At 38.1% G+C, this 52,717-nt stretch carries 74 protein-coding genes, 1 tRNA gene and 1 other annotated feature (1 of these 76 running past the window's edge); of the genes, 63 read left to right on the plus strand and 12 right to left on the minus strand.

What is annotated here, in order from left to right:
* The 12 genes from tuf to ACTO1Y_RS01595 all read left to right on the plus strand — a co-directional run.
* Positions 1-166, plus strand: partial view of an elongation factor Tu gene (tuf, locus tag ACTO1Y_RS01540; RefSeq protein ID WP_006150925.1) — the end only. The gene continues 1,031 nt to the left of window position 1, outside the view; the window shows 166 of its 1,197 coding nt (coding positions 1,032-1,197); its start codon lies beyond the left edge, outside the window; the stop codon is at positions 164-166.
* 270 nt (positions 167-436) lie between these two features.
* On the plus strand, positions 437-1,075 hold the full coding sequence (tmk, locus tag ACTO1Y_RS01545) for a dTMP kinase (RefSeq protein WP_441348098.1): 639 nt from the start codon (positions 437-439) through the stop codon (positions 1,073-1,075).
* Positions 1,072-1,956 (plus strand): DNA polymerase III subunit delta', encoded by an 885-nt coding sequence (locus ACTO1Y_RS01550; RefSeq protein WP_441348099.1) that lies wholly within the window; start codon positions 1,072-1,074, stop codon positions 1,954-1,956. Before tmk ends, ACTO1Y_RS01550 begins: the two co-directional genes overlap by 4 nt.
* Positions 1,957-1,992: 36 nt before the next feature.
* A complete protein-coding gene (gene yabA, locus ACTO1Y_RS01555) occupies positions 1,993-2,310 on the plus strand; it encodes a DNA replication initiation control protein YabA (RefSeq protein WP_016465702.1) in 318 nt (105 codons plus the stop codon).
* A 2-nt stretch (positions 2,311-2,312) separates the two neighbouring features.
* Positions 2,313-3,191 (plus strand): 16S rRNA (cytidine(1402)-2'-O)-methyltransferase, encoded by an 879-nt coding sequence (gene rsmI, locus ACTO1Y_RS01560; protein WP_441348100.1) that lies wholly within the window; start codon positions 2,313-2,315, stop codon positions 3,189-3,191.
* A gap of 78 nt (positions 3,192-3,269) precedes the next feature.
* A complete protein-coding gene (locus ACTO1Y_RS01565) occupies positions 3,270-4,223 on the plus strand; it encodes a hypothetical protein (protein ID WP_441348101.1) in 954 nt (317 codons plus the stop codon).
* A gap of 157 nt (positions 4,224-4,380) precedes the next feature.
* Positions 4,381-5,715, plus strand: a complete 1,335-nt coding sequence (gene trmFO / locus ACTO1Y_RS01570) for a methylenetetrahydrofolate--tRNA-(uracil(54)-C(5))-methyltransferase (FADH(2)-oxidizing) TrmFO (RefSeq protein WP_441348102.1) — start codon at positions 4,381-4,383, stop codon at positions 5,713-5,715.
* 83 nt (positions 5,716-5,798) lie between these two features.
* On the plus strand, positions 5,799-6,536 hold the full coding sequence (pyrH, locus tag ACTO1Y_RS01575) for a UMP kinase (protein WP_254725695.1): 738 nt from the start codon (positions 5,799-5,801) through the stop codon (positions 6,534-6,536).
* 8 nt (positions 6,537-6,544) lie between these two features.
* Positions 6,545-7,102, plus strand: a complete 558-nt coding sequence (gene frr / locus ACTO1Y_RS01580) for a ribosome recycling factor (protein WP_006152642.1) — start codon at positions 6,545-6,547, stop codon at positions 7,100-7,102.
* A 60-nt stretch (positions 7,103-7,162) separates the two neighbouring features.
* Positions 7,163-8,017, plus strand: a complete 855-nt coding sequence (cvfB, locus tag ACTO1Y_RS01585; protein ID WP_441348103.1) for an RNA-binding virulence regulatory protein CvfB — start codon at positions 7,163-7,165, stop codon at positions 8,015-8,017.
* An 8-nt stretch (positions 8,018-8,025) separates the two neighbouring features.
* Positions 8,026-8,241 (plus strand): YozE family protein, encoded by a 216-nt coding sequence (locus tag ACTO1Y_RS01590; RefSeq protein WP_441348104.1) that lies wholly within the window; start codon positions 8,026-8,028, stop codon positions 8,239-8,241.
* An 84-nt stretch (positions 8,242-8,325) separates the two neighbouring features.
* Positions 8,326-9,312, plus strand: coding sequence for a PhoH family protein (locus ACTO1Y_RS01595; protein ID WP_314945313.1), 987 nt, complete (start codon positions 8,326-8,328; stop codon positions 9,310-9,312).
* Between the two features lie 56 nt (positions 9,313-9,368).
* On the opposite strand, the gene ald is transcribed toward ACTO1Y_RS01595, so the two are convergent.
* A complete protein-coding gene (ald, locus tag ACTO1Y_RS01600; RefSeq protein ID WP_441348105.1) occupies positions 9,369-10,481 on the minus strand; it encodes an alanine dehydrogenase in 1,113 nt (370 codons plus the stop codon).
* Between the two features lie 164 nt (positions 10,482-10,645).
* Here ald and ACTO1Y_RS01605 point away from each other — a divergent pair, with 164 nt between their 5' ends.
* The 13 genes from ACTO1Y_RS01605 to ACTO1Y_RS01665 all read left to right on the plus strand — a co-directional run bounded on the left by ACTO1Y_RS01605 (position 10,646) and on the right by ACTO1Y_RS01665 (position 22,412).
* Complete coding sequence (locus ACTO1Y_RS01605; protein WP_441348106.1) at positions 10,646-11,215, plus strand: GNAT family N-acetyltransferase; 570 nt, start codon at positions 10,646-10,648, stop codon at positions 11,213-11,215.
* Between the two features lie 65 nt (positions 11,216-11,280).
* Positions 11,281-11,922, plus strand: a complete 642-nt coding sequence (locus ACTO1Y_RS01610) for a helix-hairpin-helix domain-containing protein (RefSeq protein ID WP_441348107.1) — start codon at positions 11,281-11,283, stop codon at positions 11,920-11,922.
* Complete coding sequence (locus tag ACTO1Y_RS01615; RefSeq protein WP_441348108.1) at positions 11,906-14,116, plus strand: ComEC/Rec2 family competence protein; 2,211 nt, start codon at positions 11,906-11,908, stop codon at positions 14,114-14,116. The genes ACTO1Y_RS01610 and ACTO1Y_RS01615 overlap by 17 nt, the downstream gene beginning before the upstream one ends.
* 123 nt (positions 14,117-14,239) lie before the next feature.
* A complete protein-coding gene (locus ACTO1Y_RS01620) occupies positions 14,240-15,526 on the plus strand; it encodes a peptidase U32 family protein (RefSeq protein ID WP_000169115.1) in 1,287 nt (428 codons plus the stop codon).
* A 13-nt stretch (positions 15,527-15,539) separates the two neighbouring features.
* Entirely contained in the window at positions 15,540-15,851 is a 312-nt protein-coding gene (locus ACTO1Y_RS01625) for a CHY zinc finger protein (RefSeq protein ID WP_025170042.1), read from the plus strand.
* 230 nt (positions 15,852-16,081) lie between these two features.
* A complete protein-coding gene (locus ACTO1Y_RS01630) occupies positions 16,082-16,282 on the plus strand; it encodes a F0F1 ATP synthase subunit C (protein ID WP_001054551.1) in 201 nt (66 codons plus the stop codon).
* A gap of 32 nt (positions 16,283-16,314) precedes the next feature.
* A complete protein-coding gene (gene atpB, locus ACTO1Y_RS01635; protein ID WP_178894902.1) occupies positions 16,315-17,031 on the plus strand; it encodes a F0F1 ATP synthase subunit A in 717 nt (238 codons plus the stop codon).
* Positions 17,032-17,049: 18 nt separating this feature from the next.
* Complete coding sequence (gene atpF, locus ACTO1Y_RS01640; protein WP_441348109.1) at positions 17,050-17,544, plus strand: F0F1 ATP synthase subunit B; 495 nt, start codon at positions 17,050-17,052, stop codon at positions 17,542-17,544.
* Positions 17,544-18,080: a F0F1 ATP synthase subunit delta gene (locus ACTO1Y_RS01645; protein ID WP_441348110.1), complete on the plus strand. Its 537-nt coding sequence runs from the start codon at positions 17,544-17,546 to the stop codon at positions 18,078-18,080. Before atpF ends, ACTO1Y_RS01645 begins: the two co-directional genes overlap by 1 nt.
* A 14-nt stretch (positions 18,081-18,094) precedes the next feature.
* Complete coding sequence (atpA, locus tag ACTO1Y_RS01650; RefSeq protein WP_303942928.1) at positions 18,095-19,600, plus strand: F0F1 ATP synthase subunit alpha; 1,506 nt, start codon at positions 18,095-18,097, stop codon at positions 19,598-19,600.
* Positions 19,601-19,615: 15 nt separating this feature from the next.
* Positions 19,616-20,494, plus strand: a complete 879-nt coding sequence (locus ACTO1Y_RS01655; protein WP_006150930.1) for a F0F1 ATP synthase subunit gamma — start codon at positions 19,616-19,618, stop codon at positions 20,492-20,494.
* An 81-nt stretch (positions 20,495-20,575) separates the two neighbouring features.
* On the plus strand, positions 20,576-21,982 hold the full coding sequence (atpD, locus tag ACTO1Y_RS01660) for a F0F1 ATP synthase subunit beta (RefSeq protein ID WP_000094353.1): 1,407 nt from the start codon (positions 20,576-20,578) through the stop codon (positions 21,980-21,982).
* 10 nt (positions 21,983-21,992) lie between these two features.
* Positions 21,993-22,412, plus strand: a complete 420-nt coding sequence (locus tag ACTO1Y_RS01665) for a F0F1 ATP synthase subunit epsilon (RefSeq protein WP_006148659.1) — start codon at positions 21,993-21,995, stop codon at positions 22,410-22,412.
* Between the two features lie 44 nt (positions 22,413-22,456).
* Here ACTO1Y_RS01665 and ACTO1Y_RS01670 read toward each other — a convergent pair whose 3' ends face one another.
* Positions 22,457-23,470, minus strand: a complete 1,014-nt coding sequence (locus tag ACTO1Y_RS01670; RefSeq protein WP_441348111.1) for a lactonase family protein — start codon at positions 23,468-23,470, stop codon at positions 22,457-22,459.
* Between the two features lie 190 nt (positions 23,471-23,660).
* On the opposite strand from ACTO1Y_RS01670, the gene ACTO1Y_RS01675 reads away from it, so the two are divergent.
* From ACTO1Y_RS01675 to ACTO1Y_RS01690, 4 genes are all read left to right on the plus strand, one after another.
* A complete protein-coding gene (locus tag ACTO1Y_RS01675) occupies positions 23,661-24,824 on the plus strand; it encodes an AI-2E family transporter (RefSeq protein ID WP_373113246.1) in 1,164 nt (387 codons plus the stop codon).
* Positions 24,814-26,046, plus strand: a complete 1,233-nt coding sequence (locus tag ACTO1Y_RS01680) for a tetratricopeptide repeat protein (RefSeq protein ID WP_441348112.1) — start codon at positions 24,814-24,816, stop codon at positions 26,044-26,046. Before ACTO1Y_RS01675 ends, ACTO1Y_RS01680 begins: the two co-directional genes overlap by 11 nt.
* A gap of 176 nt (positions 26,047-26,222) precedes the next feature.
* Positions 26,223-27,059, plus strand: coding sequence for a DegV family protein (locus tag ACTO1Y_RS01685; RefSeq protein WP_441348113.1), 837 nt, complete (start codon positions 26,223-26,225; stop codon positions 27,057-27,059).
* 107 nt (positions 27,060-27,166) lie between these two features.
* Complete coding sequence (locus ACTO1Y_RS01690; RefSeq protein WP_004253345.1) at positions 27,167-27,442, plus strand: HU family DNA-binding protein; 276 nt, start codon at positions 27,167-27,169, stop codon at positions 27,440-27,442.
* 214 nt (positions 27,443-27,656) lie between these two features.
* On the opposite strand, the gene ACTO1Y_RS01695 is transcribed toward ACTO1Y_RS01690, so the two are convergent.
* Both ACTO1Y_RS01695 and ACTO1Y_RS01700 read right to left on the minus strand, forming a co-directional pair.
* Positions 27,657-27,899: a type B 50S ribosomal protein L31 gene (locus tag ACTO1Y_RS01695; protein ID WP_004253349.1), complete on the minus strand. Its 243-nt coding sequence runs from the start codon at positions 27,897-27,899 to the stop codon at positions 27,657-27,659.
* A gap of 93 nt (positions 27,900-27,992) precedes the next feature.
* Entirely contained in the window at positions 27,993-28,931 is a 939-nt protein-coding gene (locus ACTO1Y_RS01700) for a DHH family phosphoesterase (RefSeq protein WP_441348114.1), read from the minus strand.
* A 103-nt stretch (positions 28,932-29,034) separates the two neighbouring features.
* On the opposite strand from ACTO1Y_RS01700, the gene ACTO1Y_RS01705 reads away from it, so the two are divergent.
* The 14 genes from ACTO1Y_RS01705 to ACTO1Y_RS01770 all read left to right on the plus strand — a co-directional run bounded on the left by ACTO1Y_RS01705 (position 29,035) and on the right by ACTO1Y_RS01770 (position 36,547).
* Entirely contained in the window at positions 29,035-29,478 is a 444-nt protein-coding gene (locus ACTO1Y_RS01705; RefSeq protein WP_016465724.1) for a flavodoxin, read from the plus strand.
* 115 nt (positions 29,479-29,593) lie between these two features.
* Complete coding sequence (locus ACTO1Y_RS01710) at positions 29,594-29,860, plus strand: chorismate mutase (protein WP_441348115.1); 267 nt, start codon at positions 29,594-29,596, stop codon at positions 29,858-29,860.
* Positions 29,857-30,231: a fluoride efflux transporter CrcB gene (gene crcB / locus ACTO1Y_RS01715; RefSeq protein WP_441348116.1), complete on the plus strand. Its 375-nt coding sequence runs from the start codon at positions 29,857-29,859 to the stop codon at positions 30,229-30,231. Before ACTO1Y_RS01710 ends, crcB (ACTO1Y_RS01715) begins: the two co-directional genes overlap by 4 nt.
* Complete coding sequence (crcB, locus tag ACTO1Y_RS01720) at positions 30,225-30,554, plus strand: fluoride efflux transporter CrcB (RefSeq protein WP_373113253.1); 330 nt, start codon at positions 30,225-30,227, stop codon at positions 30,552-30,554. The genes crcB (ACTO1Y_RS01715) and crcB (ACTO1Y_RS01720) overlap by 7 nt, the downstream gene beginning before the upstream one ends.
* A gap of 118 nt (positions 30,555-30,672) precedes the next feature.
* Positions 30,673-31,020 carry a 50S ribosomal protein L19 gene (gene rplS / locus ACTO1Y_RS01725; protein ID WP_001068669.1) on the plus strand — a complete coding sequence of 116 codons (348 nt, stop codon included), beginning with the start codon at positions 30,673-30,675 and terminating at the stop codon, positions 31,018-31,020.
* 44 nt (positions 31,021-31,064) lie between these two features.
* Positions 31,065-31,136 (plus strand) — tRNA-Arg (locus ACTO1Y_RS01730).
* Positions 31,137-31,364: 228 nt separating this feature from the next.
* Positions 31,365-31,598, plus strand: coding sequence for an Imm74 family immunity protein (locus ACTO1Y_RS01735; RefSeq protein ID WP_441348117.1), 234 nt, complete (start codon positions 31,365-31,367; stop codon positions 31,596-31,598).
* A 19-nt stretch (positions 31,599-31,617) separates the two neighbouring features.
* On the plus strand, positions 31,618-32,061 hold the full coding sequence (locus tag ACTO1Y_RS01740; RefSeq protein ID WP_441348118.1) for a hypothetical protein: 444 nt from the start codon (positions 31,618-31,620) through the stop codon (positions 32,059-32,061).
* Between the two features lie 9 nt (positions 32,062-32,070).
* A complete protein-coding gene (locus ACTO1Y_RS01745; protein WP_441348119.1) occupies positions 32,071-32,514 on the plus strand; it encodes a hypothetical protein in 444 nt (147 codons plus the stop codon).
* Between the two features lie 9 nt (positions 32,515-32,523).
* The gene (locus ACTO1Y_RS01750) at positions 32,524-32,970 is read left to right on the plus strand and encodes a hypothetical protein (protein ID WP_441348120.1); all 447 of its coding nucleotides are present in this window, start codon (positions 32,524-32,526) and stop codon (positions 32,968-32,970) included.
* Positions 32,971-33,225: 255 nt separating this feature from the next.
* A complete protein-coding gene (locus tag ACTO1Y_RS01755) occupies positions 33,226-34,221 on the plus strand; it encodes an ADP-ribosylglycohydrolase family protein (RefSeq protein ID WP_441348121.1) in 996 nt (331 codons plus the stop codon).
* A 311-nt stretch (positions 34,222-34,532) separates the two neighbouring features.
* Positions 34,533-35,192, plus strand: a complete 660-nt coding sequence (locus ACTO1Y_RS01760; RefSeq protein WP_441348122.1) for a DUF6572 domain-containing protein — start codon at positions 34,533-34,535, stop codon at positions 35,190-35,192.
* A gap of 64 nt (positions 35,193-35,256) precedes the next feature.
* Complete coding sequence (locus ACTO1Y_RS01765) at positions 35,257-36,129, plus strand: hypothetical protein (protein ID WP_441348123.1); 873 nt, start codon at positions 35,257-35,259, stop codon at positions 36,127-36,129.
* Between the two features lie 91 nt (positions 36,130-36,220).
* A complete protein-coding gene (locus ACTO1Y_RS01770; RefSeq protein ID WP_441348124.1) occupies positions 36,221-36,547 on the plus strand; it encodes a 50S ribosomal protein L7/L12 in 327 nt (108 codons plus the stop codon).
* A gap of 75 nt (positions 36,548-36,622) precedes the next feature.
* On the opposite strand, the gene yidA is transcribed toward ACTO1Y_RS01770, so the two are convergent.
* Positions 36,623-37,429, minus strand: coding sequence for a sugar-phosphatase (gene yidA, locus ACTO1Y_RS01775; RefSeq protein WP_441348125.1), 807 nt, complete (start codon positions 37,427-37,429; stop codon positions 36,623-36,625).
* A 12-nt stretch (positions 37,430-37,441) separates the two neighbouring features.
* Entirely contained in the window at positions 37,442-38,746 is a 1,305-nt protein-coding gene (locus ACTO1Y_RS01780) for an HD domain-containing protein (protein ID WP_441348126.1), read from the minus strand.
* Positions 38,747-38,818: 72 nt separating this feature from the next.
* On the opposite strand from ACTO1Y_RS01780, the gene ACTO1Y_RS01785 reads away from it, so the two are divergent.
* A complete protein-coding gene (locus tag ACTO1Y_RS01785; protein WP_178894922.1) occupies positions 38,819-39,196 on the plus strand; it encodes a DUF1934 domain-containing protein in 378 nt (125 codons plus the stop codon).
* Between the two features lie 24 nt (positions 39,197-39,220).
* Here ACTO1Y_RS01785 and ACTO1Y_RS01790 read toward each other — a convergent pair whose 3' ends face one another.
* Together ACTO1Y_RS01790 and ACTO1Y_RS01795 are read right to left on the minus strand one after the other, a co-directional pair.
* Positions 39,221-40,303 carry a DEAD/DEAH box helicase gene (locus ACTO1Y_RS01790; protein WP_441348127.1) on the minus strand — a complete coding sequence of 361 codons (1,083 nt, stop codon included), beginning with the start codon at positions 40,301-40,303 and terminating at the stop codon, positions 39,221-39,223.
* Positions 40,300-41,277 (minus strand): Gfo/Idh/MocA family protein, encoded by a 978-nt coding sequence (locus ACTO1Y_RS01795; protein WP_441348128.1) that lies wholly within the window; start codon positions 41,275-41,277, stop codon positions 40,300-40,302. The genes ACTO1Y_RS01790 and ACTO1Y_RS01795 overlap by 4 nt, the downstream gene beginning before the upstream one ends.
* A 147-nt stretch (positions 41,278-41,424) precedes the next feature.
* Here ACTO1Y_RS01795 and ACTO1Y_RS01800 point away from each other — a divergent pair, with 147 nt between their 5' ends.
* From ACTO1Y_RS01800 to rpmA, 4 genes are all read left to right on the plus strand, one after another.
* Positions 41,425-42,120, plus strand: coding sequence for a YoaK family protein (locus tag ACTO1Y_RS01800; protein ID WP_441348129.1), 696 nt, complete (start codon positions 41,425-41,427; stop codon positions 42,118-42,120).
* A 54-nt stretch (positions 42,121-42,174) separates the two neighbouring features.
* Positions 42,175-42,261: a sequence feature (ribosomal protein L21 leader region), on the plus strand.
* A gap of 35 nt (positions 42,262-42,296) precedes the next feature.
* On the plus strand, positions 42,297-42,611 hold the full coding sequence (gene rplU / locus ACTO1Y_RS01805) for a 50S ribosomal protein L21 (protein WP_003002830.1): 315 nt from the start codon (positions 42,297-42,299) through the stop codon (positions 42,609-42,611).
* A 15-nt stretch (positions 42,612-42,626) separates the two neighbouring features.
* Positions 42,627-42,971: a ribosomal-processing cysteine protease Prp gene (locus ACTO1Y_RS01810; protein ID WP_006149980.1), complete on the plus strand. Its 345-nt coding sequence runs from the start codon at positions 42,627-42,629 to the stop codon at positions 42,969-42,971.
* Positions 42,972-42,987: 16 nt separating this feature from the next.
* Positions 42,988-43,281: a 50S ribosomal protein L27 gene (gene rpmA / locus ACTO1Y_RS01815; RefSeq protein WP_006149998.1), complete on the plus strand. Its 294-nt coding sequence runs from the start codon at positions 42,988-42,990 to the stop codon at positions 43,279-43,281.
* A gap of 84 nt (positions 43,282-43,365) precedes the next feature.
* Here the strand turns inward: rpmA and ACTO1Y_RS01820 are convergent, their stop codons facing one another.
* Genes ACTO1Y_RS01820 through ACTO1Y_RS01835 form a run of 4 tightly spaced genes read right to left on the minus strand, consistent with a single transcriptional unit; the run spans position 43,366 to position 45,847 of the window.
* Entirely contained in the window at positions 43,366-44,547 is a 1,182-nt protein-coding gene (locus tag ACTO1Y_RS01820) for a tyrosine-type recombinase/integrase (RefSeq protein WP_441348130.1), read from the minus strand.
* A gap of 41 nt (positions 44,548-44,588) precedes the next feature.
* The gene (locus tag ACTO1Y_RS01825; RefSeq protein WP_441348131.1) at positions 44,589-45,095 is read right to left on the minus strand and encodes a hypothetical protein; all 507 of its coding nucleotides are present in this window, start codon (positions 45,093-45,095) and stop codon (positions 44,589-44,591) included.
* Positions 45,096-45,108: 13 nt separating this feature from the next.
* Positions 45,109-45,429 (minus strand): ImmA/IrrE family metallo-endopeptidase, encoded by a 321-nt coding sequence (locus ACTO1Y_RS01830; RefSeq protein ID WP_441348132.1) that lies wholly within the window; start codon positions 45,427-45,429, stop codon positions 45,109-45,111.
* 46 nt (positions 45,430-45,475) lie between these two features.
* A complete protein-coding gene (locus tag ACTO1Y_RS01835) occupies positions 45,476-45,847 on the minus strand; it encodes a helix-turn-helix domain-containing protein (RefSeq protein ID WP_441348133.1) in 372 nt (123 codons plus the stop codon).
* Positions 45,848-46,144: 297 nt separating this feature from the next.
* Here ACTO1Y_RS01835 and ACTO1Y_RS01840 point away from each other — a divergent pair, with 297 nt between their 5' ends.
* From ACTO1Y_RS01840 to ACTO1Y_RS01910, 15 genes are all read left to right on the plus strand, one after another.
* The gene (locus tag ACTO1Y_RS01840; protein WP_224376179.1) at positions 46,145-46,360 is read left to right on the plus strand and encodes a transcriptional regulator; all 216 of its coding nucleotides are present in this window, start codon (positions 46,145-46,147) and stop codon (positions 46,358-46,360) included.
* Between the two features lie 14 nt (positions 46,361-46,374).
* On the plus strand, positions 46,375-46,872 hold the full coding sequence (locus ACTO1Y_RS01845) for a hypothetical protein (RefSeq protein ID WP_441348134.1): 498 nt from the start codon (positions 46,375-46,377) through the stop codon (positions 46,870-46,872).
* A gap of 4 nt (positions 46,873-46,876) precedes the next feature.
* Positions 46,877-47,584: an ORF6C domain-containing protein gene (locus tag ACTO1Y_RS01850; protein WP_441348135.1), complete on the plus strand. Its 708-nt coding sequence runs from the start codon at positions 46,877-46,879 to the stop codon at positions 47,582-47,584.
* Between the two features lie 70 nt (positions 47,585-47,654).
* Entirely contained in the window at positions 47,655-47,921 is a 267-nt protein-coding gene (locus ACTO1Y_RS01855) for a helix-turn-helix domain-containing protein (protein ID WP_006150019.1), read from the plus strand.
* 17 nt (positions 47,922-47,938) lie between these two features.
* Positions 47,939-48,367, plus strand: coding sequence for a hypothetical protein (locus tag ACTO1Y_RS01860; protein ID WP_441348136.1), 429 nt, complete (start codon positions 47,939-47,941; stop codon positions 48,365-48,367).
* A 34-nt stretch (positions 48,368-48,401) separates the two neighbouring features.
* Positions 48,402-49,190, plus strand: coding sequence for a phage replisome organizer N-terminal domain-containing protein (locus tag ACTO1Y_RS01865; RefSeq protein ID WP_441348137.1), 789 nt, complete (start codon positions 48,402-48,404; stop codon positions 49,188-49,190).
* Positions 49,178-49,336 (plus strand): hypothetical protein, encoded by a 159-nt coding sequence (locus tag ACTO1Y_RS01870; protein ID WP_441348138.1) that lies wholly within the window; start codon positions 49,178-49,180, stop codon positions 49,334-49,336. Before ACTO1Y_RS01865 ends, ACTO1Y_RS01870 begins: the two co-directional genes overlap by 13 nt.
* Positions 49,330-50,100, plus strand: a complete 771-nt coding sequence (locus ACTO1Y_RS01875; RefSeq protein ID WP_441348139.1) for an ATP-binding protein — start codon at positions 49,330-49,332, stop codon at positions 50,098-50,100. The genes ACTO1Y_RS01870 and ACTO1Y_RS01875 overlap by 7 nt, the downstream gene beginning before the upstream one ends.
* Before the next feature lie 14 nt (positions 50,101-50,114).
* Positions 50,115-50,324 carry a hypothetical protein gene (locus ACTO1Y_RS01880; RefSeq protein WP_441348140.1) on the plus strand — a complete coding sequence of 70 codons (210 nt, stop codon included), beginning with the start codon at positions 50,115-50,117 and terminating at the stop codon, positions 50,322-50,324.
* A 9-nt stretch (positions 50,325-50,333) separates the two neighbouring features.
* Entirely contained in the window at positions 50,334-50,750 is a 417-nt protein-coding gene (gene ssb / locus ACTO1Y_RS01885) for a single-stranded DNA-binding protein (RefSeq protein WP_441348141.1), read from the plus strand.
* Between the two features lie 11 nt (positions 50,751-50,761).
* Entirely contained in the window at positions 50,762-50,971 is a 210-nt protein-coding gene (locus tag ACTO1Y_RS01890; protein WP_441348142.1) for a hypothetical protein, read from the plus strand.
* Positions 50,943-51,227: a hypothetical protein gene (locus ACTO1Y_RS01895; RefSeq protein WP_441348143.1), complete on the plus strand. Its 285-nt coding sequence runs from the start codon at positions 50,943-50,945 to the stop codon at positions 51,225-51,227. Before ACTO1Y_RS01890 ends, ACTO1Y_RS01895 begins: the two co-directional genes overlap by 29 nt.
* Positions 51,217-51,528, plus strand: coding sequence for a hypothetical protein (locus tag ACTO1Y_RS01900; RefSeq protein ID WP_441348144.1), 312 nt, complete (start codon positions 51,217-51,219; stop codon positions 51,526-51,528). Before ACTO1Y_RS01895 ends, ACTO1Y_RS01900 begins: the two co-directional genes overlap by 11 nt.
* A complete protein-coding gene (locus ACTO1Y_RS01905; RefSeq protein WP_441348145.1) occupies positions 51,521-52,000 on the plus strand; it encodes a DUF1642 domain-containing protein in 480 nt (159 codons plus the stop codon). The genes ACTO1Y_RS01900 and ACTO1Y_RS01905 overlap by 8 nt, the downstream gene beginning before the upstream one ends.
* A gap of 3 nt (positions 52,001-52,003) precedes the next feature.
* The gene (locus tag ACTO1Y_RS01910) at positions 52,004-52,708 is read left to right on the plus strand and encodes a DUF1642 domain-containing protein (protein WP_441348146.1); all 705 of its coding nucleotides are present in this window, start codon (positions 52,004-52,006) and stop codon (positions 52,706-52,708) included.
* The last annotated feature ends 9 nt before the right edge of the window (positions 52,709-52,717 follow it).

Raw genomic sequence — 52,717 nt, forward strand, 5'->3', positions numbered from 1 at the left:
TTCAATCGAACTTCCAGCAGGTACTGAAATGGTAATGCCAGGTGATAACGTGACAATCGACGTTGAGTTGATCCACCCAATCGCCGTAGAACAAGGTACTACATTCTCTATCCGTGAGGGTGGACGTACTGTTGGTTCAGGTATGGTTACAGAAATCGAAGCTTAATTCGATTTAGTTCCCAGAAGAACAATTATTTAAGTCAGACACTAAAAGAATCTTGCTAAGCAAGGTTCTTTTTTTCTAGCTATACAAAGACAAAATAAGACAGTATGGTAGTTGATTACGAATATAGAAACTTAATTAAATAATTATCTACTTTATTAACGAATATATATCCTAGTTTTTCAGAATAAATTTTTATTAGGCTAAAAAGCTTTTCACAAATGCCTCTTTTTTTGATAAAATAGAAGGAAGAAAAAAAGAAATGAGTTCGTCATGTCAAAAGGATTTTTAGTCTCTCTTGAGGGGCCAGAGGGAGCTGGTAAAACAAGTGTACTTGAAGCTATCCTTCCTGTGTTAGAAGAAAAAAATTTTGGGGTCTTAACGACACGTGAACCCGGTGGCGTATTGATTGGTGAAAAGATTCGTGAAGTTATTCTAGACCCAAGTCATACTCAAATGGATGCCAAGACAGAGCTTTTACTTTATATAGCTAGTCGTCGACAACATTTAGTGGAAAAGGTTTTACCTGCCCTTGCAGCCGGTAAACTGGTCATCATGGATCGTTTTATTGATAGCTCGGTTGCTTATCAAGGCTTTGGTCGTGGTTTGGACATTGATGCTATTGAATGGCTCAACCAATATGTTACAGATGGGTTAAAGCCTGATTTGACACTTTATTTTGATATTGATGTTGAGAAAGGTCTTGAACGAATCGCAGCAAATAGTAATCGTGAAGTGAATCGTTTAGACTTGGAAGGTTTAGACTTGCATCGCAAAGTCCGTCAGGGATATCTCTCCCTTCTTGAAAAAGAAGGTGATCGCATTGTTAAGATTGATGCCAGCTTACCACTAGATCAAGTTGTTGAGAATACTAAGAAAGTCTTATTTGACAGAATGGGGCTGCAAGAATGAATCAAGAGCAATTAAAGGCTTGTCAACCACAACAATTTGAACGTTTTGTTCATATCTTAGAACAAAAACAGCTCAATCATGCCTATCTCTTTTCAGGCTTTTTTGGAAGTATGGAGATGGCTTTATTTCTGTCTAAGAGTTTGTTTTGTACTGAAAAACAGGATGTCTTACCCTGCGAGTCTTGTCGAAATTGTAAGTTGATTGATCAAGAAGAATTTCCCGATGTCACAGTTATTCGTCCGATTAATCAGATTATAAAAACTGAGAGAATTAGAGAATTAGTTAGTCAGTTTTCTCAATCAGGGATTGAAAATCAACGTCAGGTTTTTATCATTGAACAAGCTGAAAAAATGCATGTTAATGCTGCTAATTCACTTCTAAAGGTTATCGAAGAACCTCAAAGTGAAATCTATATTTTCTTCTTAACCAATGATCAAGAACAAATTTTGCCAACCATTCGAAGCCGGACACAGATTTTCCAATTTAAGAAACAAGTGGCAAATCTTATGGTTGAACTCGAGAAAGCAGGATTGGTCAAAAATAAAGCAAGACTCTTAGCTGAGTTCAGTCAATCACAAGCAGAAGCCGAAAAACTGATCAATCAACCTAGTTTTTGGACTTTGGTAGAAGAAAGTGAGCGTTTATTTGCATGGTTAGAAACTGGGAAAAAGGAAGCGTATTTGCAGGTGGCAAAATTAGCTAGTTTAGCAGATGACAAAGAAAAGCAAGACCAGGTATTTAGAATTCTAGAAGTAATCGCTGGACAAGAGATTCTAAAAAATTCAGCTCGTAGAATCTTGCAAAATCTTGTCGAAGCTAGAAGAATGTGGAAGGCAAATGTTTCCTTCCAAAATGCTTTGGAATACCTAGTTTTACAATAATATGAAGATGAAAACAGAAAAAAGAAAGGGCTGTCTATGAACAAGAAAGAATTATTTGATGCTTTAGACGATTTTTCTCAACAGTTGTTGGCAACCTTGGCAGATGTCGAAGCCATCAAAAAAAATCTCAAAAGTGTAGTAGAAGAGAATACAGCTCTTCGCTTGGAAAATGATAAACTGAGAGAGCGCTTAGGAGAAGAAGAGGATTCTGCTCCTGCAAAGACCAAGCATGTTCGAGAAAATGTTCGTCGAATCTATGAAGATGGCTTTCATGTGTGTCGCGATTTTTATGGACAGCGTCGTGAACAAGATGCGGAATGTATGTTCTGTGATGAGTTGTTGTTTAGGGAGTAAGCATGCAAATTCAAAAAAGTTTTAAAGGTCAGTCACCTTATGGTAAGCTATATCTTGTCGCAACGCCGATTGGAAATCTTGAGGATATGACCTTTCGTGCCATTCAGACCTTGAAAGAAGTGGACTGGATTGCTGCCGAGGATACTCGAAATACTGGGCTTTTACTCAAGCATTTTGATATTCCGACCAAACAAATCAGTTTTCATGAGCACAATGCCAAGGAAAAGATTCCTGATTTGCTTCTTATTTTAAAAGACGGTCAAAGTATTGCTCAAGTTTCCGATGCAGGACTTCCTAGTATTTCAGATCCAGGTCACGATTTAGTTAAGGCCGCTATTGAAGAGGATATCGCGGTTATTACAGTTCCAGGTGCTAGCGCAGGAATTTCTGCCTTGATTGCCAGTGGCCTGGCACCACAACCTCATATTTTTTATGGTTTCTTACCAAGAAAATCGGGACAACAAAAGCAATTTTTTGAATCGAAAAAAGATTATCCAGAGACTCAAATTTTCTATGAATCTCCACATCGCGTGTCCGATACGCTGGAGAATATGCTAGAAGTATACGGAAATCGCTCGGTTGTCTTGGTTCGAGAGTTGACCAAGATTTATGAAGAATACCAAAGAGGTCAGATTACAGACTTACTAGAAAGTATTTCTCAAACACTGCTTAAGGGCGAGTGCCTTCTCATTGTAGAGGGAGCTAGTCAAGAAGTAGAAGATAAGGATGAAGAGGACTTGTTCTCAGAAATCCAAGAACGTATCCAACAAGGAATCAAGAAAAATCAAGCCATTAAGGAAGTCGCTAAAATTTATCAGTGGAACAAAAGCCAACTCTACGCTGCCTACCATGAGTGGGAAGAGAAACAAGCTAACAACTAAACAGGGAAGTTTTCCTTCTTCCCGAAGTGAATCTAACAATCATAAGTATTTTGCTAAGAATACTTATTTGGAGGGGAAATGAAAAGCAAAGTGTTGAAGAAAGTAATTGGCCTACTGTTGGCTATTCTCACATTATTTGTATTGTCAGCATGTAACAACAGAGTCGATCGTGATTTAGCTAAAACAGCTATTTCAAACATTCGTTCCGTAGTAGAAGCTGCAGGACTAGAAGCAGAAGAATACTCGACAGCTTACGTTGAAGGAACTAGTAGACGAGTAGTTGATGTCTATGTGGATTTTGAAAAAGACTATGTTGAGAAAACTCCAGTCCTTAAATACAATCCGGATCTTAAAGAAGTTGAAAAGAAAATTTTCTTTGTTTTTCCTAAGAAAACAGTCTATCGTTTAGAAATGGAGTATGATTCTGGTGATGACGACTATGACCGATTTAAAAAAGCTTACAATACGATACTTCCAAGTGCTAGCTTGGCTTCAACAGCTACCTTGACTTCAACATATTTAAGCGAGGATGCGATTAGGAAACTTTACATTAAAAATTCAGTTGAATTGAGTCACTATGACTTTTGGTTCAAATATTCTTTGTTACCGAAAGAAGAATATAGTGACAACCCTAAAATCCGTCTTAAATTGAGAGAAAAAAGAGAAGCAATTTTGAAGACGGATGTAGAAGAACTCACTCCCTTAATCAAGGATTTAGACCCAAGTAGAGTCAACAATCTCGATGAAGAGACACTTGTCCGTAATCGAGATTTACTCTTAAAAAGGGTTGCTGACAATCGTTCGACCTTTAGTGTTACAATACTATTTAGTATAGATCAGGTACGAAAACAGAACCTCCAAGTAACTAATGAAGATATTGACAATTGGACAAGGTCTGATTTTAAATATTTACTTGCTCAAATAATTGAAATCGAAAAACTACCTAGGAATACAGAAGTAGGCTTTGGCATAGATTACAAAGACAAAAGTAATCGGTATGCTCATAAATCTTACAGTTTCTATAAACAATAATTTTTGAAAGACATTCAGGAATTCTCCTGTTTGTCTTTTTACTAGGCTTTTTGGTATAATGGACCAAGTATTAATTTAGAAAGATTTGTGGGTGTCAAACAATCTAGTAGCTTGTTTTGATTTGGACTTAGTTTGCACCCAAAGAGGTATTAGTGTCATGTCTCAATCTTATATCAATGTTATTGGTGCGGGTTTAGCAGGTTCGGAAGCAGCCTACCAAATCGCAGAACGAGGTATTCCTGTTAAACTTTATGAAATGCGTGGTATCAAATCAACACCTCAGCATAAAACAGACAATTTTGCTGAGTTGGTTTGCTCAAACTCCTTGCGTGGAGATGCTCTTACAAATGCTGTAGGTCTCCTCAAGGAAGAAATGCGTCGCTTAGGTTCTCTTATCTTGGAATCAGCAGAAGCAACGCGTGTTCCTGCTGGTGGTGCTCTCGCGGTTGACCGTGATGGTTTCTCTCAAATGGTCACTGAAAAGATTGCCAATCATCCTTTGATTGAGGTCGTTCGTGACGAAATCACAGAATTGCCAACAGATGCTATTACAGTTGTAGCAACTGGTCCTTTGACAAGTGATGCTCTTGCTGAGAAAATTCATGCACTTAATGGAGGAGATGGTTTTTATTTCTACGATGCTGCAGCGCCTATTGTGGATGTCAATACAATCGATATGAACAAGGTTTATCTCAAATCTCGATATGATAAGGGAGAAGCAGCTTATCTCAATGCTCCGATGACCAAACAAGAATTTATGGATTTCCATGAAGCCTTGGTCAATGCAGAAGAAGCACCTCTTAACTCTTTTGAAAAAGAAAAGTACTTTGAAGGCTGTATGCCAATTGAAGTCATGGCCAAACGTGGCATTAAAACTATGCTCTATGGTCCTATGAAACCAGTTGGACTAGAATATCCAGAAGATTACAAGGGGCTTCGTGATGGAGACTTTAAAACTCCTTATGCAGTCGTTCAGCTTCGTCAAGATAATGCGGCTGGAAGTCTCTATAATATCGTCGGTTTCCAGACTCACCTCAAATGGGGAGAGCAGAAGCGTGTCTTCCAAATGATTCCAGGTCTTGAAAACGCTGAGTTTGTTCGCTATGGAGTCATGCACCGTAATTCCTACATGGACTCTCCAAATCTTCTTGAGCAGACTTATCGTTCTAAGAAACAGCCAAATCTTTTCTTTGCTGGTCAGATGACTGGTGTAGAGGGCTACGTTGAGTCAGCAGCATCAGGTCTAGTAGCTGGTATTAACGCTGCTCGTCTCTTTAAGGGAGAAAGCGAAGCTATTTTCCCAGAGACAACTGCAATCGGAAGTTTAGCTCATTATATCACCCATGCTGATAGCAAACACTTCCAACCAATGAATGTCAACTTCGGCATTATCAAAGAATTAGAAGGTGAACGAATCCGTGATAAAAAGACTCGTTATGAAAAAATTGCGGAACGTGCCTTGTCTGATTTAGAGAAATTTTTATCTGTCTAATTTTTTTGAAAGAATTGCTCGTGATACTATAAAAATCTTTGAAATTGTGATAAAATAGGTAGGATAAAAAAAGGAGAGAGAAAATGGTGGAACCTAAGTATAAACGTATCTTAATCAAGCTATCTGGTGAGGCCCTTGCTGGCGAACGTGGTGTCGGGATTGATATCAAAACTGTCCAAAGTATGGCCCAAGAAATCAAGGAAGTTCACGAGCTAGGAATTGAAATTGCCTTGGTTATCGGTGGTGGAAACCTTTGGCGTGGAGAACCTGCAGCAGAAGCTGGTATGGATCGTGTTCAGGCAGATTACACTGGAATGCTTGGGACAGTTATGAATGCTCTTGTGATGGCAGATTCATTGCAACAAGTAGGGGTTGATACTCGTGTACAAACAGCTATTGCTATGCAACAAGTGGCAGAACCTTATATTCGTGGACGTGCCCTTCGTCACCTTGAAAAAGATCGTATTGTTATCTTTGGTGCAGGAATCGGTTCACCATATTTCTCAACAGATACTACAGCAGCTCTTCGTGCAGCTGAAATTGAAGCAGACGCTATTTTGATGGCTAAGAATGGTGTAGACGGTGTCTACAATGCTGATCCTAAGAAAGATAAGACTGCTGTTAAATTTGAAGAATTGACTCACCGTGATGTCATCAATAAAGGTCTTCGTATCATGGACTCAACGGCTTCAACACTGTCAATGGATAATGACATCGACTTGGTAGTCTTTAATATGAACCAACCTGGTAATATCAAACGTGTTGTATTTGGTGAAAATATCGGTACAACAGTTTCAAACAATATCGAAGAAAAGGAATAGGAAAAATTATGGCTAACGCAATTGTAGAAAAAGCTAAAGAGAGAATGACTCAATCTCACCACTCTCTTGCTCGTGAATTTGGTGGTATCCGCGCAGGTCGTGCAAATGCAAGCTTGCTGGACCGTATTACTGTTGAATACTATGGTGTCGAAACACCTCTGAATCAAATCGCTTCAATTACAATTCCTGAAGCGCGTGTTTTGTTGGTAACACCGTTTGATAAATCATCATTGAAGGATATCGAACGTGCCTTGAACGCTTCAGATCTTGGTATTACACCAGCTAACGACGGATCTGTTATTCGTTTGGTAATCCCAGCTCTTACAGAAGAAACTCGTCGCGACCTCGCTAAAGAAGTGAAAAAAGTTGGTGAAAATGCTAAAGTAGCTATCCGTAATATCCGTCGTGACGCTATGGATGAAGCTAAGAAACAAGAAAAAGCTAAAGAAATAACTGAAGATGAATTGAAGACTCTTGAAAAAGATATTCAAAAAGCGACAGACGATGCTGTTAAACACATCGACGACATGACTGCCAATAAAGAAAAAGAAATCTTGGAAGTCTAAGAAATAAACAGAAAAACTCAGTTGGCATTGCTGGCTGAGTTTTATTCGAAAGAAGGAAACATGAATACAAATCTTGCAAGTTTTATCGTTGGACTTATCATCGATGAAAATGACCGTTTTTACTTCGTTCAAAAGGATGGTCAAACATACGCTCTTGCTAAGGAAGAAGGTCAGCATACAGTTGGTGATACTGTTAAAGGTTTTGCCTACACAGATATGAAGCAAAAACTTCGCTTGACAACTCAAGAAGTGACTGCAACTCAGGATCAATTTGGTTGGGGAACTGTCACAGAAGTGCGTAAGGACTTGGGTGTTTTTGTTGATACAGGATTACCTGACAAGGAAATCGTTGTGTCACTTGATATCCTGCCTGAACTGAAAGAGCTATGGCCTAAAAAGGGCGATAAACTTTATATTCGTTTAGAAGTCGATAAGAAAGACCGTATCTGGGGAATCTTAGCTTATCAGGAAGACTTCCAACGTTTGGCACGTCCAGCATACAACAACATGCAAAATCAGAACTGGCCCGCAATCGTTTATCGTCTTAAGCTATCAGGAACTTTTGTCTATCTACCAGAGAACAACATGCTTGGATTTATCCATCCAAGTGAGCGCTATGCAGAACCACGTTTGGGACAAGTGTTAGATGCGCGAGTTATTGGTTTCCGTGAGGTTGATCGAACGCTTAATCTCTCTTTAAAACCACGATCTTTTGAGATGTTAGAAAATGATGCCCAGATGATCTTGACTTACTTGGAAAGCAATGGTGGTTTCATGACCCTCAACGATAAGTCATCACCTGACGATATCAAGGCTACTTTTGGTATTTCAAAAGGTCAGTTCAAAAAAGCTCTCGGCGGATTAATGAAAGCTGGCAAAATTAAACAAGACCAGTTTGGTACAGAGTTGATTTAGGGAGGCCTATGAGAAAATCATTTTATACCTGGCTTATGACAGAACGAAATCCTAAAAGTAATAGTCCCAAAGCCATTTTAGCGGATCTTGCCTTTGAGGAGTCAGCCTTCCCAAAACATACGGATGATTTTGATGAAGTCAGTCGTTTTTTAGAGGAACATGCTAGTTTTTCCTTTAACTTAGGTGATTTTGACCGTATCTGGCAGGAATATTTAGAACATTAAACCAGCTAGGGATGTTAGGGATAGCAATTTCTAAAAGCCTTTGTTATAATAAAAAGAAATTAAAGTATGAGAGAGGTTCTTTATTTGAAGGAACATTCAATAGATATTCAGCTGAGTCATCCAGATGACTTGTTTCACCTTTTTGGTTCTAATGAACGTCATCTTCGATTGATGGAGGATGAGTTAGATGTCATCATCCATGCCCGCACAGAGATTGTCCAAGTCTTGGGAGAGGAGTCTGCGTGTGAGGAAGCCCGCCAGGTTATTCAAGCCTTGATGGTCTTGGTCAATCGTGGGATGACTGTCGGAACTCCTGACGTGGTGACAGCTATCAATATGGTTCGAAATCATGAAATTGATAAATTTGTCGCCCTTTACGAAGAAGAAATTATTAAGGATAATACAGGTAAACCAATTCGTGTGAAGACCTTGGGGCAAAAACTCTATGTCGATAGTGTGAAGCACCATGATGTAACCTTTGGGATTGGGCCAGCTGGTACGGGTAAAACATTCCTAGCAGTGACCTTGGCTGTTACAGCTCTTAAACGTGGTCAAGTCAAGCGTATTATCTTGACTCGACCAGCTGTGGAAGCGGGCGAGAGTCTAGGATTTCTTCCAGGGGATCTCAAGGAAAAAGTAGACCCTTATCTTCGACCTGTCTATGATGCCTTGTACCAAATTCTTGGGAAGGACCAAACAACTCGTCTCATGGAGCGAGAAATTATTGAGATTGCGCCTTTGGCCTACATGCGTGGACGTACTCTGGATGATGCCTTTGTCATTTTGGATGAAGCGCAAAATACAACCATCATGCAGATGAAGATGTTTTTGACTCGTCTTGGATTTAATTCAAAAATGATTGTCAATGGTGATATTAGCCAGATTGACCTGCCGCGTAATGTTAAATCAGGTCTGATTGATGCCCAGGAAAAACTTAAGAACATTCACCAGATTGATTTCGTTCATTTTTCAGCCAAGGATGTGGTTCGACATCCAGTCGTTGCTCAAATTATTAGAGCTTATGAACCGCTAGCTGTTAAGGCTGAAGAAAACCAAGAAGAAACTAAATAAGAAAAAGAGCAGTTAAAAACTGCTCTTAATTTTTTTGTTTTTAAGAAAAACTAATATTAAACAAGTTCACCAATAGGAGTGTAGTCACGATCTAAGCCTTCCGCAACTGGTTGACTAGTCAATTGACCTTGATAAGTTGTAACACCTTCACGTAAACCATCATCTTCAAGAATCGCTTTCTTAAAGCCTTTTCCTGCCAAGGCTTCAATATAAGGAAGTGTCACATTTGTGAGGGCGATGGTAGATGTACGGGCAACTGCACCAGGAATGTTGGCAACGGCATAGTGAAGAACCCCATGTTTTTCATAGACAGGCTCATCGTGGGTTGTCACACGGTCAGCTGTTGCAATAACACCACCTTGGTCTACAGCAACGTCAACGATAACAGAACCAGGACGCATTTGTTGAACCATGTCATCTGTTACCAATTTCGGAGCTTTGGCACCAGGAATCAAGACAGCACCGATCACAACATCTGCTTCACGAACACTTGCTTCGATATTAAATGGGTTAGACATCAGAGTTTGAATTTGGTGACCAAAGACGTCTTCTAGGACTGCTAGGCGTTTGGCGCTGATATCAAGAATAGTTACTTGCGCTCCCAAACCAAGAGCGATACGAGCTGCATGTGTACCAACCACACCACCACCAATGATGGTTACTTTCCCTTTTGGAACACCTGGTACACCACCGAGTAAGACCCCTGAACCACCAGCTTGTTTCGTCAAGAAGTGAGCTCCGATTTGTACAGCCATACGACCTGCAACCTCACTCATTGGGACGAGGAGAGGAAGTTGTCCTTCAGTATCACGAACAGTTTCATAAGCGACACCAGTTGTTTTCGCTGCTAACATAGCATCTGCCAATTCAGGAGCGGCAGCCATGTGCAAGTAGGTGAAGAGAAGTAAGTCTTCACGCAAGAATTGATATTCACTAGCAAGTGGCTCTTTTACTTTAACAACTAACTCTGCAGCCCAGGCTTCAGCAGCTGTAGCTACAATCTCAGCTCCTTGCTTTTCATAGTCAGCATCAGCAAAACCAGATCCAAGTCCAGCATTTGTTTCAATGAGGACACGGTGACCACGACCCACGAGACTTTGTACACCAGCAGGTGTCAAAGCAACACGATTTTCATTATTTTTAATTTCTTTTGGAATTCCAATTAACATAAAGATAACTCACTTTCTATCAGACAGTTTCAGTTTTATATCACATTTTTTGTTTTTTTGTGATGATTTTATTGTATATGAAACCGTTTTAAATTGCAAGAATAATTTGTAAACTTATTTCTTTTATGTTATTCTTTTACCAACCTATTTTAGGAGGTACAATCATGGAATCACTATTTATCAAACTAGCGAGGTATCCAATTATCGAAACAGAATGTTTAGTACTTAGACCAGTAACACTTGATGATGCAGAAGCTATGTTTGAGTATGCTTCAAATAAAGAAAATACACGCTATACTTTTCCAACCAATCAAAGTCTAGAGGAAACTAAGAACAATATTGCCCAGTTTTATCTAGCCAATCCATTGGGCCGATGGGGAATTGAACTAAAAAGTACTGGAGAGTTTATCGGAACTATTGACCTGCACAAGATGGATACTGTTCTTAAGAAGGCAACCATTGGTTACATTATCAATCAAAAATATTGGAATCAAGGTTTGACAACTGAAGCCAATCGAGCCGTGATTGAACTAGCTTTTGAAAAGATTGGAATGAATAAGTTAGATGCCTTTCATGATAAGGATATTCCTGCATCAGGAAAGGTCATGGAGAAATCAGGAATGCGCTTCTCTCACGAAGAACCATATGCTAGAATGGATAAAAATGAATCTAGAAGATTCGTAACAGATGTCCATTATGTCTTAACCAAGGAAGATTATTTTACAAATAAGTAAGCAATTGAAAAGATTTTTCGACTGTTTTTTCTTTTTCTTACGAATAAGCTAAGAGAGGAGAAAATATGGAAGTATTTATCGAGAAAATAAAAGAATATAAAATCATCGTCATCTGTGTTAGTTTGGGTTTGATCCTGGGTGGATTTTTCCTCTTAAAACCAGTCGCTCAAACACCTGCTAAAGAAAGTAATTTGCAGACAGAATTTACAACTGTTTCGAAGGATTCGACGGATGAAAAGGAGGATGGGAATCAGAAGGAAGAAGTGGTAGAGCAAGATCTAATTACTGTCGATGTCAAAGGGGCTGTTAAATCGCCGGGGATTTACGATTTGCCAGTTGGAAGTCGTATCAATGATGCTGTTCAAAAAGCTGGTGGACTGACAGATAATGCTGATAGTAAGTCTATAAATCTTGCCCAGAGAATTAGTGACGAAGCGCTTGTCTATGTTCCAACTAAGGAAGAAGCTACCAGTCAAGGAATGCCATCAAGTGCTTCTAACAACAAGGAAAATAAGAAAGTCAATCTCAATAAAGCCAGTGTAGAGGAACTTAAACAAGTCAAAGGTTTAGGTGCGAAACGTGCGCAAGATATTATTGACCATCGTGAGTCCAACGGTAAGTTCAAGTCAGTTGATGATCTCAAAAAGGTTTCTGGTATTGGTGCAAAAACGATAGAAAAGTTAAAAGAGTATGTCACAGTGGATTAATCGTTTTCCCATCCCAAAAATCTATCTTAGTTTTCTTTTGCTATGGCTCTACTATGCAATCTTTTCAGCAAATTTCTTAGCACTTTTTGGCTTTGTCTTTTTACTAGCCTGCCTTTTTTTCCAATTTCCATGGAAGACTGTGACCAAAGTCCTATTGGTTTGCAGCTTATTTGGGAGTTGGTTTGTATTTCAAAAATGGCAGCAAGAAGAAGCGAGTCAACATCTAGTCAACACGGTTGATACAGTTCGAATCTTGCCTGATACCATCAAGGTTAATGGTGATAGCTTGTCTTTTCGTGGCAAGGCTGATGGTAGAATCTTTCAGGTCTATTATAAGCTCCAGTCAGAAGCCGAAAAGAAAAAATTTCAAGACTTATCTGAACTACATGAAATGGCTGTGAAAGGCAAGTTAGCTAGTCCTCAAGGGGCAAACAATTTTGCTGGTTTTGATTATCGAAACTATCTCAAAACGCAAGGAATCTATCAGACCTTAACTATATCCGAAATTGTGGAATTAAAGCAAATTTCCAGTTGGGATATTGAAGAAAATCTATCAAGTTTGAGGAGAAAAGCAGTTGTCTGGATTAAACGGAATTTTCCCGATCCCATGCGCAACTATATGACCGGTCTTTTATTGGGGCATTTAGATACGGACTTTGAGGAAATGAATGAACTCTACTCGAGTCTGGGGATTATTCACCTTTTTGCTTTATCTGGAATGCAAGTCGGATTTTTCATGGATGCTTTCAAGAAGTTACTTTTGCGTTTGGGTTTGACGCAAGAGAAGTTCAAATGGCTAGCCTATCCCTTTTCCTTAGTCTATGCAGGTTTGACAGGATTTTCAGCCTCTGTTATTCGTAGTCTTCTACAAAAGCTATTGGCTCAGCATGGCTTTAAGTCACTGGATAATTTTGCTTTAACGATTCTTATTCTATTTCTTATCATGCCGAACTTTTTCTTAACTGCTGGGGGAGTTCTTTCCTGTGCTTATGCCTTTATCCTGACCATGACTGGTGAGGAAGTAGCAGGGATAAAAGGTCTGGTTAGAGAGAGTTGCATTATTTCCTTGGGAATTCTTCCAATTTTATCATTTTATTTTTCAGAATTTCAACCGTGGTCCATTCTCTTGACATTTTTCTTTTCATTCTTATTTGATATGGTCCTGTTACCGCTCTTATCGATTCTCTTCTGTCTGTCATTTATATATCCCATCACCCAGTTCAACTTTCTCTTTGAATGGCTTGAAAACATCATTCGCTATATTTCTCAGCTATCTACGAGGCCTCTTGTTTTTGGTCAGCCGAGTCTTTGGATTTTAATCCTTCTTTTGATTATTTTAGCTCTCATCTACGATTATCGAAAGAATTTGAAAAAAATATCTATGCTTGTCATAGTTGCTATCTCGCTCTTTTTAGTAACCAAACATCCACTGGAGAATGAAATCACAGTCCTAGATATGGAACAGGGGCGGAGCATTTTCCTAAGAGACATGACAGGAAAGACCATACTACTGGATGTCGGAGAAAAATCTGAACGTGACAAGAAAGAAGCCTGGCAGGAGAGGATTTCCTCTAGCAATGCCGAACGGAGTTTAATCCCTTATCTAAAAAGTCGAGGAGTTGCAAAGATTGATCAGCTTGTGCTAACGACTAGTGATACTAAGCAGTTAGATCATGTGTTAGAAATCAGTAAATCCTTCGAGCTTGAAGAGATTCTAGTAAGTGAAGAAACTTTATCTAAAAGAGAATTTATGGATAAGCTGAAGAAAAGCAAAGTCAAGGTAGCTGCTATCAAAACAGGACAGCAGTTGTTTATTTTTGGGAGTGTTTTGGAAGTAATCACTAGCCAAAGTAGCGATAAAAAGGATTCAATGGTCTTGTATGGAAAGCTACTAAACCAAACCTTTCTAGTTACTGGAGATATAGAGAATAAGTTCTTAACCAAGTCTTATCCAAAACTCCAAGCAGATATTGTGATAACTCATCAGCAAGCATCAAATAAAAAGACAGATGTAGAAATCCTCAAAACCTTACAACCTAAAGCCACTATCATTTCGGTAGACAAGAAGAAAAAATTCAAAGAAAAAAATGAGGAAAGTAACCAAGAACTTGGGAATTCGATTTATAAAACGGACCAAAAGGGTGCCATTCGTTTCAAAGGTTGGAGTTCTTGGCGAATAGAAACAGTTCGCTGAACTCATGAACGAGAATAACATTAAAATTGTCTAAACAATCAATCAAAACTTGATTTTAGAACCTTTTTGCTATAAAATGGTAAAGATTAGTGTCAAACTTTTATATTGCAAATAGGAGAAAACATGACAAAAACTTTGAAACGTCCTGAGGTTCTATCACCTGCAGGAACACTAGAAAAACTAAAAGTAGCTGTTCAATACGGTGCAGATGCTGTCTTTATCGGTGGTCAGGCCTATGGTCTACGTAGCCGTGCTGGTAACTTTACTTTCGAACAAATGGAAGAAGGAGTTCAGTTTGCGGCTAAGTATGGCGCTAAGGTTTATGTAGCGGCTAATATGGTTATGCACGAGGGAAATGAAGAAGGTGCTGGAGAATGGTTCCGTAAATTGCGTGATATCGGAATTGCAGCGGTCATCGTATCTGACCCAGCCTTGATTATGATTGCGGCAACTGAAGCACCAGGTCTTGAAATTCACCTTTCTACACAAGCTAGTGCGACCAACTATGAAACACTAGAATTCTGGAAAGAACTTGGCTTGACGCGTGTTGTTTTGGCGCGTGAGGTTTCTATGGAAGAATTGGCAGAAATCCGCAAACGTACAGATGTAGAAATCGAAGCCTTTGTACATGGTGCGATGTGTATTTCTTACTCTGGTCGTTGTACTCTTTCAAACCATATGAGTATGCGCGATGCCAACCGTGGTGGATGTTCACAGTCTTGTCGTTGGAAATATGACCTTTATGATATGCCATTTGGTAAAGAACGTAAGAGCCTCAAGGGAGAAATTCCTGAAGAATTCTCCATGTCTGCGGTTGATATGTCTATGATTGACCATATTCCAGATATGATTGAAAACGGAGTGGACAGTTTGAAGATTGAAGGTCGTATGAAGTCTATTCATTACGTTTCAACAGTAACAAACTGCTACAAGGCTGCAGTCGATGCCTACCTTGAGAGCCCTGAAAAGTTTGAAGCAATCAAGCAAGACTTGATTGATGAAATGTGGAAGGTTGCCCAACGTGAATTGGCTACAGGTTTCTACTACGGAACACCATCTGAAAATGAACAGCTTTTCGGTGCTCGTCGCAAGATTCCAGAATACAAGTTTGTTGCTGAAGTAGTAGCTTATGATGATGCGACTCAAACAGCAACTATTCGTCAACGTAATGTTATCAATGAAGGTGACCAAGTCGAATTTTACGGTCCAGGTTTCCGTCATTTTGAGACATATATTGAAGACCTTCACGATGCTAAAGGAAATAAAATCGACCGTGCACCAAACCCAATGGAACTCTTGACCATCAAGGTTCCTCAACCAGTACAAGCCGGTGATATGGTCCGTGCTTTGAAAGAAGGTCTGATTAACCTTTATAAAGAAGATGGAACAAGCGTTACTGTTCGTGCCTAGATAAGGAAAAATCATGGTTCAAGCTCAGGGATTGCTGGTAGATGCTGAAAGCAGATGTGTTCATTACCATACTGATAAAGACATCGTAGCCTTACAGTGCTATGAGTGTCAGAAATACTATGCCTGTTATCAGTGTCATAATGAACTGGAGTCGCACATATTTTCTCCCTATCCTTTAAATCTGAAAGAAGATAGACCTATCTTATGTGGATCCTGTGGGAAAACACTAACGTATGAGGATTATACAGAGACGGGCACTTGTCCATACTGTAAAGCTGCATTTAATCCAGCTTGCCAGAGTCATCATTCATTTTATTTCAAATAAGAAAAGGTAAATCCAGGTTTTGAAACTTGGATTTTTTCTTTTCAGAAAAATAGGAAAGATAAGGAAAAATATATGAAATGACATTAAAAATTTCTATATGATTGTCTTGAAAATCGTAAAAATGGAAATAAATGATTCAAAACGCTTCCATTCCTAGTAAAAAGTTGACAAAAGCAAATTTTAGGACTAAACTAGGGAGGTAAATTTAATTTAAAAAAGGAGAATTCGTCATGAATTTAACATTTTTCGGACTTTGTCTTGCCTGTATGGGTGTATCTCTTGCAGAAGGATTTTTGATGAACGGTTTGTTCAAATCTGCAGCACGCCAACCAGATATCATCCCACAATTGCGTAGTTTGATGATCATGGGGATTGCCTTTATCGAAGGAACATTCTTTGTAACCTTGGCGATGTCATTTGTCATTAAATAGACAACTCTATTTAGAAATGGAGGTGTCAAACCATGGAAGAAAGTTTGAATCCAACCGTTAATATTGGACCAATATCCTTTGATTTGACCCTGCTTGCCATGTCTCTTGTAACTGTTTTGATGGTTTTTGCCTTTGTCTACTGGGCAAGTCGTGAAATGACCATCCGTCCAAAGGGCAAACAAAATGCTCTTGAGATGATTTATGACTTTGTGATTGGTTTTACCAAACCAAACATTGGAGAATCATACATTAAGGATTATTCCTTGTTTCTGTTTTCTCTATTTCTGTTTATCTTGGTTGCCAATAATATTGGCTTAATGGCAAAAGTACAAACAACAAACGGTTATAACTTGTGGACTTCCCCAACAGCTAACCTTGGATACGATTTATCCCTCTCATTATTGATCACTTTGATCGCCCATGTAGAAGGAGTTCGTCGTAGAGGCGTTAAAGAATATTTGAGAGCATTTGTTACACCTGGCTTTATGACTCCGATGAACATTTTAGAAGAGTTCACCAATTTTGCTTCCTTGGCGATTCGGATCTACGGAAATATTTTTGCCGGTGAGGTCTTAGCTGGATTGCTATTGACCTTGTCACAAAATGCTTTGTATTGGTATCCTTTTGCCTTTATCGCAAACATGTTATGGACAGCTTTTTCAATTTTCATTTCATGTATTCAGGCTTATGTATTTACCATGTTGTCATCAATGTACATTGGTAAAAAAATAAATGAAGGGGAAGAGTAAGTAGAGGAGGATTAGAAGATGGATTTAACTATTAGTACCATTATCGGTGACTTTATTCTTATCGCTGGTTCCTTCCTTTTATTGATCTTTTTAGTGAAGAAATATGCTTGGGGAAATATTTCCAGCATCTTAAATGAACGTGCTGAAAAGATTTCTTCAGATATTGATGGTGCCGAAGAAGCCCGTAAAAAGGCAGAGGAGCTTGCTAGCAAACGCGAAGCTGAGTTATCAGGTAGCCGTACCGAAGCTAAAACGATTATCGAGAATGCAAAGGAAACAGCTGAGAAAAGTAAAGCTGATATTTTGGCCGAAGCTAAACTTGAAGCAGGGCGCTTAAAAGAAAAAGCCAACCAAGAAATTGCTCAAAATAAAGCTGAAGCTTTACAAAGTGTTAAGGGAGATGTGGCAGACTTGACAATCAGTCTAGCTGGAAAAATTATCTCTCAAAACCTTGACGGTCAGGCCCATAAAGAACTCATTGATCAGTATATCGATCAGCTAGGAGAAGCTTAATGGACAAAAAGACTCTAAAGGTAATTGAAAAATACAGCATGCCTTTTGTCCAATTGGTGATTGAAAGAGGAGAAGAAGACTCTATTTTTTCAGACTTGTCTCAAATCAAGCAAGTAGCTGAAGAAACAGGCTTACCTTCTTTTTTAGCTCAGGTGGCAGTAGATGAGTCGGATAAAGAAAAAACGGTTCGTTTTTTCCAGGACTCTGTGTCACCTTTAGTGCAAAACTTTATCGAGGTTCTACTTTACAATCACAGATCAAACCTGTTTTATGATGTGATTGTAGATTGCTTGAATCGTCTTGAAAAAGAAACCAATCGTTTTGAAGTGACTATTTTGTCTGCACATCCTTTGACTGGTGAACAGAAAGAACGACTAATTCCTCTAATCGAGAAAAAGATGTCTCTAAAAGTTCGTAGCATTAAGGAAAAAATTGACGATAGTTTAATCGGTGGTTTTGTTATTTTTGCCAATTACAAGACAATTGATGTGAGTATTAAACAACAACTTAAAGTTGTTAAGGAAAATTTGAAATAGAAAGTGGTGTTCTTTTGGCAATTAACGCACAAGAAATCAGCGCTTTAATTAAGCAACAAATTGAAAATTTCAAACCCAATTTTGATGTGACTGAAACAGGTGTTGTCACCTATATTGGTGACGGGATTGCGCGTGCTCATGGACTTGAAAATGCCATGAGTGGTGAGCTGTTGATTTTTGAAAATGGCTCTTATGGTATGGCGCAAAACTTAGAATCAACAGATGTTGGTATTATCATCCTTGGAGACTTTACAGATATTCGCGAAGGCGACACTATTCGTCGTACAGGAAAAATCATGGAAGTTCCAGTTGGTGATAGCTTGATTGGACGTGTCGTAGATCCACTTGGTCGTCCAGTAGATGGACTTGGTCCAATCAACACAAACAAAACTCGTCCAGTTGAAGCACCAGCTCCTGGGGTTATGCAACGTAAATCAGTATCACAACCATTGCAAACTGGTTTGAAAGCTATTGATGCCCTTGTTCCAATTGGTCGTGGTCAACGTGAGTTGATTATCGGTGACCGTCAAACAGGGAAAACAACCATCGCTATCGATGCAATCTTGAACCAAAAAGGTCAAGATATGATCTGTATCTATGTAGCGATTGGTCAAAAAGAATCAACAGTTCGTACGCAAGTAGAAACACTTCGTCAGTACGGAGCCTTGGATTATACAATTGTCGTGACAGCATCAGCTTCACAACCGTCACCATTGCTTTTCCTCGCACCTTATGCAGGGGTTGCTATGGCCGAAGAATTTATGTACCAAGGTAAGCACGTATTGATTGTTTATGATGACTTATCTAAACAAGCGGTAGCTTATCGTGAACTTTCTCTCTTGCTCCGTCGTCCACCAGGTCGTGAAGCCTTCCCAGGGGATGTCTTCTACCTTCATAGCCGTCTACTTGAACGTTCAGCTAAAGTTTCGGATGAATTGGGTGGAGGATCTATCACAGCTCTTCCATTTATCGAGACACAAGCCGGAGATATCTCAGCCTATATCGCTACAAACGTAATCTCTATTACGGATGGACAAATCTTCCTAAGTGATAGTCTCTTTAATGCAGGTATCCGTCCAGCTATTGATGCGGGTTCTTCCGTATCTCGTGTTGGTGGTTCTGCACAGATTAAGGCCATGAAGAAAGTTGCTGGTACTCTTCGTATCGACCTTGCTTCATACCGTGAGTTAGAAGCTTTCACTAAATTTGGTTCGGACTTGGATGCAGCTACTCAGGCTAAATTGAACCGTGGTCGTCGTACTGTAGAAGTATTGAAACAGCCCGTTCACAAACCATTACCTGTTGAGAAACAAGTTACTATTCTCTATGCTTTGACCCATGGTTTCTTGGATACAATTCCTGTAGACGATATCGTTCGTTTCGAAGAAGAGTTCCATATGTTCTTTGATGCTCAACATCCTGAGATTTTGGAAACCATTCGTGAAACAAAAGACTTGCCAGATGAAGCAGTCTTGGATGCTGCGATTACTGAGTTTCTCAATCAATCAAGCTTCCAATAAGAATAGAGGTGTCAGATGGCAGTATCTCTAAATGATATTAAAACAAAAATCGCCTCAACGAAAAATACTAGTCAAATTACTAACGCTATGCAGATGGTTTCTGCAGCTAAGTTAGGTCGTTCTGAAGAAGCATCTCGTAACTTCCAAGTGTATGCACAAAAAGTGCGTAAACTAGTTACAGATATCCTCCACGGAGATGGTGCAGGCGGATCAACTAACCCTATGTTGATCAGTCGTCCTGTCAAAAAAACAGGCTATATCGTCATTACATCTGACCGTGGTCTTGTTGGAGGATATAATTCTTCAATCTTAAAAGCAGTCATGAAACTTCAGCAAGAATACCATCCTTCAGGTGATGACTTTGAGGTTATCTGTATTGGTGGTATGGGAGCCGATTTCTTCAAATCACGCGGTATTCAACCAATCTATGAATTGCGTGGACTTGCAAGCCAACCAAGCTTTGATGAAGTTCGTAAGATTATTACAAAAACGATTGAAATGTATCAAAACGAACTTTTTGATGAGCTCTATGTTTGTTACAACCACCACGTTAATACACTGACAAGTCAAATGCGTGTAGAACAGATGCTTCCAATTGTGGACTTGGATCCAAATGAAGCGGATGAGAACTATAGCTTGACCTTTGACCTTGAAACAAGTCGTGAAGAAATCTTGGATCAATTACTACCACAATTTGCTGAAAGTATGATTTATGGTGCTATTATTGATGCCAAGACAGCTGAAAATGCTGCAGGGATGACAGCCATGCAAACAGCGACTGATAATGCTAAAAAAGTGATTAATGATTTGACCATTCAGTATAACCGTGCCAGACAGGCGGCGATTACACAAGAAATCACAGAAATCGTGGCAGGAGCTAGCGCTTTAGAATAAAGCCATCCTGCTCAAATGAATGAACTTAGGACCTAGCAATACTAGGAACCGACAGTATCTTATATAGAATAGGAGAAGGAGATGAGTTCAGGTAAAATTGCTCAGGTTATCGGACCCGTTGTAGACGTTTTGTTTGCAGCAGGGGAAAAACTTCCTGAGATTAACAATGCACTTGTCGTCTACAAAAATGACGAAAAGAAAACAAAAATCGTCCTTGAAGTAGCCTTAGAGTTGGGAGATGGTATGATTCGTACCATCGCTATGGAATCAACAGATGGTTTAACTCGTGGAATGGAAGTATTGGACACTGGTCGTCCAATCTCTGTACCAGTAGGTAAAGAAACCTTGGGACGTGTCTTCAATGTTTTGGGAGATACCATTGACTTGGAAGCTCCTTTTGGAGAAGACGCAGAACGTCAGCCAATTCATAAAAAAGCACCTACTTTTGATGAGTTGTCTACCTCTTCAGAAATCCTCGAAACAGGGATTAAGGTTATCGACCTTCTTGCCCCTTATCTTAAAGGTGGTAAAGTCGGACTCTTCGGTGGGGCCGGAGTTGGTAAGACTGTCTTGATCCAAGAATTGATTCATAACATTGCCCAGGAACACGGTGGTATCTCAGTATTTACTGGTGTTGGGGAACGTACTCGTGAAGGGAACGACCTCTACTGGGAAATGAAAGAATCAGGCGTTATCGAAAAAACAGCCATGGTATTTGGTCAGATGAATGAGCCACCAGGAGCACGTATGCGTGTTGCTCTTACTGGTTTGACAATCGCTGAATACTTCCGTGATGTTGAAGGCCAAGACGTTCTTCTCTTCATTGACAATATCTTCCGTTTCACACAAGCTGGTTCAGAAGTATCTGCCCTTTTGGGTCGTATGCCATCAGCCGTTGGTTACCAACCAACACTCGCAACAGAAATGGGTCAATTGCAAGAACGTATCACGTCAACTAAGAAGGGTTCTGTAACCTCTATCCAGGCCATCTACGTGCCTGCGGATGACTATACTGACCCAGCGCCAGCAACAGCTTTTGCTCACTTGGACTCAACAACAAACTTGGAACGTAAATTGGTACAATTGGGGATTTACCCAGCCGTTGACCCACTTGCTTCAAGTTCACGTGCCTTGGCACCTGAAATTGTTGGAGAAGAGCACTATGCAGTTGCTGCTGAAGTGAAACGTGTGCTTCAACGTTACCATGAGTTGCAAGATATCATCGCCATTCTTGGTATGGATGAACTTTCTGATGAAGAAAAGACTTTGGTTGCTCGTGCACGCCGTATTCAGTTCTTCTTGTCACAAAACTTCAACGTTGCGGAACAATTTACTGGTCAACCAGGATCTTATGTTCCAGTAGCTGAAACAGTTCGTGGCTTCAAGGAAATTCTTGACGGTAAACACGATCACCTTCCAGAAGATGCCTTCCGTGGAGTAGGTTCAATCGAAGATGTTATTGCTAAGGCTGAAAAAATGGGATTTTAAGAGGTGATCTATGGCACATTTAACTGTCCAGATCGTGACACCAGATGGCCTCGTCTATGATCACCATGCCAGCTTTGTATCGGTACGAACTCTGGATGGTGAGATGGGGATCTTGCCACGACATGAAAATATGATTGCGGTTCTAGCAGTTGATGAAGTAAAGGTTAAACGCATCGATGATGATACTCATGTGAACTGGATTGCAGTAAACGGAGGAATTATTGAGATTGCTAATAATGTCATTACCATTATTGCTGACTCAGCTGAACGTGCGCGCGATATTGATGTTAGTCGTGCAGAACGTGCTAAACTTCGTGCAGAACGTGAAATCGAAGAAGCACAAGACAAACACTTAATCGACCAAGAGCGCCGTGCTAAAATTGCATTGCAACGTGCTATTAACCGTATTAATGTCGGAAATAAATTATAAAATAAAAATGAACTTGTTAAATCAAGTTCATTTTTTCTTATTTCTTATTTGGTGAAACTTATGCAGACTGCTTCAGGTACCTGGAATTCATTAGAAAGTTCAGCCAGTCTACCAGTTTCAGGATTGCGTTTAAAGACTGTAGCATTATCTGAATCCTGGTGAACAGCGATGAGGAACTCCTGGTCAGGTGATAAATCAAAATCACGTGGGTTATGTCCATGAGTTGGAACAATCTCTAATAACTCTAAACTTCCATCCGCTAAAATACTATATACTGCGATAGAATCATGTCCGCGGTTCGAAGCATAGAGGTATTTGCCATCTTTAGAGAGACGAATAGCAGCAGTGCCGTTAAACCCTTTATAGTCATCTGGTAAGGTTGAAATGACCTGCATTTTTTCAAATGCTCCGACTCCATCGTAAATCAATACTTCAATTGTACTGTTCAGTTCGCAGATAAGATAAGCAATCTTGTAGTGGTGGTGGAAAACCAGGTGACGCGCACCCGCACCAGGAGTACAGTTGTAGGTAGCTAATGGACTTATCTTTCCTTCTGAATTGACATCATAGGTAGTTACTTCATCAGTACCTAGGTCGCAAGTGACTAAATACTGATCTGGTGTTAAATCTGTAAAGTGTACATGTGGAGAAGCTTGATTTTCATGAGGACCATGACCGCTATGTTGAACTGTATCAGCCAATTCTAGACTACCATCTTCTTTACGTTTATAGACCAAAACTTGTCCCTTGTGATAGTTAGCACCATATACTAAGCCACGTTTCTCGTCAACAGCCACATAGCAGTGAGGAGCACCTTCTTCAACGACATGATTAAGGAGGCTACCATCAATTTTGTATGCTGCAACTCCACCTTTGCCGTCATGACTTCCAACAGTGTATAAATGTTGGTATTGATCAAATGCTAAATAAGTTGGATTTGGTTCTGCTGCAAAGAGTTCTAAATTTGCTAGCTGACCTGTCTCGGTATCGAATTCCGCTTTGTAAATCCCTTGGGATACACGGCGAGTATAAGTTCCAAAATATACTGTTTCTTTCATATTCATACCTCTAAAAAAATATACTTCCATTATAACATAAAAAGGGGCACTAGATGAAAATTCTAAGGTAGAAATGGCGACTTTACTGGTAGTGGAAATCACAAATATCTCTTTGATGAAAACACCATAAAAACACCTTATTTTTCCTAAAAAAATGGTATAATGTTAGGACATAGGAAAGGAAGATATCATGGAACAAAAAGAGAAACACTTTACCTTATCTTGGTTTTTTAAATGGTTTTTAGATAATAAGGCCGTAACGGTCTTTTTGGTGACTTTACTGTTAGGTCTGAATATTTTTATTCTTAGTAAAATCAGCTTTTTATTTATACCAGTCATTGACTTTTTATCTGTAGTTATGTTGCCTGTTATCTTATCAGGGCTACTATTTTATCTATTGAATCCACTGGTAGATTTGATGGAGAAGTACAAGATAAACCGTGTCTTAGCCATTAGTATTATCTTTGTGATAATCGCTTTTCTTTTAATTATCGGTTTAGCGGTTGCGATCCCAAACCTTCAACGTCAGGTGATTATTTTTGCACAAAATGTACCAAGTTATATAGAAGATGCTGACAGAGTGATTGATGATCTTGTAACCAAGCGTTTGCCAGATGACTTTAGACCTCAACTGGAACAGGTTTTAGCGCAATTTTCAACTCAGGCAACTGCATGGGCAAGTAATATCTCTTCCAAAGCTGTTAACTGGGTGAGTGCTATTATTAGTGGAACTTCCCAAGTAATCGTCGCTTTGATTATTATGCCATTTATGCTTTTCTATCTTCTTAGAGATGGAAAAGGGTTGAGAGATTATATCACTCAATTTTTACCAAATAAATTAAGAGAACCAGTAGGTAAGGTTCTATCAGATGTGAACCAACAACTTGCTAACTACGTTAGAGGACAAATTACGGTCGCTGTAATCGTAGCTATCATGTTTATTATCTTCTTCAAGATTATTGGCCTTCGTTATGCAGTAGCGCTAGGTGTTACTGCAGGTGTATTGAACCTTGTGCCCTATCTTGGAAGCTTCCTTGCAATGCTCCCAGCCCTTGTATTGGGGCTCATTGCAGGTCCAGTCATGCTCTTAAAAGTTATTATTGTCTTTATTGTAGAGCAAACCATTGAAGGTCGTTTCGTTTCACCACTGATTTTAGGAAGCCAATTAAATATTCACCCAATTACCATTCTTTTTGTCCTTTTGACTTCGGGTTCTATGTTTGGTATCTGGGGAGTATTGCTAGGAATTCCAATTTATGCTTCAGCTAAAGTAGTCATCTCAGAGATTTTTGATTGGTACAAAGAAGTTAGTGGACTTTATGAACCGGTAGAGGAGACAGATCGTGAACAATAGTCAACAAATGCTTGAAGCCCTAGAACAACAGGATTTAACAAGCGCAGATTCTTTCTTTCAAAAAGCTTTAGAAGAAGACTCAGATGAAGTGCTTCTTGAACTTGCTACATATCTCGAAGGGATTGGTTTCTATCCACAGGCAGCACAAATCTATGAGAAACTAGCACCGAAATTTCCAGAAGTCTACATCAATCTAGCTGCAATAGCTGGTGAGGATGGACTGATTGAGGAAGCTTTTGATTATTTAGAGAACATTGGTCCAGAAAGCGAATGGTATGTATCAGCTCTAGCCTTAAAGGCTGATTTATATCAGATGGAAGGATTGACAGATGTTGCGCGTGAGAAGCTTTTAGAAGCTCGTAACTACTCTGATGATCCTCTCTTGATATTTGGACTAGCAGAGCTAGATAGTGAGCTAGGAAACGATTTAGAAGCTATTCAGGGCTATGCCAAACTAGATAACCGCATTATCTATGATCAAACTGGAATTTCAACCTATCAGAGAATAGGCCTTGCATATGCACGACTTGGAAAATTCGAATCTGCTATTGAATTTCTTGAAAAAGCCTTGGAACTAGAATATGACGAGCAAACGGCCTATGAACTGGCAAGTCTCTATTTTGACCAAGAAGATTATCAAAAAGCAGCCTTATACTTTAAGCAGTTAGATACGATTTCTCCAGATTTCGAAGGATATGAGTATGGCTATAGCCAGGCACTCCATAAGGAACATCAAACAGAAGAAGCTCTTAGGATTGCTCAACAGGGGTTGGCAAAAAATCCTTTTGAAACACGTTTGTTGCTCCTTGCATCACAGTTATCTTATGAATTGCATCAACTAGAACAAGCCGAAGCTTATCTTTTGAAAGCACAAGAGAATGCTGATGACCAGGAAGAAATTTTATTGCGCTTAGCTACCATCTACCAAGAGCAAGAGAGATATGAAGATATTTTAGCCTTAGAAGCGTATGAACCTGAAAACCTCTTAACGAAATGGATGATTGCCCGTAGCTACCAAGAGATTGAGGAATTGGATCCAGCTTACGAGCTTTATAAAGAACTCGCTACAGAATTGAAGGATAATCCGGAGTTCTTGGAACAATACATTTATTTATTAAGACAACTAGGGAAGTTAGAAGAAGCAACAGATTACATTCAGGCTTATCTTGACCTAGTTCCAGATGATATTCAGATGCAGGAATTGTATAATCACCTCATCTAAGATAATTAAAATAATTGCCTTTGTGGAGGCAGTTATTTTTTATATACACATAAAAAAATAAATCAAGAATCGCACTAAAATAGATAGATACAGTATGAATTTTTAGTTTTTTTTTGATATAATTGTTATAGTTAAATTGAATAATCACAAAATTTGAAAATAGAAAGATTTGAATTATGACAAAAGTAAAAATTGTAACGGATTCTTCTGTTACCATTGAACCAGAAGTGGTCAAAGAATTAGATATTACGATTGTTCCTTTATCTGTAATGATTGATAGTGTCCTCTATTCAGATGCAGATCTTGAAGAAGGTGAATTCCTTCGTTTGATGCAAGCAAGTAAAAATCTTCCTAAGACTAGCCAACCACCTGTGGGGCTCTTTGCAGAAATTTTTGATGACTTAGGCAAAGATGGTAGTCAGGTCTTAGCTATTCACATGTCTCATGCTCTATCAGGTACGGTAGAAGCAGCTCGCCAAGGAGCAAGCCTTTCATCGGCTGATGTCACTGTTTTAGATAGCTCTTATACAGACCAAGCATTGAAGTTTCAAGTTGTAGAAGCTGCTAGATTAGCTAAAGAAGGTAAAGACCTAGAAACTATCTTAGCACATGTAGAAGACGTTAAAAATCACACAGAACTTTATATCGGCGTTTCTACTTTAGAAAACCTTGTTAAAGGTGGACGTATTGGTCGTGTAACAGGTTTGTTGAGCTCACTACTTAATATTCGTGTAGTGATGCAAATGAAAAATAACGAACTTCAACCTATTGTGAAGGGACGTGGTGCAAAAACTTTTAAAAAATGGTTGGATGAACTAGTAGAGACTTTGTCACATCGTTCAGTTGCCGAGATTGGCATTTCATATGCTGGTACTAACGAATGGGCAAATGAGATGAAAGCGGTGCTTCAACCATACGTTGAAAAGCCAATTTCAGTCCTAGAAACTGGTTCTATTATCCAAACTCATACCGGAGAAAACGCCTGGGCTATCTTAATTCATTATAATTCCTAAAAAAATTGAGAAAAATTAAAGAAAAGGTGTTTTTGACTTGACCTAAAAGGAATTTTAGGTTATGATTATAAGTGTTAATTAGAAATAATTTTGGAGGATTCATTAACATGGCAAACAAACAAGATTTGATCGCTAAAGTAGCAGAAGCTACAGAATTGACTAAGAAAGATTCAGCAGCAGCAGTTGACGCTGTTTTCGCAGCAGTAACTGAATTCCTTTCAGCTGGTGAAAAAGTTCAATTGATCGGTTTTGGTAACTTTGAAGTTCGTAAACGTGCAGCTCGTAAAGGTCGCAACCCACAAACTGGTAAAGAAATCAAAATCAAAGCTTCTAAAGTTCCAGCATTCAAAGCTGGTAAAGCTCTTAAAGAAGCAGTTAAATAATGATTCTATAAAAAGCCTGTCATATCAAGCATTTGAGCTTGTATGATAGGCTTTTTTGTGTATAGGGGGCATGAAAGTAGCAGGAGAAGATAAACTAGTATTTCTAGTCGAACTACATTTGAAATCATCATCGATGACACTCATGAAAGCAATAAAAAAAACAACTTCGATTTGAAGTTGTTTTTGTTCAACCTTATGCAAGTGATGCGGTTGATTATTTGAGACCGTATTTTTTGTTGAAACGATCCACGCGTCCATCTGCTTGAGTGAACTTTTGACGTCCAGTGTAGAATGGGTGTGAGTCTGATGAAATTTCCACACGGATCAATGGGTAAGTTTCGCCTTCGAACTCAACTGTTTCGCTAGAGCGTTTTGTTGAACCGCTAAGGAATTTGTAACCAGTAGTTGTGTCCATGAAGACAACTGGGCGATATTCTGGATGGATATCTTTTTTCATTTTGCAATATTTCCTTTCTGCCATGGTCTCTTTGCGAGCCATAGATTGTTACCATACTAGTCTATCAGATTATCAGAAGTTTGGCAAGACTTTTTATCTATTTTTCAGTAAGTTTTTCAATTTTTGGTAGATGAGCTCATTCTCTTCTAAACTATAAGAATTTGCTCCGCTAGCAAGAGGGTGCCCACCGCCATCATGTTCTTTTGCGACACCATTGATAGGGACAAATTTACTACGTAGACGTACACGATAGTGACCGTCTGCTTGTTCCACAAAGATTCCCCAAAGGCTAACAGTATCGATACGACCTGGAGCCCCAACGATAGCAGCTGTTTCAGCATCAGTAACGTCGTATTTCTTCAAGATTTCTTGAGTAAGAATGACACGAGCAGCTCCATTTTCATCAACCTCTAAGTGATCATAGATATAACCTTGAAGTCTGGCGATTTTATAGCTGATTGTATCCATATGACGTGTAAGTTTAGCATAATCAAAATCATACTCCCTCAGTTGACTCGCTATACGAAGCGTACGAGCAGAAGTTGAAGGATAGAGGAAGCGACCAGTATCACCAATGATTCCAGCAGACAAGAGGTAAGCGGCCTTGTCAGAGAATTTAAGGTTGGTTTCCTCTGCAAAGATAGCTACCATCTCACTGGCACTACTAGAAGTCGTATCTACCCAAACCAGATCTCCATATTCTTCATCGTTTGGATGGTGGTCAATCTTGATAATTGTCTCAGCATTAAGATAACGTTTATCATCGATTCGAGCAGTATTGGCTGTATCACAAATAATAGCAAGTGCTCCTTCAAATTCTTGATCCTCTACCTCATCCATTTTGGCTAACCATGTTAGGGTAGGCAAATCATAGCCAACAACTTTAATCTTTTTATCAGGAAAATTATACTGGAGCAGTTCTTTAAGACCAACTTGACTTCCCAAGGCATCGGGATCTGCTCTCATGTGACGGTGAATAATAATTGTATCGTATTTTTTAATTTGTTCTAAAATTTGATGGTAAATTTCCATAAATAACCTCAATTCTTTCTCATATCATTGTAGCACAAGAGTTTTTATTTTTAAAATGAAAAATCTGTGATATAATGGAGAAAGATTAATTGAGGAGGACCTTATGGCATTAGCAAAAATTGTATTTGCCAGTATGACCGGTAATACTGAAGAAATCGCAGATATTGTAGCAGATAAATTAAGAGAATGTGGTTTAGATGTCGATGTTGATGAGTGTACAACAGTTGATGCTTCTGACTTTTTAGAAGCAGACATCGCCATTGTGGCAACCTATACTTATGGTGATGGAGAATTACCAGACGAAATGATGGACTTCTACGAAGACCTAGCAGATCTTAACTTAAGTGGTAAAATCTATGGTGTAGTTGGTTCAGGCGATACTTTCTATGACGAATTCTGTAAGGCTGTTGACGACTTTGATCGTGTATTTGTAGCAACAGGAGCTGAAAAAGGTTCAGAGTGTGTTAAAGTAGACCTTTCAGCAGAAGATGAAGATATCGAACGCTTGGAGCAATTTGCAGAAGAATTGGCTGCCAAAGTGGGATAAGTATGAAGTTGCACTGATGATAGATGTCAGTGCAGTTTTTTGTTAGATATGCCTGAGAATAACTTGCCTATTTAGTAGCTTTGTACACAATGATTCTAATAAAGAAGGAGACTCAATGGATTTAGATATTATAAGACAAGAAATTGACCAAATTGATGACCAAATCGTTCAACTTTTAGAAGAAAGAATGCATCTAGTTGAGGGTGTAGTTACTTATAAAAAGTCTACAGGAAAACCAATCTTGGATACCAAAAGAGAAGAAGCTATCTTTGAAAAAGTCAGAAATCGCGTCAGCAATAAAAAATACGAAGAAACAATTGTTGAGACTTTTTCAGATATTCTCAAACGTTCGCGTGATTATCAGGATAAAACAATCAAATGAAAAAAGAACAATTCTATCCATTAGGAATCTTTCTTGCTGGTATGCTAGGAGGACTAGTTCGTTTTCAGATTACAAAATACTTACCAGCGAGTCCAGACTTCCCGTGGGGGACATTGATTGTCAATTATCTAGGGATTTTCTGCCTAGTCTATCTTGTGAAAGGATATCTGGTTTCTAAAGGAACTAGTAAAGGAGTCATTCTAGCACTTGGTACGGGATTTTGTGGTGGCTTAACGACATTTTCTAGTCTCCTATTAGATGCAGTGAAATTGCTGGACACAGGGCGATATCTTAGCTTAGTCATCTATTTACTTTTGAGTATCGGTGGAGGACTTCTATTTGCTTATTGTCTAGGGAGGAAGAAATGGTAGTATTTTATCTAGCACTTGCTTGTGGACTAGGTGCTCTTATGCGTTATTTCTTTTCACGTTATAGTCAAGGTTCAGTACTGCCTCTAGGAACTCTCATAGCCAATATTTTGGGCTGTTTTCTGATTGGTTTATTCTACAATCATGTGGAATCAAAAGAAGTCTATCTTATCCTTGCTACAGGTTTTTGTGGCGGTTTGACCACGTTTTCAACCTTGAATGATGAACTCCAAAGACTACTTAGTGACAAGAAGGCATTTTATAGCTATTTATTATTAACCTACTTGCTTGGTTTTTTGGCGATTTTTTTGGGAATTTTGCTTTAAATTTCTTTACATTTTCTAGGAAATTTGGTAAACTGTATCTTGTGTGTAATGGACGCACAAAAATACAGTTTATCCGCTGAGGAAGTTTCCTCAAGATTGACAAAGATAGGAGAATAAAATGAATCCATTAATCCAAAGCTTGACTGAAGGTCAACTTCGTACAGATATCCCTTCATTCCGTCCTGGTGACACTGTTCGTGTACACGCGAAAGTTGTCGAAGGAAACCGTGAACGTATCCAGATTTTTGAAGGTGTTGTTATTGCACGTAAAGGTGCTGGCATCTCAGAAAACTACACAGTTCGTAAAATCTCTAACGGTGTAGGTGTTGAACGTATCTTCCCAATCCACACTCCACGTGTTGAAAAGATCGAAGTTGTTCGTTACGGTAAAGTACGTCGTGCGAAATTGTACTACTTGCGTGCTCTTCAAGGTAAAGCAGCTCGTATCAAAGAAATCCGTCGTTAATTCGATGAACAAAAACTCTGCTCATACGGCAGGGTTTTTCTCTAGCTCCCTTAGTTCAATGGATATAACAACTCCCTCCTAAGGAGTAGTTGCAGGTTCGATTCCTGCAGGGGGCGTTAAAGAAGCGTAAAGAAACATAAAGAAACAAAAGGAACACTGAAATTCAGTGTTTTTTTGTTAGTTTTCGCTAGCAAACCACTCATATCAAGCGCTTGTATGGTATAATAATGGAAAACGCTAACATTGATTTTTAAGGTAGTTCAATCATGCTAAAATACCAAATTAAAAATACTATGGATGCTCTACAAGTTTAGTCTAAAAGGGATATAAGAAAAGGAAGAAAAATGAAAATTTCTGGTACAAGGTCTATCATCACATTTGACTATGAAAATGGTTATGTTTTAAAAGCAAAGGGAGAATTGTTGACCGATGGAAGTTTTACTGTATATAGGTCAAGTATACAGAATTGGGAGCCACCATACAACCACATTCGTATCACACAGAACGAGATAGATGAACTTGTCGAGGAAGTGGATTCCATGATGTCTGAGCAAACAATACAGATCGAATTTATCTGAGTTAGAGTAGGAGAGTAACATGATAAAATTTGAAGATAAATTTATGGAAGTTCAGGTTAGCATGATTTCGTTAGCGCTGGAATATGTCCAAAATCAAGCAGAAAAAGTATATATCTATGCGATAGCGGACAGTTTGTATAGTTTTAATCTATTTTATAAGATTAAAGGAAATATTGTACACAAACACTTAGTAAATGATTATTTACCTAAAGACTCTCATGTTGATACTCGTTTACAATCTCTATTGTTGAAAGAGGGTGTCAAGGATGTAAAATCAATGATTGATATTTGCCAAGAATACAATCGCGAACATCCAACTGAGATGTGGTTGATTTATGATGCCAAGAAAAACAGTCTTGATAGTCGCTATAGTTATGAAGGGCGTTATGACAAGGATGAAGAATTGCTTCCACGCCTAGAGTTTGAAAAATGGTTTGAGGAAGTAAAAAGCAAGCAACGGTAGGAGAATAACATGCCCCAATTTGAAGATAAATTTATGGAAATCCAGATTGATATGATTTCGCTAGCAATGGAATATGTCCAAAATCAAGTAGATAAAATTTTTATTTATTGCGTTGCGGATGGTTTTTATAGATTTGATGTATTTTTTAAAACTAATAATCATTATCTGGATAGAGATGAGATTGCGAGTTACCTGACTAATGAAATAGATAGTTCAGATGAAATTCAGTTTAGTCTATTAAGGATTGGGGCACAAGATATAGAAAGAATGGTTAAGCTGTGCCAAGAATACAATCGCGAACACCCAACTGAGATGTGGTTGATTTATGATGTCAAGAAAAACAGCCTTGATAGTCGCTATAGCTATGAAGGGCGTTACGACAAGGATGAGGAATTGCTTCCACGTTTAGAGTTTGAGAAATGGTTTGAAGAAGTAAAAGACAAGCAACTGTAGGAGTTACAAATGACACAATTTGAAAATAAATTTATGGAAGTTCAGGCTAGTATGATTTCATTAGCAATGGAATATGTCCAAAATCAAGCAGAAAAAGTATACATTTATTGCATCTCTGAAGAAGCATTACTTTCTTTTGATGTTTTTTATAAAATTAATGGAACTGTGACAAAAATGTATGCGGTGAATGAAATTTTAAATAAAAAAGTAGATACTTCAAAAAATATGATGGTAGCAGTACAACGGTTTGGTCTTGAAGATATACAGAAAATGATTGATGTGTGCCAAGAGTACAATCGTGAACACCCAACTGAAATGTGGTTGATTTATGATGCACAGAAAAACAGTCTTGATAGTCGCTATAGCTATGAAGGGCGTTATGATAAGGATGAGGAATTGCTTCCACGACTAGAGTTTGAAAAATGGTTTGAGGAAGTAAAAGGCAAGCAACTGTAGGAGAAAAAGATATGCCCCAACAAGATCAATCAGTCATCTATCTATCCCTTTGCCAACTGACGCGCTATTACAGGAAAGAGAAGTTGCGTGGAAAGTTCTACTACCTGAAGATTATAAGGAATTAATAATAAGAAAAAATGGTTTTCGTCCTTCTAAACATTTATTTTCTTTCGTATCACACAGAATGAGATAGATAAACTTGTCGAGGAAGTGGATTACATGATGGCTGAGCAAACAATGGAGTAGGAGAAGGCTATGAGATTAAGAGATAAATGGGAAGATGATTCAAATCAGTATAGAAGATATAATCTTAAACAAAAGATAAATTCGGTTATCTTTGGTCTAGCTATAGGTGATGCACTGGGAGTCCCTGTAGAGTTCAGAGATAGAGATACCTATCATATTTCAGATATGGTGGGTTATGGAACCTATAATCAACCAGCTGGCACCTGGTCAGATGATACTTCTTTATCCTTAGCACTTATTGAACACCTGTGTGAGGATTCTGATTTGAATGGATTAATGGATAAATTTATAGCTTATCGTCAGGGCTACCTCACACCTTTTGGATATTGCTTTGATATTGGTGTTGCGACTAATCAGGCGATTGAACGGTATTTGGCAGGAGTCTCTCCAGAGAAATGTGGAGGGACTAGTGAGAGAGATAATGGCAATGGAGCCCTGATGAGGATATCTCCCTTAGCTTTACTCTTATATGAAAATTTTGATTTCATTTATCGATCAAAGGTAATTGAGCAATATACTAAGCTGACCCATGCTCATCCAAGGTCTATCGTGGCATCTATTCTTTATGTCCAGCTTTTAATCGGTTTTCTTCTTAACATTCGTTTAGAAAAATTACTTTGTCAATCAAAACCTTATTTTGAAGATTACTTCAAGAAAAAGCCAGAATACTGGGAAGAGTATCAAGAACATTTTAGTGAAATATTTGATAGAGAATTTTATCAAAAATCTAGGGAAGATATTGCTTCTACAGGCTATGTTGTTGATACCTTGAAGGCTTGTCTCTGGTGTTTGGGTACAACAGAGAGTTTTGAAGATGCTGTTCTAAAAGCTGTTAATCTTGGAGGGGATACCGATACCATCGGTGCAATTACAGGTACTTTAGCTGGTGCCCACTATCAACTGGAAGGCATCCCAGAAAAATGGATTCCACAGCTGGCTAATAGAGAATTGATTGACGAAAAATGTCGGCAATTACTGGAACACTTATATAAACAATCAAAATAGTTCTTATTATTGGGCAATAAACAGAATAACTCCCCATTTTATGACAGAATGAATGAAACAAGAGTTTACTAATGTTTTGTTGGTAAACTCTTGCTTTAAATAGAATTCTCTTCAAAGACAAGTGAATCAACACTAGTCCAGCATCTCATCTGCGCAATCATGGATTACGACTATAGATGCGCAGTTGGAACGTCTTCGCACGGCCAAGAAGTCTGTAGGGGAAATTCAAAAAAAGGTTCATGATACTAAAAAAAGATTATAAAGATAAGGTAACATTAGTAGATGTTTGGTAAAAGACAAAGGAGATAAGAATGGAATCAATTTATGTAAGTCAAAAAGATATGTTGGAAATTTGTCAAGATGGTGATAAGTATTTCTTGCGTTATCCAACTTTTAATATTACCTGCCCAGAAGTGGTTAGAGAAATTCCCAAAGAAGCTGCAGATAGTTACATGTCGGGAGAGCATACTGGCAAAGAATTAATGACTTATGCGCAATATGGTTTTTGGAAATCAAAAAAACAGTATACACAAGATGAATCCGATAAGCTCTTCATCGAAGATCATCCTTCCTTTATTTTGAAAAATCCTGAAAATAGTCGTAGTCTTTTCACAGCAGAGGAATTTGGACAAATTGTCACCAAAGCCATTGTTTCAGAACTGGAACCTAGCGAACTTGACGCTATTGGTATAGTTGATAATCATTTAGAGCTTCTTCTTGTGGATCCAATTGGTTGGGAGGAAGAGATAGAAGCGCTTCATTTGGAAATTTTGCAAGAAAAACTCAATAACTATATCTACTTCCTCGAAAGCAAGCAGTATGTGGAGCGATATGGTGATAAGTTTGATAAAAAAGTCATCCATATCACATTCCAGTATTCTCCATCAGACAACGGTCTAGCTTTCCTCGCAGCGGTTCAGAAAGTGTTACAACCGGCGGATATGAGTTTGAAAGTAGAATTGCCGGATTGATAAAGAGAGCGAAATCGCTCTCTTTTTTATGTTATAATAGACATAACATGTTTAGGAGAAAGAGATGAAAAAAGGCTTATTAATTGGCTGCTTATCCATAGTTATACTATTTGCAATGTTCATAGTACTGAGTCCTATTATTGCTATGATGGATATGTGGGGGCTATTTGCGCATGCAAGTCGGAATGAACTTGAGCAAGCAGTGCATCGCTCTTATGAGAACTATGGTCTTACAGGTCAGTTTGAGTTAGAAAAATATGAAAAAAATTATACAAGCGTTGGTGGATTTGTTATTCATGGAACATACACTGAAAATATAGATGGTAAAACCTATCAGGCTATGACTCGTTTTGAATACTATACTCGTCCTTCTGAAAAAGAAACATATAGAAAGACTGACGTGGAAGTAGATTATAAACAAAACAAAAAAATTTATTATGCTTTTCCAGAATTAGCTTATTTAGGGATTGAGATTAGTCCAGGCACCAGCGAATTTTTAAAAAAATTGGATACTTCAATAACAGATCCTAAAATGACTGCTTTGAAGTACGAAGGGATTGATTTTCAATTTAATAGTAAATCTGGTAATATCCACCTTTATGATGAAATCTTAGAGGAAAATAAAAAAAATGGACAAGCATTACAAGGGATGTATCCCATGGATGCTCAATATCTTTTCCAAAAAAATATTTTTATACCAGAATTTCAATTTCGATACTACACTCCAGAAGACAAGAAAGATCAGTTATATAATGCCTATCTTGAAGACCTTGAATCGCAAATAAAAGAATTCTTTAACAATCAACCCTTACCAAACGGCCTTTATGCTGTAAAGATTGATAAATATGAATGGGATAAACTTGTCAATAATAGCGGTGGCTATTATGTGAAGATTGAGAATCATCAAGTTGTGGCATTTATCAAAGATTTACAGTAGGAGTTACTATTTTAGTGCTGACTATAAAATCTTATAGCAATGATATGAGATTGAAGGTAGAACATACAGAGTGAGTAAAGGAGTATGGACTATGTTAGGCATTTATATTGATTCTATAGGGGATAAGTCAGCGACCTATAAGTTGTTAAGAAACTTTTCATCCTTGCCTCTTTCCTTAATTCAATCAAGAATAAAAAATCATGATGCAGTTATGGAAGTGGATATTCTAGATTTGGACGAATTAAAAAAATTAAGAGTCCTTATTCATGACTTGAGTGGCATTGGAACCATGATTACTATGAAAGATTCGACTGGTGTTATCACCTTAAAAATATTAAATAATATTATTACCACCTATGAAGAGATTGCGACTGAAAGAGAAGAATTAGACGCACTTATGTTTGATGAGGAAGAGTAATCCGTAATTTAAAACACCCCAGGAGTTAGAGTTGTATCTCTAACTTCTGAGGTGCTTTTTTATATTCTAATAAATTTACAAGACCCAAGTACGAATCGCATGGGCAACGCCTGATTCATCATTTGTTTTAGTGATGTATTTGGCGATTTTTTTGAGTTCTGGATTTCCATTTTCCATAACAACTGGATTTCCAACGACTTCGAGCATGGCACGGTCATTTTCTTCATCTCCGATAGCCATAGTCTCATCATTTGTTAATCCGAGTTTTTCAGCCAGATGAATAATAGCTGAGCCTTTATCTACTTCTTTTTTGAGAAGTTCGAGGTAGAATGGAGCTGATTTATTAATAGAGTAGCGTTCATAAAATTCTGCGGGAATCTTTTCAATCGCGGCATCTAGAATTTCTGGTTCATCGATAAACATACACTTGACGATTTCCTTATCAGCCATTTCTTCAGGTGTACGGTAGAAGATTGGCATGCTGATAAGGGTAGATTCATGTACGGTATATTTACCAATATTGCGATTGGCAGTGTAAATCCCGTCCTTGGTAATGGCATGCATATGGACTCCTAGTTTACGACTGAGAAATTCCATATCTAGATAGTCTTCGTAGGACAAGGATTCACTGATAATCTCATGTCCTGTAGCAGTTTCCTGAACAAGAGCACCGTTGAAGGTTACAACATAGTCGCCTTCATCTCTCAACTGTAAGTCGTCAAGGAGTTTAGCAACACCAGCAATAGGACGACCTGTTGCAATCACAACCCTAACACCAGCGTGCTTGGCATCTTGGATAGCTGCAAAGACTTCTGGGGTAATTTCTTTCTTGCTATTGACTAGGGTACCATCGATATCGACAGCGATTAGTTTAATACTCATAAATTTCCTCTGTTATTTCTTGTCTGGATCGAAATGATCATTTTCAATCAAATGTGAAAATTGTTGAATGGTAGAAGCAAAAATATTGTTTGGATTGAGCATTTCTTTAGGGAAGTAGAAACGGTTGTCACCATGACGACTTCCTGCAAGAGATTGGACGATAGGTGAAAGACTAGAAAGTTCAGCTAACTGACCATTTTTCTGAACAATCTCAATTTGCGTTCTAGGATTTTCAGATTCTGGTCGATATATATCGTAAGGAAGGTCGAAATTCTTATGAATAGCAGTGTAGTAGTTGGGGTCAAAACCAATTTCTTCTACTAAACCTCGCATGATTTCAAGTTGATTCTGGTCTTCCTGAGAAAAAGTAATAGATTTAAAGACCTTCCGATTGATGAAACGTTGGGAAAGGTCAGCCAATATCTTGTCTGTACTTGTCATCCAGAGTTGGAAGTAAGTATTCATCACACCATCATCTAGGGCAAGATAGTCAGCTAAGCTTACATTCTTCTCAAAAAATGGAAGGAGATGAGGCGAAGTAAGAGCGAAGAATTCTTTATTTTCTGGATAGAGTTCTTTGGCACGTTTCAAAAGATTTTGCAGAAGAACCTCCATAGCTCGTGTGGCTGGGTGGAAATATACCTGCATATACATCTGGTAACGGCTGAGGACATAATCCTCGATAGCGTGCATTCCATTACGTTGAAAGGCGATACCATTTTCAACAGGACGAATGACACGAAGGATCCGTGTCAAATCAAACTGACCATAAAATGCACCGGTGAAGTAGGAGTCACGAAGAAGATAGTCCATGCGGTCCGCATCGATCTGACTTGAAATCAGTTGAACAACCTGTTTGTTTGGATAAGTGTGGTCGATAACGCTAGCAACCTTTTTAGGAAAGTCAGGAGCAACCTGCAAAAGAACCTGGTGAATCTCTGTCTCAGGGCTTTGGATTATTTCCTGAGTAATTGCCTCATGGTCAGTATCAAAGAGATTTTCGAAAGTATGAGAGTAGGCACCATGTCCAAGGTCGTGGAGAAGTGCTGCAGTCATGGTCAAGAGAGATTCATTGGAATCCCATTCTTCCGGGTATTTTTCTTCGAAAATTTCAGTGATTTGACGGGCAATTTCATAGACACCCAAACAGTGAGAAAAACGACTATGCTCTCCCCCATGGAAGGTATAGCTAGATGTCCCTAACTGTTTGATACGACGAAGTCGTTGAAATTCTTTGGTATTGATCAAGTCGTAAATGACTTGATTGTTGACGTGGATATAGTTGTGAACAGGGTCACGAAATACTTTTTCATTCATAAGACCATTATAGCAAATTCCTTGGCTTTTTGGTAAAATAGTAGGGATAAGTGAGAAGAAAGAGGAACACTTGTGAAGATTAGAATGAGAAATACTATCCAGTTCGATGAACAATTGGAAGTAATCGACCAACTTTATGATGTAGAACTACGTGAAAAGGGAGATTTTTCTTATCTCCTTTTCTACAATGAAGAGCAAGAAAAGGTTGTGATTAAGTTTCAGGAGGAAGAGCTCGTCATGACGCGCTTCTCGAATCCCAAGACTATCATGCGTTTTCTGAAGGATTCCGATAGTTTAGCCTATATTCCAACACCTATGGGTATGCAGGAGTTTATCATTCAAACCAGCCACTATGAAGTTGGTGAAGAGAAGATTGAACTAGCCTATAAATTGCAAAACAAAGAAGGAGTTCCATTTGCGGACTACCGTTTAGAAATTACTTGGGGATAAGAAAAAGGTTGGCAATTGCCAACCTTATTTGATATAGAGTTCTTGATTTTTTAAGACGATCTCCCGTACACTTGCAAATTTCTTCAGTTTTTTAAGTTCTTCTGGATGGGTGACAAGTGTGATGACATAACCCTCTTTACCCATACGTCCAGTACGTCCAGCGCGGTGAGTGTAAGTTTCCATATCTCTTGGGACGTCGAAGTTGACAACACATTCCAAGCTATCAATGTCGATACCACGAGCCAGAAGGTCTGTCGCAAGAAGTAGCGTCAGTTGATTATCTTTGAATTTTTCTAAAATGACTTTTCTAAATTTAACGTTGACATCGCTCGCAAGAGAAACAGCTAAAACATCGCGATATTGTAATTTTTCCTCCGCGCTTCCAAGGTCTGACAAGCTATTAAAGAAGACCAATCCACGGAAGTCATCGACATGTGCTAGTTTCCGAAGCATATCTACTCTGTGTCGTTGGTCTACTTGCATGTAAAAGTGTTGGATATTGTCCAACTTTTGATCAGAGAGGTCAATGGTGCTCGTGTTAGCTGCAATCTTATCTTGGTCAAACTTTGTAGTCGCACTCATATAGATGAGTTGGTGGTCACGAGGAGCATAGTGGGTAATCTTTTCGACAAAATGGATCTGAGAATCGTCTAGCAACTGGTCAAATTCATCAAGAATAATAGTCTCTACATTCATCATCTTGATTTTTTTCAATTTAATGAGTTCAAAGATTCGACCAGGAGTTCCAATCAAGATTTCTGGTCCCTTTTTCAGACGTTCAATCTGACGTTTCTGGCTTGAACCTGAAAGGAATAGCTGAGCAGTCAAGCCGATAGCTTCGCCCCAAGTTTTGGTGACATCAAAAATTTGGCCAGCCAGTTCAGTGTTAGGAGCTAAAATCAATAGTTGCTGCGCTTTTTTCTTTTGGAGTTTTAAAAGACTCGGGAGTAGGTAAGCTAAGGTTTTTCCCGTTCCGGTTGGACTGACTCCAAGGAGTGATTCTCCTTCTAAAATAGGATTAAACAGTTGTTCTTGAATGGGAGTGAATTCTTGGAAACCTAGTTGGTCAATCAATTTTTGCCATTCGTTTGGTAGTTTCGTTTTCATTTTTCTGCCTCAAATCTAATGCCAGTATCTTGTCGCATGGTATAAAGCACTTGATGAACATCTGTTGCATCGGTAAGCCATTGCTGGTAAAGAGTCTGGTCTGGTTGGTTAATCATATGTGCAAAAGCAACAGTTTCCTCTGTCATAGTGTGAGGTGCCTGCTGGATAGGAAGATGAAGTTCCTTTCCTTGATGTTCTGTAAAAATAGCTGATTGGATATGCTCGATTGTATTGAGAGTCAAGGTGCCGTCAGTCGTATAAATCTCGCAAGGAAGATTAGAAGTGATATTCTTTCCTGCTTTGATATGAACTTGATAGTCAGGATAGGAGAGGATACCGTCTCCGTTTAGATCAATACTGTTGTATAGTTGCTGAGCTTGATAGGTTGCACGAGTTGGATTTCCAAATAAGCGAATAGCAGCATAGAGTGGGTAAATTCCTAAATCCATGAGAGCTCCGCCAGCAAAACGGTTTGAGAAAACGTTAGGAGTATTGCCAGCAAGGAGTTCAGGCATCTTAGATGAATATTTAGCGTAGTTAAAGTCTGCTCCTAAAACATGTTTGTCTGCAAGAAAGTCTTTAATTGTAGCGAAAGCCTCTTCGTGGTAGTTTCGTGCCGCTTCAAAGATGAACCGTTGATTTTTCTGAGCTGTTTGCAATAAATCTTTCCATTCCTTTGGCTGAGTCACAGCTGGTTTTTCAAGGATGACATGTTTTCCAGCAACTAAGGCAATTTTAGCCTGACTAAAGTGTAGGGAATTTGGACTAGCAATATAGACGACATCAAAAGGGTGTTTGAAAAAATCTTCTAACTGGTCAAATAATGTTACATCTTGATAGTGAGAAGCAAACTTTTCTGCAGTTTCAATTTTTCTTGAATAGACTGCAACTAGTTGGTATTCTCCACTAGTATGGGCTGCATCGATAAAATGATGGCTGATTGCGCCAGTTCCGATTATACCTAGTTTTAGCATGGAAACTCCTTTTTCTGTCAGTAATAATTGATTTCATTATATCATAGAAAGAGTCAACTAGCTTAAGAGAGGTAATTCTTTTGTTTTGAAGCTTCGAATTTTCATGGAAAAATGGTATAATAGTGATAGTAAAACTAGGAGTTTAGTATGAGATTATTACCTATGAGAAAAATTTCTCGTCATTCAAAAAGATTGGCGCTTTTTTTGACTTTCTGCGCAGGTTATGTGGATGCCTATACGTTTATTGTAAGGGGGAATACCTTGGTTGCTGGACAAACGGGAAATGTTGTATTTCTTTCCGTTGGACTCATTCAAGATAATGTATCAGATGCAAGTACAAAAGTCATGACCTTGCTTTCTTTCATGATGGGTGTCTTTCTGCTGACAGTCTATAAGGAAAAATTACGTGTGGTAAAAAAACCAATCTTATCGCTGTTCCCGCTTGCTATTTTGTCCTTGATTATAGGCTTTGTTCCCTTAACGGTTGACAATATCTACATTGTTCCTCCCCTTGCTTTTTGTATGGGACTAGTGACAACAGCCTTTGGTCAGGTTTCTGGCATTGCCTATAACAATGCGTTTATGACAGGAAATATCAAACGCACTATGTTGGCTTTCGGGGAATACGTGCGGACCAAACATACTCCGTTTTTATTTGAGGGGCTGATCTTTGTGAGTCTGCTTAGTAGTTTTGTCTTTGGGGTAGTTTTTTCAGCTTACTTGACAATTTTTTTCACTGAGAAAACGATTTTAGGCATTCCAATCATGATGAGCATTTTTTATCTAAGTATGCTTTTATCTTCTCTGCAAAAAAAGTACCAGAAAGCACATTATTTTGATTGAAAATACTTGTCAAAAAGTTAGAAACATGTTATACTTTTAGAGTTGACTATGCACATTCCTGTGCAACCGCACGAACATCGTCGCTTGATATTCAAGTATAAGTGGTTCGTCCCACGATGCTAGGCGAGTCTTCACAAAAATACGGGGAAACCCAAAAAAATCATAGGAGGTGCATGATGAGCACATACGCAATTATCAAAACTGGCGGAAAACAAGTTAAAGTTGAAGTTGGTCAAGCTATCTACGTTGAAAAATTGAACGTTGAAGCTGGTCAAGAAGTTACTTTTAACGAAGTTGTTCTTGTTGGTGGTGAAAACACTGTTGTTGGAACTCCACTTGTTTCTGGAGCTACTGTTGTTGGAACTGTTGAAAAACAAGGAAAACAAAAGAAAGTTGTTACTTACAAGTACAAACCTAAAAAAGGTAGCCATCGTAAACAAGGTCACCGTCAACCATATACAAAAGTTGTCATCAACGCAATCAACGCTTAATTTTAAGGAGAACACATGATACAAGCAGTCTTTGAGAGAGCCGAAGATGGCGAGCTGAGGAGTGCGGAGATTACTGGACACGCCGAGAGTGGCGAATACGGCCTAGATGTCGTGTGTGCATCGGTTTCTACGCTTGCCATAAACTTTATCAATTCCATTGAGAAATTTGCAGGCTACGAACCAATCTTAGAATTAAACGAAGATGAAGGTGGTTATCTGATGGTTGAAATTCCAACTGATCTTCCTTCACACCAGAGAGAAATGACGCAGTTATTCTTCGAATCATTTTTCTTAGGTATGGCAAACTTATCGGAGAACTCTTCTGAGTTCGTCCAAACCAGAGTTATCACAGAAAACTAACACGGAGGAAAACATTATGTTAAAAATGACTCTTAGCAACTTGCAACTTTTCGCCCACAAAAAAGGTGGAGGTTCTACATCAAACGGACGCGATTCACAAGCTAAACGTCTTGGAGCTAAAGCAGCTGACGGACAAACTGTAACTGGTGGATCAATCCTTTACCGTCAACGTGGTACACACATCTATCCAGGTGTTAACGTTGGTCGTGGTGGAGACGATACTTTGTTCGCTAAAGTTGAAGGCGTAGTACGCTTTGAACGTAAAGGTCGCGATAAAAAACAAGTTTCTGTTTACCCAATCGCAAAATAATAGCTCTAATCAGCATTAAATAAGGCTTTCCAAGATTTTTGGAAAGCCTATTTTTTATTTTGGTACCCAGTTTGGTACCCATATTTAAAATCCGATATAAGTAGCGAATTTATTGGCTACTTCATTTTTTGCTTTTTGGGTGACATGAGCGTATATATCCATTGTTGTTTGGATATTCTCGTGACCAAGTCGCTCCTGAACTTCCTTGATAGTTGCTCCAGCTTCAAAGAGTAAAGAACAATGTGTGTGCCTAAACCCATGAGGTGTGATTCGCTTAAATTCTGGGTACTTCCTCCAAATCCTATTCAGCATATTGTTGACATGAACAACACTCCTAGGACCTCCATCTTCATTTTTAAAAAGGAGTCCTTTGGTACTAAATTTGTGCCATTCTTTTAAGACTTCGATGGTCTTTGGATCCAGAGTAATTGTCCGAGCGCTCTTTTTGGTTTTTGGTGTTTGGAAAATTAGTTTATTATCCTCACCTTTAGCCAAAGTTTGCTTGACAGTAATCTGGCCATTCTTCAAATCAACATCAGACCATCTCAAAGCACTGATTTCATTTTTTCTCATGCCCGTAAAAGCAAGCAACCGAAAATATGTCAGCATTTCTACATCATCAAAGCCTTTAACAATCTCAAAGAATTCTTGCAGTTCTTCTTTATTGTAGAATTTTTCAAGCTCATCCGTATTATTTTTTTGTCTTTTCGGTTTCAAAGTCTTTCTCATTGGATTATTTTCGATGAGTTCCACTGAAATGGCATAATCAAAGATTTGATTTGCTATGCTGATGATTCCAAAAAATCTTTTATACTCATCCGCCCACTTATTAACTTGAGCCTGACACATAGATAGACTAATTTTATTGATTGGCTTATCTCCAAAATTAGGAATAATCCACTTATCAGCAATATTCACTTGACTAACATAGGTTGACTCTTTCACAGTATGTTTATAATGCTCTTTCCAGATTTCATAAACTTGCTGAAAAGTAGTAGTAGTATTCTTAGACCTAAAACTTTTCTTCTCGTATTCGGTCAAGCATTTAGCTTCTGCAAGCCTTGCTTCTCGCTCTGTTTTAAATCCTCGTCTTTTCGTAATTATCTTTTTATTCGTAAGTGGATCCATTCCATGATATGCTTTAAAATAATAAGCAGTAGAACCACCTTTTTCGTACTTGCCAATCATTGCTTTTTCCCTCATTTCTTGGTAAAATGGGTATAGTAAAGAGGGCTTTTTAATGCCATTCTTTTCTATACAGTACATCCTCACATCTTTGCTTGCAGGCTGGTGTGGGGATTTTTTATTTATTTCAGTATTTTCATTTCTCCTTTATACTCTTGAGAAATTTGAGTTTTAGCAGAATCAGAGGTATAAACCAGTAGTTGAGGTGTATCTTTTTCTAAATCAACATTGTAGCCTTTTTCTTGAGCCCACTTTTCAAAAATGGTATTCTTAGCTTTCAAAAATTCATTTGAAATATAGATCTTGCGACTAGTGCTTTCATTCTTCCAACTCTCTCCGATTCGTACAGAAAGGTTTTTATCATCCCCTCCAGGAACAAAATCAACCTTTTCACCTTTATCAAGAACCTCAGCATTCTCTTTAAAGTATAAAGCGAATTCCTCACCTAATTCTTTAGTCATTTTGAATTTTTGTTCAACCGTTGTCGATGTTGTTTTTTCAGTTTTAGCAGCAGTATTTTTAGATGGAGTGTTTAAAATACCATTCACAACACCAATAGACACGATAGCAATCAGCACCCAAAACCATACTCTTTTATAAACTGGTTTAGAATTGTTAAATTTATTCATATTTCTTCTCCTTTTAACTACCTGTCAATCTATAAAATTCTTCCTGAATCATCTGTTCGCCCCAAGTGGTGGCGATTTTATGTCTTTCAGCAAATCTTAACCAATTGAATTCTGAAGGCTCACATTGAGATAATTCTTCAGATATGAGATGACGAACCATGAAGCGGTCAGCTTCATTTTCATATTTATAAAGTAGTCTTTTGTAATGCGCTGGGTTATGGTTTATGTGTCCTAATTCGTGCAGGATGACCTCTTCTCGTTCTTCCTGACTAAGATTACCATTCACATAGATAGTTCGTTCATCTGGGAAATAGAAACCTCTACGTTCCCACATGGTTTCAGGAAAAAGATAGAGTGTGACCTGGTATTCATCCAGCAACTCACTCACTTTCAATGTCAGACACCCCCAAAGAAAGCTTAATAATTTGCGCGATCTTGTCAACGTCTTCATCTGACAATGGTTTACCATCGAAGAGAACTACACGTTCCCGAAGATTGGACAAGTCAACGGTACGACCATCAGCAGTAGTGACAATCTCACTTGCAACATTAGGATTATCAGTACGACCTAATAGATAATCAGTCGAAACATTAAAATATTCAGCAATTTCTTGAAGTCGCTCAGAATTAGGTGCCTTCTTTTTTAATGAATAAAAATAATTTGTACTATAACCTAAAGTTTCTTCTAGTTTTGACAAAGCAATTCCTCGCTTTTTAGCAAGTTCTTTGATTTTTTCAAACGTTGAAAACATTGTTAAATCAACCTTTCTACGCTTAACAAAAAATATTCTAGAAAAAAGTATAGAAAAGTGTTGACAAGCTCTATAAAAAAGTATAGAATATATATTGTAAAGCGAAATATAAAGCGAAAACAAAAGAGAAAAGACAAACTAAAAATAAAAGCTTTGGCGAGCGTTATGATTGGTTTAGAAAGTCCTTTGTTTATGTTTTTCTTATACTTTGATTATAGACTTTAGTCTAGAAAAAGTCAAGAAATTCTATAAAAAAGTTTTCGCTTTGTGTTTCTCTAAAAAAGAAAGGAGCTACACATGAGCACACAACACCAAAAGTGGAACGAACTGGTAAAACAAAAAATGGCTGAACGCAATTGGAATAATGCTGATTTAGCACAAGCAATTGGATTCAAGCGTACATCAAGCGTTATCACAGAATTATTTAACATCGGTAAAGGTTCTGATGATTTGAAACTAAAGATTTCAAAAAAACTAGGAATATCAGAATCTTGGGAAAAATTCGAGGAGTAGATAGGAGTAATAAAATGAACGACACTATTACAATTTCCAAAGCTGAACTTGAAAAGATGATTGCTGAAGCTATATCAAAAAATAGTTTACCGAGACAAAAAAAAGATTTTAGAGATGTTCATTTAACTGATGAAGAAGTTGAAAAAATAAATCTAAAACATCCACTAATTTCTGAAAGATTAAGCAGAAGGTTCGCCTCTCAAATTACTAACGAACCATCAATTGATGAGCTTAGATTTGTAAGAGGAAAACCTAACGGTATTTACACTAGGAAAAGATATGGAAAAGAAAATAGCAGTGGCTATGCACACCATAAGATCTATCTCCAAGATATATTAGATAATCTCAGACGCATAAGCTTGGCAGTAATGGGCGCTAGTATAATCAAAGATTTAGATGATGATGAATTTGAATACTCTCTCGCGATTTATGAAGAGTTTAAAAAACTTTTTCTCAATTTATACGATGAGCGATTAAGTAGAGAAAATAAAATTTTAGAAAATATGGAGTGATTTTATGAACGAAATTTTTAATTTTCACGGGCAGGAAGTCCGTACTATGACAATAAATGACGAGCCTTGGTTTGTCGGAAAAGATGTTGCAGATATCTTAGGATATAGCAAAGCAAGAAATGCAATCGCTCTTCATGTTGATGAAGAGGACGCCCTAAAACAGGGCATCCTTACTGGTGGTGGAATCCAAGATATGTTGATCATCAACGAGTCAGGTTTATATTCGCTTATCCTATCTAGCAAATTGCCACAAGCAAAAGAATTCAAGCGCTGGGTAACATCAGAGGTCTTGCCAGCAATTCGCAGACAAGGTGGTTTCATTAGTGATGATCTAGACGAAGATGCCTTCATCGCTCTATTTACTGGGCAAAAAGAACTTCGGAAACAACAAGTCACAATGTTAGAAGATATCGACTATCTCAAGAATGAGCAACCAATCCATCCAAGTTATGCTCAATCGCTATTGAAGAAGCGTAAGGCTCGAGTAGTTGCTTGTCTTGGTGGAATCGACAGTCCAGCTTATGAAGATAAGACATTCGCTCAATCGGTCTTCAGACAAGCTGAGATTGATTTCAAGGATCATTTCAATATCAGTCGCTATGACCTATTGCCAAAAAAATTCGCAGAAGCAGCACTTGCTTACTGGATGACTTGGGAACCAAGCACCAATACAAAAATGAAAATCATGGAATTGAATGCATTCAGAGCATAAAAAAGCACCTAACAGAAGTCAGGCGCTCACTAAAATAACTACTTAGATTATATCACATAAGGAGGTCATTGTGAACATTCTCAGCGAAAACTTTGAAAATGGAATCCAGTTAATTGTTAAGGATCAATTTAAAGAATGTTTTAAAGAATTATTAGAGCACGAAACAATTGAGAAACGATGGCTCTCAATCGAAAGTGCTGCTAACTATTCAGATTGTAGCACAAATACCATTAGAAAATGGTTAAAAATGGGTTTAAACCTATATAAAATTGACGGAACAAAACGAATTGACAAGAATGAACTCGATGAGTTTATTCAAGCAAATCTTGTAATTTAGGATTAGAAAGTAAAAAAATGAACGAACCAAACATCTTAAGCCAATTATTTGGAGTATCACTAACATTCATCGGCATCTTTGCAATCATGCTTTTCACTTGTCGATATGAAGAAAAACAAGAAGAAAAACAAATAATCATCATTGAAGAAGCAGATGATTTTCTTTCAACTGCTCGACAAAATTTGAAAAAAAGTGACAAGAAATTCACTTATGACTGTGAGCCACCTATTGGGTTACCATCAACAATTGAAGACCTACCATCAGACTTGAAGATGTGTGTTGAAGATTATGACAGATTAGCAAATGACTACCAGGAAGAAACTCGCAACAATGACACTTTAAAAAGACAAAACACTAGTCTTTTAGAAGAAAATGGACGCTTACTCTACAAAGAAATGACAATGGATTTTCGCAAAAATCAAAGGAAGTGGAGAGCACGAGCATGACAATTAGCTTTAAAAGCAAAGAAGGAGGGTAGCTATGTCTGAAATCAAATGGATTAAGATTACGACAGATATTTTCGATGATGAAAAAATCTGTCTTATCGATGCACTTCCTGATCATGATGCCATTTTGGTTATCTGGTTTAAAATTCTAGCTCTTGCTGGTAAGCACAATCGAAATGGACTACTTATGATGTCAGATAAGGTTCATTATACCGATGAAATGCTTGCTACCATTTTCAGAAGACCATTAAACACTGTAAGAATGGCTCTTGGTATTTTTGAGCAATTCGGAATGGTTGAAATTATTGATGGTGTTATCACGCTGCCAAATTGGGAAAAACATCAAAATATTGATGGTATGGAAAAAATCAAAGAGCAAACACGCAATCGTGTTGCAAGACATCGTGAGAAGCAAAAGAATCTCGCTCTCGGTGGTAACGTTACATGTAACGTTACAGTAACGCAAGGTAACGCACTAGAAGAAGATAAGAATAAGAATAGATTAGATAAAGATAAGAATATAACTACTACTAGTAATAGTGAAAATATCTTAGAACTATTTCAATCTGAATTTCGTAGACTGCTATCAGGATTTGAAATCGAAGAAATCAATCATCTGTTAAACGAAAATGACTCTGAACTAGTCAGAGAAGCATTGAGGACTGCTGTAAATTTAGGAAAACCAAATATCAAATATATAGGTGGTATTCTGAGAAATTGGCAACAGAACCAAGTGACAACAGTTGAACAAGTTCGACATTCTGAGAAGCAGCGTAAAGAGAAGAAAGATGAACAGGAGGTGGATAAAGAATGGGGATTCTAGAATTAATTCAACAATTTGAAGAAAACTTCTATCCAATCAGTGATCAGAAAAAATCTCTTTTGAAAAAACAATCAAAAGAGACCGTGATAGCTTGCTTGTCAGACATGGCAAGCTGGAAAGCTTGTGGAGGTAAGCTAACATGGTAACTAATGCTTTAGAAGAAACGGCTCTCTCTTATCAAAGGAATACAGAAGAGCAGGACGAAATTTGCGATAAACACAAAATTCCACTGATTAAAATTCTTCGTACAAATGATGTCCTTTGTCGATTGTGTGAATCGGAACGTATTCATGCCGAAAATCAATTAAGAGTCAACGAGCTTGCTGATGCAGAATACGAGAGAGAACGTAAGTTTTATCTCGAAAAATTCTCGTTATATGATGATGTTCTGAAGAATGCTACTCTTGAGAATTTTGACACACCCACTGAAAAAGAAGCTGAAAAGTTAGAATTTGCCAAAAAAATATGTAAAGAGTGGTCTGAGGGTGCCAGAAACAATGTTGTTTTTCAAGGTGAAGCTGGTACAGGTAAGAGCCATCTTGCATTTGCGATTATGAAGAAACTATCAGAAATCACAAAAGAAATTGCTATCTTCATCAATGTTACTGACTTGCTGATGAAAATCAAGACGGATTTTAGCCAGGAAGAGTTTCTAGTAAATAAAATTGCTAGCGCAAAATTCTTAGTTCTAGATGATCTTGGAATGGAGAAGAACAGTGAATGGTCCTTCAGTATCCTTTACAACATCCTCAATAAAAGGGCAAATACTATTATCACGACTAATCTGACTGCACAGGAAATCCAGAAGCGATATGGTCGGCCATTTATGAGTCGGTTGATGAAGGGTGTAGACAATGAGCATTTGATGGTGTTCAATGACTTAAAAAACAAAAGGAAAGATTACTTTTAGAAAGGTGGCACACCTTGTTATTAAAACTCTATTTTGTCTATAACGGACATTGTCGGCTTTTTATTGGAGAGTACAACAATGTTGATAACCTTATTGAAGACATGAAAGACCATCAATGGGCATACTCTGGGATAACTAGACCACATTTCACAAAACACATCAAAAAGGATAGCGTCAGATTTGATTATGGCGCAAAAGATTGCTACTACCTAGCAATCAAATAGGAGGTAAGAATGATTAATAACGTATCACTTGTAGGAAGACTGACACGAGATCCAGAGTTGAAATACACACCATCAAATATTGCAATTACAACTTTTAACCTGGCAGTCAATCGTAATTTCAAGGGAGCAAACGGAGAGCGAGAAGCTGACTTTATCAATTGCATGATTTGGAGAAAACAAGCTGAGTTACTTGCTGAATGGTGCAAAAAAGGAAACCTCGTAGGAATTACAGGGCGCATCCAAACTCGTAGCTATGATAATCAGCAAGGTCAACGCGTATATGTGACAGAAGTAGTAGCAGACACGTTCCAGCTACTAGAAAAACGTGATAATTCTGCAAACCAATCAAATATTGAAGAGCAGATGCCAGCAAGTTTTGGAGCTACCAATCCTTTGGATATTTCAGATGATGACATGCCGTTCTAGGAGGTATTCGGATGAACACAATTAACCAAGATATCATCAAGAGTTTAAAACGTTCAATCAAAGCCGCAGAAGACAAGATTGAAGAATTGAAGAAACCCAGTCAGAAATCAGCGGTGCACAAGAGAGCTGCTGAAAGAGATTTCTGGAGAAAAAGGATAAAAGTGTATAAGAAGAAGTTGAAGGAGTTGGAAGATGAAGCTGAAAAATTTAAACAAAGCTAGAGATATCGCTTGCTTGATTAAAGAGTACGAATATTTCTTAGACGTTAAACGCAAGTGCTGGGGTGAACTTAAAATTACAAGGCTAGAGACTAATTATATTCTTCGTACGGCTTATGGATTTCTTTCAAAAGAAATCAAAGCAGATGAGATATTGTCTGGTCTAATCACAGAAACCGTCCAGAATCGAATCGAAATGCTAAAACAAGAACTTGTTGAATTAGGAGTAGAAATGGAGGAGTTAGAAAATGAAGTATAAAGTAACAGAATACAATTCAGATACGCAAGTAGTACAAACGGGTACTTGTGATTTATGTTACGGAACAGACTTTGTTGAAGAAGGTTCTATCACAGTTGAGGACGAAAATGGGAATGAAACTGAAATTGGATTGACTGTTTGGGATTGGGGATATTATGACACAATCTATATTGATAACGTGGTTAACTTCTCTGCTTGGTTGCAAGAAAGAGAAGTTGAACCAATCACGGAAGAAACAAATGTTTGGTCGTGGTTGAATAAATTGGTAGAAAAATATAGCGAGGAACAAGAAGATGAATAAACAAGAATTGATTGAACGGATAGAAAGTTTAAAAAATATTTTCGGGAATAAAAATGAATATATCAAAATAGATATGGCAGTAAAACTTATTTCTGAACTAGACGAACCCGAAAAAGTCAAAATCCCGCAGATCATTGATGAATACATCGAACAAAAGAAATATGATGATTATCATTTGCTTGGTGCGATGATTGAAATCAGAAGTCATAAAAATAAAGAAATTAACGAATGGTTTGAGGAAGACGACAACATAGAACTCTTCGCTCGAGCGTGGCTGGACGGTTACGAGGTCGAGGAGGAACCTAAGTATACGGTTAAATTTAAAGCTACTAATCAATACCTTTGCGATGACGATGACATCGGCCTTCATATCAGTCCAAGTTTTAGAAGTAATTTTAGAAAATCTGACCTCAAAAAGTTAAGTCTCACCGAAGTGTTTGACAGTCCACTGTTTGAAGTTGAGGAGGTGTAAAGAATGAATAATGAAAAATTAATCAATAAGTACGAAAAAATGAAAGCTAACAAGAAAAGACTGACCTCTGTTGATTTGGTTTTGAAAGACTTACGGTCTTTGGACGAACCAGAACCGTTGCCGTTCAAGTTAAAAGATGTTGTTGGTCGAATTAGAGGGTTTGACCCAACGACACAAACTATATGGCTTAATGCAATTCTAAAAGAATTAGATGGCGACTATGGTTTGATGAAATATCGCAGTGGTTACGAGCAAGGTAAATTTGAGGGAGCGTTGGTTGGAAATCAATTAAAAGATGCTGATAAGATTCGACAAAAATTAAATAAAGTGCTTCTACCTAGTTTTATAGATGACTGGATTTTTAAATGTCAACTTTTAAATGATTTTAGTTTGCGTTCTGCACTTGATAGTACCACTATTCATCTCTATGCTAAGAATAGTGAAGTAGTGAAGAAATGGCTTAATGACAGAAAAAATCAAGAACTTTTTGCCAAAGCTTGGTTGACTGACTACGATGCTGAGAAAGAACCAAAATACAAAGTTAAGGTAAAAAATACAGATGATTATCTAAATGAAACAGAAGTTGGATTTCATTTTTTTAACAATAGTAAAAAAAATAAAACATTTACACGAAAGGAACTAGAATATTCCGATTTTGCTTGGGTGCTCGATTGCCCAGGAATTGAACTCGAGGAGGTAACGGAATGACAGTAGAAC

Origin of the sequence: Streptococcus sp. V728 (assembly GCF_052077995.1) — a bacterium.
Classification (GTDB): Bacteria; Bacillota; Bacilli; order Lactobacillales; family Streptococcaceae; genus Streptococcus; species Streptococcus infantis_B.

What these genes read in the sequence shown, in the direction of transcription:
- rplU (WP_003002830.1), top strand. Translation starts at nt 42,297, where the DNA reads ATGAGCACATACGCAATTATCAAAACTGGCGGAAAACAAGTTAAAGTT.
- crcB (WP_441348116.1), top strand. Translation starts at nt 29,857, where the DNA reads ATGAAAAAAGAACAATTCTATCCATTAGGAATCTTTCTTGCTGGTATG.
- pyrH (WP_254725695.1), top strand. Translation starts at nt 5,799, where the DNA reads ATGGTGGAACCTAAGTATAAACGTATCTTAATCAAGCTATCTGGTGAG.
- ACTO1Y_RS01795 (WP_441348128.1), bottom strand. Translation starts at nt 41,277, where the DNA reads ATGCTAAAACTAGGTATAATCGGAACTGGCGCAATCAGCCATCATTTT.
- ACTO1Y_RS01850 (WP_441348135.1), top strand. Translation starts at nt 46,877, where the DNA reads ATGAACGAAATTTTTAATTTTCACGGGCAGGAAGTCCGTACTATGACA.
- ACTO1Y_RS01685 (WP_441348113.1), top strand. Translation starts at nt 26,223, where the DNA reads ATGACAAAAGTAAAAATTGTAACGGATTCTTCTGTTACCATTGAACCA.
- ACTO1Y_RS01755 (WP_441348121.1), top strand. Translation starts at nt 33,226, where the DNA reads ATGAGATTAAGAGATAAATGGGAAGATGATTCAAATCAGTATAGAAGA.
- ACTO1Y_RS01770 (WP_441348124.1), top strand. Translation starts at nt 36,221, where the DNA reads ATGTTAGGCATTTATATTGATTCTATAGGGGATAAGTCAGCGACCTAT.
- ACTO1Y_RS01665 (WP_006148659.1), top strand. Translation starts at nt 21,993, where the DNA reads ATGGCACATTTAACTGTCCAGATCGTGACACCAGATGGCCTCGTCTAT.
- ACTO1Y_RS01865 (WP_441348137.1), top strand. Translation starts at nt 48,402, where the DNA reads ATGTCTGAAATCAAATGGATTAAGATTACGACAGATATTTTCGATGAT.
- ACTO1Y_RS01565 (WP_441348101.1), top strand. Translation starts at nt 3,270, where the DNA reads ATGAAAAGCAAAGTGTTGAAGAAAGTAATTGGCCTACTGTTGGCTATT.
- ACTO1Y_RS01705 (WP_016465724.1), top strand. Translation starts at nt 29,035, where the DNA reads ATGGCATTAGCAAAAATTGTATTTGCCAGTATGACCGGTAATACTGAA.
- ACTO1Y_RS01610 (WP_441348107.1), top strand. Translation starts at nt 11,281, where the DNA reads ATGGAAGTATTTATCGAGAAAATAAAAGAATATAAAATCATCGTCATC.
- ACTO1Y_RS01700 (WP_441348114.1), bottom strand. Translation starts at nt 28,931, where the DNA reads ATGGAAATTTACCATCAAATTTTAGAACAAATTAAAAAATACGATACA.
- ACTO1Y_RS01790 (WP_441348127.1), bottom strand. Translation starts at nt 40,303, where the DNA reads ATGAAAACGAAACTACCAAACGAATGGCAAAAATTGATTGACCAACTA.
- ACTO1Y_RS01690 (WP_004253345.1), top strand. Translation starts at nt 27,167, where the DNA reads ATGGCAAACAAACAAGATTTGATCGCTAAAGTAGCAGAAGCTACAGAA.
- ACTO1Y_RS01675 (WP_373113246.1), top strand. Translation starts at nt 23,661, where the DNA reads ATGGAACAAAAAGAGAAACACTTTACCTTATCTTGGTTTTTTAAATGG.
- ACTO1Y_RS01590 (WP_441348104.1), top strand. Translation starts at nt 8,026, where the DNA reads ATGAGAAAATCATTTTATACCTGGCTTATGACAGAACGAAATCCTAAA.
- ACTO1Y_RS01910 (WP_441348146.1), top strand. Translation starts at nt 52,004, where the DNA reads ATGAATAATGAAAAATTAATCAATAAGTACGAAAAAATGAAAGCTAAC.
- ACTO1Y_RS01670 (WP_441348111.1), bottom strand. Translation starts at nt 23,470, where the DNA reads ATGAAAGAAACAGTATATTTTGGAACTTATACTCGCCGTGTATCCCAA.
- rsmI (WP_441348100.1), top strand. Translation starts at nt 2,313, where the DNA reads ATGCAAATTCAAAAAAGTTTTAAAGGTCAGTCACCTTATGGTAAGCTA.
- ACTO1Y_RS01710 (WP_441348115.1), top strand. Translation starts at nt 29,594, where the DNA reads ATGGATTTAGATATTATAAGACAAGAAATTGACCAAATTGATGACCAA.
- ACTO1Y_RS01740 (WP_441348118.1), top strand. Translation starts at nt 31,618, where the DNA reads ATGATAAAATTTGAAGATAAATTTATGGAAGTTCAGGTTAGCATGATT.
- yabA (WP_016465702.1), top strand. Translation starts at nt 1,993, where the DNA reads ATGAACAAGAAAGAATTATTTGATGCTTTAGACGATTTTTCTCAACAG.
- rpmA (WP_006149998.1), top strand. Translation starts at nt 42,988, where the DNA reads ATGTTAAAAATGACTCTTAGCAACTTGCAACTTTTCGCCCACAAAAAA.
- tmk (WP_441348098.1), top strand. Translation starts at nt 437, where the DNA reads ATGTCAAAAGGATTTTTAGTCTCTCTTGAGGGGCCAGAGGGAGCTGGT.
- rplS (WP_001068669.1), top strand. Translation starts at nt 30,673, where the DNA reads ATGAATCCATTAATCCAAAGCTTGACTGAAGGTCAACTTCGTACAGAT.
- ACTO1Y_RS01735 (WP_441348117.1), top strand. Translation starts at nt 31,365, where the DNA reads ATGAAAATTTCTGGTACAAGGTCTATCATCACATTTGACTATGAAAAT.
- atpB (WP_178894902.1), top strand. Translation starts at nt 16,315, where the DNA reads ATGGAAGAAAGTTTGAATCCAACCGTTAATATTGGACCAATATCCTTT.
- atpD (WP_000094353.1), top strand. Translation starts at nt 20,576, where the DNA reads ATGAGTTCAGGTAAAATTGCTCAGGTTATCGGACCCGTTGTAGACGTT.
- ACTO1Y_RS01800 (WP_441348129.1), top strand. Translation starts at nt 41,425, where the DNA reads ATGAGATTATTACCTATGAGAAAAATTTCTCGTCATTCAAAAAGATTG.
- ACTO1Y_RS01810 (WP_006149980.1), top strand. Translation starts at nt 42,627, where the DNA reads ATGATACAAGCAGTCTTTGAGAGAGCCGAAGATGGCGAGCTGAGGAGT.
- ACTO1Y_RS01835 (WP_441348133.1), bottom strand. Translation starts at nt 45,847, where the DNA reads ATGTTTTCAACGTTTGAAAAAATCAAAGAACTTGCTAAAAAGCGAGGA.
- ACTO1Y_RS01765 (WP_441348123.1), top strand. Translation starts at nt 35,257, where the DNA reads ATGAAAAAAGGCTTATTAATTGGCTGCTTATCCATAGTTATACTATTT.
- ACTO1Y_RS01875 (WP_441348139.1), top strand. Translation starts at nt 49,330, where the DNA reads ATGGTAACTAATGCTTTAGAAGAAACGGCTCTCTCTTATCAAAGGAAT.
- ACTO1Y_RS01870 (WP_441348138.1), top strand. Translation starts at nt 49,178, where the DNA reads ATGGGGATTCTAGAATTAATTCAACAATTTGAAGAAAACTTCTATCCA.
- ACTO1Y_RS01905 (WP_441348145.1), top strand. Translation starts at nt 51,521, where the DNA reads ATGAATAAACAAGAATTGATTGAACGGATAGAAAGTTTAAAAAATATT.
- ACTO1Y_RS01695 (WP_004253349.1), bottom strand. Translation starts at nt 27,899, where the DNA reads ATGAAAAAAGATATCCATCCAGAATATCGCCCAGTTGTCTTCATGGAC.
- ACTO1Y_RS01825 (WP_441348131.1), bottom strand. Translation starts at nt 45,095, where the DNA reads ATGAATAAATTTAACAATTCTAAACCAGTTTATAAAAGAGTATGGTTT.
- cvfB (WP_441348103.1), top strand. Translation starts at nt 7,163, where the DNA reads ATGAATACAAATCTTGCAAGTTTTATCGTTGGACTTATCATCGATGAA.
- atpF (WP_441348109.1), top strand. Translation starts at nt 17,050, where the DNA reads ATGGATTTAACTATTAGTACCATTATCGGTGACTTTATTCTTATCGCT.
- ACTO1Y_RS01615 (WP_441348108.1), top strand. Translation starts at nt 11,906, where the DNA reads ATGTCACAGTGGATTAATCGTTTTCCCATCCCAAAAATCTATCTTAGT.
- ssb (WP_441348141.1), top strand. Translation starts at nt 50,334, where the DNA reads ATGATTAATAACGTATCACTTGTAGGAAGACTGACACGAGATCCAGAG.
- ald (WP_441348105.1), bottom strand. Translation starts at nt 10,481, where the DNA reads ATGTTAATTGGAATTCCAAAAGAAATTAAAAATAATGAAAATCGTGTT.
- ACTO1Y_RS01890 (WP_441348142.1), top strand. Translation starts at nt 50,762, where the DNA reads ATGAACACAATTAACCAAGATATCATCAAGAGTTTAAAACGTTCAATC.
- ACTO1Y_RS01550 (WP_441348099.1), top strand. Translation starts at nt 1,072, where the DNA reads ATGAATCAAGAGCAATTAAAGGCTTGTCAACCACAACAATTTGAACGT.
- frr (WP_006152642.1), top strand. Translation starts at nt 6,545, where the DNA reads ATGGCTAACGCAATTGTAGAAAAAGCTAAAGAGAGAATGACTCAATCT.
- ACTO1Y_RS01845 (WP_441348134.1), top strand. Translation starts at nt 46,375, where the DNA reads ATGAACGACACTATTACAATTTCCAAAGCTGAACTTGAAAAGATGATT.
- ACTO1Y_RS01745 (WP_441348119.1), top strand. Translation starts at nt 32,071, where the DNA reads ATGCCCCAATTTGAAGATAAATTTATGGAAATCCAGATTGATATGATT.
- trmFO (WP_441348102.1), top strand. Translation starts at nt 4,381, where the DNA reads ATGTCTCAATCTTATATCAATGTTATTGGTGCGGGTTTAGCAGGTTCG.
- ACTO1Y_RS01750 (WP_441348120.1), top strand. Translation starts at nt 32,524, where the DNA reads ATGACACAATTTGAAAATAAATTTATGGAAGTTCAGGCTAGTATGATT.
- yidA (WP_441348125.1), bottom strand. Translation starts at nt 37,429, where the DNA reads ATGAGTATTAAACTAATCGCTGTCGATATCGATGGTACCCTAGTCAAT.
- ACTO1Y_RS01620 (WP_000169115.1), top strand. Translation starts at nt 14,240, where the DNA reads ATGACAAAAACTTTGAAACGTCCTGAGGTTCTATCACCTGCAGGAACA.
- ACTO1Y_RS01605 (WP_441348106.1), top strand. Translation starts at nt 10,646, where the DNA reads ATGGAATCACTATTTATCAAACTAGCGAGGTATCCAATTATCGAAACA.
- ACTO1Y_RS01630 (WP_001054551.1), top strand. Translation starts at nt 16,082, where the DNA reads ATGAATTTAACATTTTTCGGACTTTGTCTTGCCTGTATGGGTGTATCT.
- ACTO1Y_RS01780 (WP_441348126.1), bottom strand. Translation starts at nt 38,746, where the DNA reads ATGAATGAAAAAGTATTTCGTGACCCTGTTCACAACTATATCCACGTC.
- ACTO1Y_RS01655 (WP_006150930.1), top strand. Translation starts at nt 19,616, where the DNA reads ATGGCAGTATCTCTAAATGATATTAAAACAAAAATCGCCTCAACGAAA.
- ACTO1Y_RS01820 (WP_441348130.1), bottom strand. Translation starts at nt 44,547, where the DNA reads ATGTACTGTATAGAAAAGAATGGCATTAAAAAGCCCTCTTTACTATAC.
- ACTO1Y_RS01860 (WP_441348136.1), top strand. Translation starts at nt 47,939, where the DNA reads ATGAACGAACCAAACATCTTAAGCCAATTATTTGGAGTATCACTAACA.
- ACTO1Y_RS01830 (WP_441348132.1), bottom strand. Translation starts at nt 45,429, where the DNA reads ATGTGGGAACGTAGAGGTTTCTATTTCCCAGATGAACGAACTATCTAT.
- ACTO1Y_RS01760 (WP_441348122.1), top strand. Translation starts at nt 34,533, where the DNA reads ATGGAATCAATTTATGTAAGTCAAAAAGATATGTTGGAAATTTGTCAA.
- ACTO1Y_RS01900 (WP_441348144.1), top strand. Translation starts at nt 51,217, where the DNA reads ATGAAGTATAAAGTAACAGAATACAATTCAGATACGCAAGTAGTACAA.
- ACTO1Y_RS01895 (WP_441348143.1), top strand. Translation starts at nt 50,943, where the DNA reads ATGAAGCTGAAAAATTTAAACAAAGCTAGAGATATCGCTTGCTTGATT.
- ACTO1Y_RS01840 (WP_224376179.1), top strand. Translation starts at nt 46,145, where the DNA reads ATGAGCACACAACACCAAAAGTGGAACGAACTGGTAAAACAAAAAATG.
- ACTO1Y_RS01645 (WP_441348110.1), top strand. Translation starts at nt 17,544, where the DNA reads ATGGACAAAAAGACTCTAAAGGTAATTGAAAAATACAGCATGCCTTTT.
- crcB (WP_373113253.1), top strand. Translation starts at nt 30,225, where the DNA reads ATGGTAGTATTTTATCTAGCACTTGCTTGTGGACTAGGTGCTCTTATG.
- ACTO1Y_RS01625 (WP_025170042.1), top strand. Translation starts at nt 15,540, where the DNA reads ATGGTTCAAGCTCAGGGATTGCTGGTAGATGCTGAAAGCAGATGTGTT.